Raw genomic sequence first — 57671 nt, 5'->3', positions numbered from 1 at the left:
ATATTTGCTAGCAGGCAAGGAAGGTAAAGCGAACTACTGCTTTTTGCAGGCTGGCGGGGTGTATGATGCGTATGAGCATGAAAGTCATCCGTTATCGGAAAATCAGCTGCAATTGCTAAGAGCATGGGATAGACAGCAAAAGAAAAAAAAGCTTGCCCGAAGAACGGCATTAATAGCCGGTTTGCTATTGACCGTTGCCGTATTAGTGCCTGCTAATGGCGCCATAAAAAAGGAGATGGCAGTTCAGCCTATACCGGTAGTGCAGGCGGAGGAGCTTCCGGTAGGAGTCGTCTTTCTACCGCAGAAGGAGCGCTTTCCGATTGGAAGTGCCTGGAATAGTCTTATAGATGCCGCGAACGATGCGCCGTTGCTAACTATTGCGGCGCGCCTTGAGGAGGATGCCGGTTGGCGCAAATGGACAGGGGATACAAGGCTGCTTATGGCAGCCCAGAAAGAAAGCGGCAACAGCAAGCTGCAGGTTTCGATGCTTGAGCGGGAGGCCTGCTCCTGCGAGCCTTCTGACGCATCCGGTTTTGAGGAGCAGTACGAGGCATGGAGTGAGCAGCAGGAGACGCATTGGACGCTGGCGAGCGCGATTTACCAATATGAACGAAAATACAAAAAATGGCCCGAGAAGCTGGATGATCTCATCCGTCCTTACCCGAATAATATTCTTGCAGGCGAGCGGGAAGGAATGCGGTCTATGTTCGCAAAGATGCTGATGAAGCTGGAAACAGCAAAAGAGGCGAAGAAGGGTAATTCTGCAGCAACTACGCTGGAAGCAGGCGTTCAGCCGGCTTTGGACAAAGAAACGGAAAAAAAACCAATTACAAATTCGATTGTCGGTACAAACGGGATTTTGGATAAACAATGGAGTCAGCCGCTGGAGATCGTAGTGGATAAAGCGTCTTACCGGCTTGCAGTCGTTCAAGGGAATATCATTGTGCGCAGTTTTATGGTGGGTCTTGGAGGTGAGAAAACGCCTGAGGGAAGTTTCTATATTAGCGAGAAGGTGAAAAATCCGAACGGGCGTGACGATGGTAATTTCGGGAGCCGCGGAATGACGCTGTCAAATACCCTATACGCCATACACGGCACGGATGAGCAAGGCAGCATAGGGAAGGACGAATCCCTTGGCTGTATCCGTATGGGAAAAGAGGACGTGGAGGAATTGTTCGATTTGGTGCCGCTTGGTACGATTGTCAAAATAAAAAACGGGACGCTTCCGTCCAAGGTGCAGCGGCCAGCCGAACGCTTTAAGCTGGAGCCGCGCCAGAACGAAACCAATCCCGCAAAGGTGTATAAATGGTTGACGTAAGCTGGCTTACGAAGTGAAGATTAAAAGCAGCGCGATCGCAACAATGATAACGCCGACGATAGAGCAGAGCCAGATCAGCGCTTTTTTATTCACTTCTTCCTTCGGCTTGGCTTTTATCGTTGCCGGTTTTCTTTTTGGTGAGCTCATCGACAATCAACCTCTCTATTTCATAGTTAAAATTAGTATGATCCCATTGTAATCGTTTTCTAGACAAGCCGCAATATAATGGATGCTTGCACCTTGCGCGCAGGCTCTTTTCTTTTTGTTGCAAAAAAGATAAACTGTCAGGTAGAACATACATCTGAGATCGGAGTGAGTAAGTTGCTTTATTCTTCTATTTTGAAGCCTATTTTTTTTCGTATGGACCCTGAGAAGGCCCATCATCTTGTAATTGACGGCTTGGCTGCAGGAGCAGTTGTGCCTGGACTTAACGGGCTGATGCATGCCATGTATGGCGTAGCAAAGTCGCCGGAGCTTGCGACTGAGCTATTCGGATTACAATTTCCGCATCCGGTGGGACTTGCTGCCGGGCTTGATAAAAACGGGAAGGCAGCGGACGGCTTCTCGAGCGTAGGCTTCGGCTTTGCTGAGGTAGGAACAGTGACGCCTAAGGGACAAGCCGGCAATGAGCAGCCGAGATTGTTCCGTCTCCCGCCGGACGAAGCGCTCATCAACCGGATGGGCTTTAACAATGACGGTACGGCCGCAATGGCAGAGAAGCTGTCACGCCGTAAAATAAACCGGATCCCGATTGCCGTAAACATTGGCAAAAACAAAACGACGCCGAATGAATTGGCTCACGAGGATTACCGGACCTGTATTCGCGATTTGTATACATACGGCGATTTCTTTGTCGTCAACATCAGCTCTCCGAACACGCCCGATTTACGTGATTTGCAGCACGGAGAAGAGCTGAGAAATCTGCTTAGCGCCGTAAAAAAGGAAATGAACGTACAAGCGGCGAAAGAAGGAAAGAAAACAAAGCCCGTTCTCGTCAAAATTGCTCCGGACATGACAGACGAGCAGCTGGAGTTAACCGTTGCAACAATAGTGGAAAGCGGCGTATCCGGCATCATCGCGACGAATACGACTTTGTCACGGAAAGGACTTCACCATTCGAATGCAGGGCAAGCGGGGGGGCTTAGCGGCAAGCCGCTGCGCGACCGTTCAACCGAGGTCATTAAAGCCGTTTACAAGCAGACAGGCGGACAGCTGCCGATTATTGGCTCAGGCGGCATTTTTACCGCACAGGATGCATACGATAAAATCCGCGCAGGAGCTTCCTTGGTTGAAATTTATACAGCGCTTATCTACAAAGGGCCTGGTTTGCTCCGTGAATTGACGAACGGTTTGAAGGAATGTTTACGTAAAGATGGCTACCGAAATATTGCCGAAGCAGTAGGTGCAGATCACGTTTAAGAACAGGAGGCGGCCGGATGGACGGTAGAGACTGGAATCTTTTTTTACAGCCTTATGAACAAGCGGTTGAAGAAATGAAAGTGAAGTTTAAGACGATGCGGGTTGAACTGAAGATAAGAGAAGCTTACGCACCGATTGAATTCGTCACCGGCCGGGTGAAGCGCATATCAAGCATATTGGAAAAAGCGAGGCGCCTGAACGTTCCCTCGGATAAGCTGGATACAGGAATTGAGGACATTGCGGGCATTCGTATTATGTGCCAGTTTGTGGATGATATTCACCGGGTGGCGAGCTTAATTCGAACGCGCAAAGATCTTACGCTCGTATACGAGAAGGATTATATTACAAACTTTAAGGACAGCGGCTACCGCAGTTACCATATGATCGTACAATATCCGGTTCAAACCGCGCTTGGTTACAAAATCGTACTTGCCGAAATTCAAATTCGTACCTTGGCGATGAACTTCTGGGCGACGATAGAGCATTCATTAAATTATAAGTTTAAAGAGAGCCTGCCCGAGGACGTGCGTGACCGATTGAAAAAAGCGGCGGAAGCCGCATCGCAGCTCGATTCGGAAATGACCAGCATACGAAAAGAGATTTTGGATGCGCAAACGGAATTTGAGGAGCAGTCCAATGTGGTTTCTAAGGTGCTGAGCGGCATTCAAGACTTATATTTCTATCACCGGGTGCGCGAAGCTGCGCAGTTCCAAATGAAGTTTAACGAGAAGTTTGAGAAAGAGGATTACCATGAGCTTAATCAGCTGTCGCTCGATATTCAAGCGGCAATCGGGAAAGCCAAAAAAGCGAACCAAACTTAAAAATTGACAGCATTCATGCTGGTTGAAAGATACAAAAAAAGTGGTTGAGCGAGGCGCTCATCCACTTTTTTTTGTCGCATATACATTCGGCAAGACTAATCGCTGGATCTGTTAGGCTTAAATGAGGCATCGATCGCTTCGCGTATTTCATCAGCAGTCTTGCCTTGCTTGCTTAAGGCGATGACTTCCTCCATCTCTTTCTTGCAAATGCCGCAGCTTGTGCTGTGATTCGTCCAGGTTACGCCACCTTCGTCTGCGGGATGCTCGGCCACGTAGCAGCGCAGAAGCGAGTCATGAGGAGTTTCAACCGCCAGCCCGTCCGCACAGCCGCAATAGCAATTTACGCCGCTCATAATGTCAGCGTGGTCGTGTACCGCTTTGTAGAGTTCGCTCGTATGCGGTGTATAATCAGAGAGAAAGGCAGGAAGCTCGTCATACGAAGCTGTCGTCTGCCAGGTTTCGGAGCCGTGCTGATGCTCAGCGCCGGCCTTGTCATCATCCGCCAAGCCGCATGCGGTGAGCAATGTAATGAATGCGAATGCCAGCAGCAGAGCATACAGGATACCTCGAATACGCGAGCTTCGCTGCTCTTCGGCGATCTGTTCATCGGTCAGGCGCTGACGCTTCATCATTTCGATTCAGCTCCCGAATATTTGTTGAAGAACGCTCTGAAGTCATCTAGGCTGTACCCTTCTGTACCCCCTTCAGAAAGGCCGCCCTCGAGCTTATCAATTTGAACGCCATCTTTGAAATAAGCTAGAGTTGGCGTATACTCGACATTATATTTGTTAAAGTAGGAAGGGAATTCCCTTAGGTTGAATTGCGGAAGATCGATGCCAAGCTCATCTGCGAGCGGCATTAATTGCGGTGTCGTTTTTTGGCAGTGCGGGCAGTCGGAAGCAAACAGGTAGACGAAGAAATCTTCCTTGTCGGCAACCTTCTTGTCCAATTCAGCCGGTAATATGATATTCTGATAGTTAGGATCATCAAGCTGCTTGCGTGTTTCCGGGTTTAGTTGAGACACGGGCTTGCCGTACAGGGCATTTACCTTGCCGCTGTTGTTCAGTACAAATATGAAGCCGAATAGAATAACGACGATTCCAATGTACACATAAATCATTTTCACTTTCTTTTTCTTTTTCATTTGCGCGACTACCTCCGAAACGAGTTTATGGGTGGACAAGTCATTTCTAAACGGTTTGTCCTTACTTTAATATATTATATATCAAATCAGTATGAGGATGTAAGAGCAAGGACATCGATGACAATTGGCAGGAGGAAATGTGCATGATCGGCAATTTGCCGCGTAAATTCACAGAAAAAATGGAAAAGCTGCTGGGAGACGAATTTGACAAATTTATGTCTTCCTATGCGGCTCCAAGAGTATACGGTTTACGGATCAATCGTTTGAAGCTTAGCGCCTTGAATTGGAAGAAGCTGTCTTCCATGGGTGAAACGGTGCGTCCGGTCCCATGGGCCGAGGATGGCTTATATTACAAGGAAGGCGAGCGTCCGGGCAAGCATCCTCATTATCATGCGGGCCTTTATTATATCCAAGAGCCGAGCGCTATGGCTCCGGTTGAATTGCTGGACGTACAGCCCGGACACCGCGTGCTCGACTTATGCGCGGCTCCCGGCGGAAAATCGACGCAAATCGCGGGAAAGCTGCAGGGCAGCGGCGTACTGGTTACCAATGATAACGCAAGGGAGCGAACGAAGGCGCTCGCCAAAAATATTGAGCTTGCCGGCGTACGCAACGCCGTCGTGCTGAACGAGGAGCCTGCGGCTATCGCGGCTGTTTTCCCTGCTTGGTTCGATCGCATCCTCGTTGATGCGCCCTGCTCCGGCGAGGGCATGTTCCGCAAGGATGATTCCATGATTGCAGATTGGGAGAAGCATTCGACCCTGCGGTGCTCGGTCATGCAGCGTGATATTTTGCGCGATGCTGCAGCGATGCTCGCACCGGGAGGAATAATCGTCTATTCGACCTGCACTTTCTCGCCTGAGGAGAACGAGCAGCAAATTGCAGCATTTCTCGCAGAGCATGATGATTTTTTTGTTGAAGCAGTACCTCATCAATTCGGATGGACGGCGGGCAGAACGGATTTAGCGGCGGAGACAGCGCAGCTTGACGGTGAACGCCTACAAAGCATTCAAGGGACGGTAAGGCTGTGGCCGCATCTTATCGAGGGAGAAGGCCATTATGCGGCTGTACTGAGACGCTGCGGCGTCCGGGAAGCCGGGCCGGTGCTGGCGGCAGCGCCTATTCATCGTCCTGCAGCTAAGGCCGCCGGCGGAAGCTTGAAGCGCGAGACGCCGCAGCAGGGCGGGAAGCGGCTGGAGAAGAAGCAGGACCATAGGGATGAAAGGCGCGCAAACAAACGTCAGACCAAAAATGAATGGTCAAACGCTGGATTGGAGCGGCCAGCCAAAAAGCGGTCGGCAAACGGTCGTGAAGGCACTGCGGCGAATACAGCCGAGGAAGCGAGTCCAGTTGAGTTGTGGCATCAGTATGCGGAGCAGTTTTCAATTGGTGCTCTAAGCTGGCCGGGACGAGTGGTGGCCTTTGGCTCGCGCGTATATATACAGCCTGACGAGCTGCCTTCACTTGATGGCTTGCGCGTGGTGAGAGCGGGTTGGTATGTGGGAGAGGCCGTTCGGGGCCGGTTTGAGCCGTCGCATCCGCTGGCGATGGGATTAACTCGCGAAGATGCAGTGCGCTCGGTTAATTGGAGCTCGGATGACGAGCAGACGCTCCGTTTTCTCAAAGGAGAAACGTTGTTTGTAGAGGAATCGGAAATACAGGTGCAGGAAGGCTCGCCGGTAAAGGGATATCTATTAGTGTGCACGGACGGTTATCCGATCGGGTGGGGGAAATATGCTGGAGGCATGATCAAAAACGAACTTCCGGCAGGATGGAGATGGATGTAGGATGAGTAAACGGATGCGTATCGATAAGCTGCTGGCCCATATGGGACTAGGGACGCGCAGCGAAATAAAAAAAGCAGTAAAGTTCGGTAAAGTGAACGTAGACGGCCAAGTCGTAAAGGATAGCGGCCTCATCGTTAATCCGGACGTGGCTGAAGTTGTATTTGATGGTGAGCCAGTCGTTTACCGCGATGTTGTTTACTTTATGCTGAATAAGCCGCAGGGCGTTATTTCGGCGACGGAGGACGGACGCGAGCGCACCGTTATCGATTTGCTGGAGCCGCAGGACCGGCTTCGAGAGCCTTTTCCGGTGGGACGGCTGGATAAGGATACAGTGGGCTTACTGCTGTTAACAAACGACGGACAGCTTGCGCATGAGTTATTGTCTCCCCGGAAGCACGTTGCCAAGACGTATGAAGCGCTCGTCTTGGGGAATGTCGGAGAAGAGGATAAACATCTGTTCACGGCCGGTGTCACGTTGGATGACGGATACGTTACGATGCCTGCAGACCTACAAATTAACGGAATCGAGCAGCGGGACAATGAGACGTTCTCTACTATCTCGCTTACGATTATGGAAGGGAAGTTTCATCAGGTAAAAAGAATGTTTGAAGCTGTAGGCAAGAAGGTCGTCTATTTAAAAAGAGTGTCGATGGGTCCGCTTAAACTTGATGAATCGCTTCCCGAGGGCTCCTATCGCGAGCTTTCCGATGAGGAAGTTGAGCTGCTTCGCTCACATCGGCGAGTGGCTGAATAAAGAGATAAAAACATTTTGCGGGATAGGAAAAGGAGTGTCATTATGAGCTTGCAATATGATTTAATCGCCTTAGATATAGACGGTACACTGCTAACGGATGACCATGTGCTGACAGCGCCCATTCGCGAAACGGTGAATGAGGCTGCCGAACGCGGCGCCCAAATCGTGTTGTGCACCGGACGGGGCCCGTCCGCAGCATTTCCCGTGCTGGAGGAGCTTGGACTTGGAGGAACGATCATTACGCATAACGGAGCTGCAACGATAAACTCGGATGACCGTTCTATTGTACATCAATTCGATTTGGTTCCAGACCATCTGCTGAGCTTCGTTTCTTATTGCCGCGAGTACGCTATTCATTTTGATTTGAATACGGCTTTCGATATGATGGTCGAGAGTATGACGCCAGAGGCGGAGACCATGTACAGTCATTTTCAGACGAAGCCGTACATTCAAGATTTTCGGCAGGGGCTGCCGGGCGGGCTCGTCAAATTTACGGTGTTCGGAAGCAAAGAGCAGATGGATGTGGTGCAGGCGGATTGGGCGGAGTGGCCGCAGCTGCTTCATACAATCCGCAGCGGAGATTATTTCATCGACGTGCATCATCCGGAGGCAAATAAGGGAAGAGCGCTGCAGCAGCTGGCGGAAATCCGGGGCATTGACCGAAATCGTATTCTGGCAATTGGCAATTATTATAACGATATTACGATGCTGAAATACGCAGGCATGGGCATTGCGATGGGGAACTCCCCGGAGGAAGTCAAGCTTGCGGCTAATGCGGTCGCTCTCTCGAATGGCGAGGATGGCGTTGCGAGAGCGCTGCGCGAATATGCTTGGAGCTAGCTGAAGTATGTAATGAATGAAGTGTAAAAATAACGGGCTGTTTCCACAAGGTATTTAAATACCATGCGGAAACAGCCCTGTTTATTGTCTATAAATTAGCGATTGCGCCCGCCACGGGGCTTGCTTGAAGAGATTCCGCCGCGCGAGGCGCTGCGTCCGCCTGCCGGTGCGCTGCTGCGGCCGCCTGCGGAAGAATGATTGCGACCGCCGGTAGACGAGTTACCGCGCTGACCGCCACGGCCACCCGCTTGAGCGTTGCCGCGAACGGCGCCGCGGTTACTTGCTTTGGCGTCGTTGCGCGCTGCTTCCCAAGGACTCTCTACCGAGGAAGCGGAACGGCCTGCAGCATGCTCTGCCACTCGCGGAGTGCTAACGCCCCCTCTACGGCGTTCGCCGCCGCGAGCTGTTTTGCCGCGATTGCCTGGGCGTTCACCGCCGCGAGCTGCGCTGCCGCTTTCGAACCGGTCGCCGCGGCCAACTGCCCAGCCGTTGCTTTCGCCAGCAACTTCGGCAGTTGGACCGCGACCCGCTGCTGTTCTGCCGTTACGTTGGCCGGAAGCGGGACGAACGGTTTCGCGCTGGCCTCTGCGGCCGCCAGGCTTGGCGCTCCGATCCGATTGGCCAGAACGGTCACGACCGCCGCGACGTCCGTCCGCGGATGGTTTGCCATTGGCGCTGCGCGCACCGCCTTTGCCAGCTGCTCCGCGACCCTTCTCAGGGCGATCGCCAAGCTGCGGGCGTACTGCAGTTTCTGTCCCTTCGCTGTCGATCGCGCGACGAGCTAGCTTTGCGTTAATGCTTTGTTCAATGAGCAGCAGGTGATTTTTGTCATAAGGCGTCGCCAGCGTAATGGCAGCTCCTTCTTGACCTGCGCGGCCGGTTCTGCCGATACGGTGAATATAAAGCTCGCCGTCCTGAGGCACGTCGTAGTTATAAACATGAGTTACACCTTCAACATCGAGGCCGCGCGCAGCGACGTCAGTCGCAACCAGTACCTGAAGGCGCGCATCTCTAAATCGCTTCATGACCTGCTCACGCTTCGCTTGTGTCAGATCGCCGTGCAGCTCATCGGATTCGATACCGAGTTCTTGAAGCTCCTTGTTCAATTTCTTTGCGCGAACCTTCGTCCGGCAAAAAATAACGGCCAAATACGGCTGATGGCGCTCAAGCAAATGAACCAGCGTCTGCTGCTTGTTTCTGTCCGTCGTTTCATAGACGATTTGCGTAATGCTGTCCAGCGTTACATTCGTGCTGCGCACGCGAATATCGACAGGCGCTTTCATGTAATCCGCCGCCAATTTGCGAATGGCATCAGGCATCGTTGCGGAGAACAGCATCGTTTGACGCGCCTTCGGCGTTTGCGAAATAATGCTTTCTACTTCAGGCAGGAAGCCCATGTGAAGCATTTGGTCGGCTTCATCGAGGACAAGCATTTGCAGCTTGCCTAAGCTGACGGTTTCACGCTTCATATGATCGATTAAACGGCCTGGCGTCGCAACGACGATATGGGGCGAGCGCTGCAGCTTGCGGATTTGAGCATCAACATCCTGTCCGCCGTAGGCGGCAAGAACGCTTACGCCAACAGCAGGTACAAGCTTCTTAAGCTCGCTCGTTATTTGAATGGCAAGCTCCCTTGTCGGTGTCAATATAAGAGCCTGTACTTGCTCTTTCTCTATATTAATTCGTTGCAGAATAGGCAAAGCAAACGCAATCGTTTTGCCTGTGCCCGTTTGTGCTTGCGCAATGACATCCTGCCCGTTAAGAAGCAGCGGAATAGCTTGTTTTTGAACCGGTGTCGGTTCGGTAATTCCATCTTGTTGAAGCAATTCGCTAAGCTTAGGTACGATACCCAAAGCGTTAAATGCGTTAGACATTAATATAGTTCCTCTTTTCGTTTACATCGTTTGATATTTAGTATAACAGCTGTCCTTATAATGTGCATCTTTACTTTGCTTATGCTATGCTAGAAGCCAACATTAAGAGCAGCAGAGGAATGGTTAACGATGAATGGAACAGAGCGCTCCGCCATTAGAGCGGGGCTTGAGGTTGATATTGTTTTAAAGCAGGATCAACGGACAGGAAAGCTGACGCGCGGCGTGGTGAAGGATATTTTGACGAATTCGCCCAAGCATCCTCATGGCATTAAAGTAAGGCTTGCCGATGGTCAGGTTGGCAGAGTCAAGAACATTTATGTTTAATGACGATGCGTCTGAACTTAGGCAAAAGATTTGCTTCGCATAACATTAAGGAGAGCGGTGCTATGGCATTCGGCATCAAGAGACAAGAGATGGAGCAATGGAAGGCGTCAGTTGCGCGCGGGGAGATTGCTTTTCTTACCCATTACTGGCAGGATCCGCGGTTCCCAAACATGCGAACGGTGACGAAGGTCGGCTGCTCCGACATGGAGAAGCTGTCGCGCTGGTGTCTGGATAACGGTCTAAATCCCCGTTATATTCACGTCCGGTCAGAGTACCCGCATTTCGATTTGCTCGGTCCGAAGCAGCGGGAGGTATTACGGCAAGCGAATCAAATGGAGCAGCTTGAGCGGTTCGGCATGCTGTGAAGATAGAAAGCGCATTTGGCTGCTCAAGGAGCAGCTGTTTTTTTGTGGATAACATAAATATCATCTCGCTCGTAAACGAAGCTTCTAGTATGATAAGAGAAACGCTTGGAAGTGTTTACATATTTTATGGGATGAGGGAAATTCGAATGGCTACCGAAAAAGAGCAGCTGCTGCGCAGTTTTGGCGAATGGATATCGTTTGTGACGGAGCTGGCGAACGATGATGAACGCGTATGGAATCAGAGCACAGCAACCGGAAAATGGACGGTTCGTGAGGTCGTAGCGCATATATTGCGATGGGATGATTATTTTTATAATGAAGCGATTGCCAAGGCGGCAGCGGGCCTGCCGCTTACGGTCAAGCATCTCGATTACGATACGTTCAATGAGGCTGCTAAGGCATACGGGAAGAACACGCCAATTGCAGAGCTGGCCGGGCAGGCGGCGAAGAGCCGCAAACGAATTATAGATGCTGTAGCTAAACTAACAAATGAGCAATATGAAGCGGCTTATGCGGATGCGGACGGGCATCCTTTCCAGATAGCGCAATATATCAAGGATTTTATTTGGCATGACCAGCATCATATTGGGCCTATAATGAAGCTGAAACATTTTCGGCTAGAGGAAATGAGCTTGAACGGCTGGCCTGCGCTGCAGACGCTTGTTTATGATGGATGGCTGCTGCGGTTTGCGGAGGGCTATACGAAGCGCTCTAATTCGATTAATCCGATATACGGCCACACGCTGGAGCTGGACGCCAAAATACGCGCCTGCGAGAAGCAGTATGAGCAGCAAGGGATACGTACCATTTTCAAAATTACGCCCTTCAGCCAGCCGGCCTCGCTTGACGAAGAGCTTGCATCCCGCGGTTATGAGCTTATCGACCGAACGATCGTGAAGACGGTACGTCTAGCCGATGTGCTCCCGCCATCCCATGCTGATATACGGCTCGAAAACATGCCTGCAGAAGGCTGGCTGGATGCCCTCACCCTGTTTAGCGGTCTAACGGAAGAGCAAAGATCGATTACCCGCAAAATGCTGGAGCAATTAGCGCTTGAGAAATGCTTTGCTATTTTGCTTGAGAATGGATTGCCGGTGGCTTGCGGATTTGCGGTAAATGAGGACGGCTGGATTGGACTGTACGATATCGTCACTTGTCCGGGCAATCGGAATAAAGGCTATGGCGAGCAGCTCATTTTGCATCTGCTCCAATGGGGCAAGGGACGTGGCGCGACAGACAGCTATTTGCTCGTCGTAAAAAATAATGCGCCGGCCAATCGTCTTTACGAAAAAATCGGTTACTTGCCGCAATATGAATATTGGTATAGGGCAAAGCAGAACCAGCAATAAGCGCATCGTGCATGGAGGAATAAATGGTTTTATTTTATTCGTTTATACAGGGCTTTTTATTTTCTCTTTCGTTATGTTTTGATTTAGGGCTCGTTAATGCGGCAATCGTCAAGGCGGGAGTGGAGCGGGGCTTCAAGTCCTCCTTCATGATCGGATTCGGCTCTTGCTTTGGCGATATAACTTACCTGGCGTTGGCGCTATTCGGTTTCAGTTTTATTTTAAGCTTCGAGGCAGTGAAATGGACCTTATGGATAGCGGGCACGCTTGTACTGCTGTTCCTCTCCTATAAAATGATTAAGGAATCGATTCATCCGAAATGGATCGACTGGAACGGAAGCGGTGCTGAAACGAGGAAAAGCAGGACGGATTTTTGGTTTGGGCTGGGAGCCGCGTTATCCTCGCCAACGGTAATGCTTTGGTTCGTGGCCTCTGCGGGGCCGATCGTAGCTGAGCTTGACGGGGAAGGACGGGCAGTGATCGCAATGTTTGTAGCCGGCTTTTTTGCCGCCGGCTTGTTATGGTCGCTCATGATGGCGCTAATCAGCGCCAAGACCGGAGAGGCGTTAGGGCCTGTATTCGTACGTGTCCTGTCATTAATGTCCGCGGTTTTGTTTCTGTATTTTGCAGTTAAAGTATTTGTTAGCGGATTGTCCAATGCTGCGGGCGGTTAACGCAGAGAGTGAATCAATTCATTTATCCGTTGTGGCAGGCATTTATTTGGTTTATGGACAGCGGAACTCTCTTGACACCGTACCGCTCGATCTTTATAATCGAAACTAACCATTTTTATGCATATGGAGCGTTGAAGAGGAACAGTAATTTCGTTTGTAAGGTCTAGAGAGCCGGCGATTTATGGTGCAAGCCGGTCCTGCTGCGAAATGAAGCTCGCCTTGGAGCTGTGCGATTAAGGGGCCGATGTAAGTAATCGGCTGCGGAAAGCACCGTCTGGCCTGCGATAAAGGCGACAAGTGAGCGACGGGCAAAGCATGCCTGCCGTTAACTAGGGTGGTACCACGGGAGAACAACCTCTCGTCCCTAGCGATTATCGCTAGGGGCGGGAGGTTTTATTTTTTTGCTGCAGCAAGCTTATAGCACATATTTTTAGGAGGATATTCACAAATGAGTCAAGAACAGCAATTTCACGGTTACAATCCGCTTGTTGTCGAGCCGAAGTGGCAGCAATACTGGGATAAGAACAAAACTTTTCAGACGACGGAGGACGCGGAGAAACCGAAATTTTACGCGTTGGACATGTTTCCGTATCCATCCGGAGCGGGCTTGCATGTAGGCCATCCAGAGGGCTATACAGCTACGGACATCGTTTCCCGTTACAAAAGAATGAAAGGCTACAACGTGCTTCATCCTATGGGCTGGGACGCGTTCGGCTTGCCTGCGGAGCAGCATGCACTCGATACGGGACAGCATCCGCGCGATATTACGTTCAAAAATATCGATAATTTCCGCCGTCAAATTAAATCGCTTGGTTTCTCGTACGATTGGGACCGCGAGATAAGCACAACGGATCCTGAATATTATAAATGGACACAATGGATTTTTATCCAATTGTACAATAGAGGACTTGCATACGTAGCTGAAGTATCGGTTAACTGGTGCGAAGCGCTGGGAACGGTGCTGGCTAACGAGGAAGTCATCAATGGCCTGAGCGAGCGGGGGAACCATCCGGTCGTCCGTAAGCCAATGCGCCAATGGATACTGAAAATTACTGAATATGCGGATCGTTTACTGGATGATCTGGAAGAGCTTGACTGGTCGGAGAGCATTAAGGATATGCAGCGCAACTGGATCGGCAAGTCGAAGGGCGCAGAGGTTACGTTTGAGATCGACGGTCACGATTCGGCATTGGTCGTATTTACGACTCGTCCGGATACTTTGTTCGGAGCGACATACTGCGTATTGGCGCCCGAGCATGAGCTTGTTGCACAAATCGTGACCGCAGAGCAAAAGGCGGCCGTTGAAGCATACCAAGAAGCTGCAGCGCGCAAGAGCGACCTGGAGCGCACCGATTTGGCAAAGGATAAATCGGGCGTTTTCACCGGTGCTTATGCAATTAATCCTGTTAGTGGCGTAAAAACGCCAATTTGGATAGCTGATTATGTATTAGCCGGTTATGGTACGGGCGCTATTATGGCGGTTCCGGGCCATGATGCCCGCGACTGGGAATTCGCGAAGCAATTCGACCTTCCGATCGTTGAAGTCGTGCAAGGCGGAGATGTAACGAAAGAAGCTTATGCGGGCGATGGACCGCATGTCAACTCCGATTTCCTGAACGGCTTGACGAATGAGGATGCGATTGCGAAGATGATCGAGCATTTGGACGCATCGGGCAAAGGGAAAGGTAAAATTACGTACCGCCTGCGCGATTGGCTGTTCAGCCGCCAACGCTATTGGGGCGAGCCGATTCCGATTCTCCACCTGGAGGACGGTTCGATGAAGACGGTGCCCGAGGATCAGCTGCCGCTGCTGCTGCCTGATGTTGATGCGATTAAGCCTTCAGGAACGGGCGAGTCTCCGCTTGCGAACGTTACGGAATGGGTAAATACGATCGACCCTGAGACTGGCATGAATGCCCGCCGCGAGACGAATACGATGCCGCAATGGGCAGGAAGCTGCTGGTATTACCTGCGTTTCATCGATCCGAAAAACGATAAGCAGATTTGTTCCCCGGAGAAGCAAAAGCAATGGCTGCCGGTTGACTTGTATATCGGCGGTGCCGAGCATGCGGTGCTTCACCTGCTTTACGCCCGTTTCTGGCATAAGGTGCTTTACGATATCGGCGTAGTCGATACGAAGGAGCCGTTCCATAAACTTGTTAACCAAGGGATGATTCTCGGAAATAACAATGAGAAAATGTCTAAGTCGCGCGGCAATGTCATTAACCCGGACGATATCGTAAATGAGTTCGGCGCGGATACGCTTCGTATGTACGAAATGTTTATGGGACCGCTTGAGGCGACTAAGCCATGGAACACGAACGGCGTTGAAGGAACGTACCGATTCCTTAGCCGCGTATGGCGCTTGTTCATTAACGAGGACGGCAGCCTGAGCGCCAAAATCGGCGACGGCGAAACGAGCGATGCGTTCAAGCGTACTTGGCATCGTTCAATCAAGAAAATTACGGAGGATTACGAGGCATTACGCTTCAACACCGTAATTAGCCAGCTGATGATTTTCGTCAACGAGGCTTACAAAACCGAAGTGCTGCCGCTTGCGGCGATGGAGCAATTCGTTCAGTTAATTTCTCCGATTGCCCCGCATATCGCGGAAGAGCTGTGGGAGAAGCTGGGACGCAAGGACTCGCTGACATACGCTTCATTCCCGACGTACGAGGAGGCTTGGACAGTCGATCAGGAAGTGGAGATCGTAGTTCAGGTCAACGGCAAAATCGCAGACCGCGTTTCCATTGCAGCCGATATGGATGTCGCTGAAATGGAGAGCCTGGCGAAGGAACTTGAGAAAGTACAAGAGCTAATAGCCGGTAAAACGATCCGCAAAGTCATTGCGGTAAAAGGCAAGCTGGTCAACATAGTCGCAAATTAATGCAAATCGAAGAGGTGAGCGGGCTTTAGCTGAAGAACAGCTATTGACCGTTCACCTCTTCGCCTATAAATGAGGTCGATACCTTGGCTAAATCTTCATTGAATTTGGCATGCGTCGTCTTTATGAGCTGGTTAAATACACCATCCGTCTCGCGGCGAAGCAGGTTTAGCGCCTTGGCCGTAATTCCGCCGGGCACGGCAACTCTTTCCTGAACATCCGCCGGCGTCAGACCGCCTTCATTCAGCAGCATGCCCGTGCCAAGCAGCATAGCGCTTGCCACCCGCAAAGCTTCCTCGCGGCCGATACCCGTTTCCTCGACGGCTGCATCAACGAACTGCTCCAGCAGGAAGGAGATGAAGGCAGGTCCGCAGCTTGACAGATCCGATACGATGCGCGTATAGCTCTCATCGATGCGAAGCGGCTCGCTAATATGGGCGAGTAATTGTTCCAGCTGCGCTTTGTCATCCTCTTGCATCGTTTGACCGTATATGCAAAGCGATGCCCCGCTCCCTACATAATTCGTAATGCTAGGAATAACCTTGGCAACTCTGCATTCCAATTCGCCCTCAAGATGAGATATGAGCACGGGGCTCGTTATGGATACGACGATCTGATTCGGCTTGATGACTGCTTTTAAATCGTCGACTACCTTTTTGAATTCCAGAGGCTTGATACACAAAAAAATGATATCGCAGCCGCAGGCAGCTCCAGCATTTGTATATTCGGCTCTCATTCCGGAAAAACGGTTGGCCAAAGCCTGCGCTTTTGCAAAGGTGCGGTTGCTGATGGCAATTTGCGTTGGCGATAAGGCTCCGGATGCAATAAAAGCTTCAATAAGCAGGCTTCCCATCGTGCCCGTCCCGATAAATCCGACATTCATGCTGAACCCTCCTATGGGACTTTCGTATGCATAACCAGATTCAAATGAAAGATTTAAGGCCATGCGCGAGCAAATCCCGAGTCAAAATATCCGTATTCATTTCGTTTGCTCTCTTACCTTATTCCGCAGAACTTGTTTTATATGTCACTAACTACCAACTATTTTGTCGTTTGCAGGAGGACGTGCCGAGTGAAAAGTTCATCTTATCGAGTGTCTAATAAACAGCTTTTAATAGCCGCAATCCTTATTATGGCAGCCGTCATTCTTCTGGCAGCTGCTTTAATGGAGCCTAAACAGACTGCTGCAGGAGAATGGGTGCCGCTAAATGACGCTGTAAAAACAGCGCTTGATTCGTTAACCAGACCAAATGAAGAGGGAGGTGCGGATGAGCCTGGCAATAAACAATCAACGGCGAAGGCAATAAACCAAACCGTACAGCAGGCTACTCCCATTCCGGAAGCAGATGAAAGCACAAAGCCTGCTTTAGAAAAGCAGGAGGCTGAGGCAATAGCGAAAGGAAAAGCGCAGGCGGAGGCAGAAACCGAAACTAAAGCTGAAACGGAAGCGGATGCGGAAGCAAATGAGGAGGGCAGGCTCGATATTAATCGCGCAACGGCAGCGGAGCTAGATACACTTAAGGGTATCGGACCATCCAAAGCTCAGGCAATAGTCCAGGACAGAGATAAAAATGGGAAATATGCGTCGGTTGAAGATTTGCTCCGAGTCAAGGGAATTGGCGAAAAACTGCTGTTTGGTATGCGGGACAGCATTGTAGCCCGTCCATAATTGTGAGAGAATGGAAGGAAGCGGCCTGTTTCACTTTCGCTTGCCATTTTGCACCCTTTATAAACTTTATAAGAAGGAGTCGAGAAAATGTCAGAACAACGCAAGCTTTCTCTTGATACGCTATCCGTCCACGGAGGTCAGCAAATTGATCCGACTACGATGTCGCGCGCGGTGCCTATTTACCAAACGACATCCTACGGTTTCAAAGATACCGATCACGCGGCAAATTTATTTGCCCTGCAGGAATTCGGCAATATTTATTCCAGAATTATGAACCCGACCTCGGATGTTTTTGAGAAACGCGTAGCTGAGCTTGAGGGTGCTCCGGCAGCCTTGGCAGTTGCTTCTGGTCAATCGGCGATTACATATGCAATACTTAACATTGCAGGGGCAGGCGACGAAATCGTATCCGCTACAAGCCTATATGGCGGCACTTATAATTTATTTTCGGTCACCTTGCCGAAACTTGGCATTACCGTTAAATTTGTAGATCCATCGAACCCTGAAAACTTCCGCGCGGCTATCAATGAGCGCACAAAAGCGGTATATGCCGAAACGATTGGAAATCCGAAGGGCGATGTCATTGATCTGGAAGCTGTCGCTGCAATCGCGCACGAGAATGGCATTCCGTTTATCGTAGACAACACCTTCCCAAGCCCGTATTTGAGCAGACCAATTGAGCATGGCGCCGATATCGTTGTCCACTCCGCCACGAAATTTATTGGCGGTCATGGCACTTCGATCGGCGGCATCATTGTAGACGGGGGGAAGTTCGACTGGAGTGCAAGCGGCAAATTCCCGGGCTTGACCGAGCCGGATCCCAGCTACAACGGCGTCGTGTATACGGAAGCGGTTGGTCCAATCGCTTATATTATTAAAGCGCGCGTGCAATTGCTGCGGGATATGGGAGCCGCCATTTCGCCGTTTAACTCCTTCCTCTTGCTGCAGGGTCTTGAGACGCTTCATCTCCGGATGGAACGTCACAGCTCTAACGCACAGAAAGTTGCCGAATTTTTGGAGGGGCATGAAGCGGTTGAGTGGGTCAGTTACCCGGGCCTTCCGAGTCATCCGACTTACGAGCTTGCGCAAAAATATTTGCCGAAGGGCAAGGGCGCGATTTTGACATTCGGTATTAAAGGCGGCGTGGAAGCGGGCAAGAAAGTGATCAACTCCGTAAAGCTGTTTTCGCATTTGGCGAATGTCGGCGATTCGAAGTCGCTTATTATCCATCCGGCCAGCACGACGCATGTTCAGCTGTCCGCAGAGCAGCAAACGAATGCGGGCGTTTCGCCGGGCATGATTCGCCTGTCGGTCGGTACAGAAGGAATCGATGATATTTTGGCGGATCTCACGCAGGCGATAACAGCCAGCCAACAAATTTAAGATTAATATATTAGCAGCTAGAACATCAGATGCAGCAAGAGAAAGGAAGATGGAGTCATGAACACCCAAACGCAGGATGCCGTCCGCAAGGATTGGGACACGTATTTTATGGATATCGCTTATATGGTTTCGACGCGCTCGCGTTGTCCGCGCAGACATGTCGGAGCCGTTCTCGTGCAAGGAAAAAAACTGTTAGGTACGGCGTATAACGGGGCGCCGATGGGCGTGCAGGACTGTCTCGAGGCAGGCTGCATGATATCGGAGGAAGTAGAGATGAAGCAGATCGACGGCAAGGAGCAGCTGTTCAAGAAGCAGCGCTGCATACGAACGATACATGCGGAGCAAAATTTGCTGCTGTTCACGGATCGTGCCGATCGCGAAGGGTCAACCGTTTACGTAACCGACCAGCCTTGCTGGACCTGCGCCAATATGCTCGCTAATAGCGGTGTCATTGAGATCGTCTATCACCGCAGCTATCCGAAGGATAGTGACAAGGTGATTAGTCTGATGGAGCAGAAGGGCATTATATTCCGATGTTTGGATCATTTCGAACCGCCTGCTCAAGCGCATATGGATGTTACTTCATAGCAGCGATAATACGAGTTTATAAGCTGGAGGAGGAACCTCTGACTGCATCATTTGGATGCGTCGGGGGTTTCTTTTTTGTTTTTCAAAGATTTGGAGGGCGGAGAGATGAGAATGAATCGGCGGCCGTTGATCTGGTTCGCGATTTGCTGGGTTTTGGGGAGCGCTGCGGCTGCAGGTCTAAGCAGCCGCGGCGCTTTGCTTGCGGCGGGCGCCGCTGCGCTGCTGGCGCTGGCCGCCGCGCTGTGCAGGCAGGCGTCGTGGCAGCTCGCGGCAGCCTGCGCTTTGGCTGTGGGCCTTGCCGCGGGGGAGAGGCTGTGGGCGGATGCCCGCAACGTGACCGAGCTGCCGGCCCTGCTGGCCGCCGCAGAGGCGGATGGACCGCGAGCTGCGTATGCGGCGGAGGCGGTCGGCACGATCGTGTCCGCGGTCGAGATCGACGGTGACCGCGTTGTGTTTCGCGTGGAGGCGCACAGTGTCCGCGCGGAGGGATCGGCCGCCGCGCGGGAGGTGCGCGAGCGTCTGCTTGTGCATGTCCGGCTGGCTGAGCGGCCGGAGCAGGCTATCGCCGCGGCGTGGCATCGCGGCGACAGAGTGCGCCTGGCCGGCAAGCTGACGCGGCCGGCCGGCGCATCCAACAGCGGCGGATTTGACTACCGCCGCTACCTGAGCAGCCAGAGAATCCACTGGCTGCTCAATGTGCAGGGCACCGCCGCCGTCGACCCGGCGCCGGGCCCCCAGTGGACCGCGGCCGCTCTGCTCGGCCGCGTTGATGCCGCGCGCGCCTGGCTTGGCGCGCGGATGGACTTGCTGTATCCGTCCTCGCAGTCCGGATACATGAAAGGTCTCGTCCTCGGCATACGCGAGGACCTCGACCCCGAGCAGTTCCAGCAATTTTCGCGGCTGGGCTTAACGCATATATTGGCGATTTCAGGCCTCCACGTCGCTGTATTTCTATACTCTCTTGGCGGCTTGCTCCGAGTCGCCCGCATGAGCCGCGAAAGGATACTGCTTATTCTGATGCTGTCCGTACCCTTTTACGTACTGTTCTCCGGCGCTTCGCCTTCGGTTATCCGTGCCGGTCTTATGTCCATATTAGGGCTGCTGGCAGCGCGTATGGGAAAGCTGAAGGACGGCCTGCATCTATTGGCGGCAGCCGGGGTAATCATGCTTCTATTCGATCCCTTCTTTATCGAGAATGTAGGCTTTCAGCTTTCGTTTATTGTGACGCTTGGTTTAATTGTTGGCGTCCAGCCCGTGCGCTGCGCGATGCCGCAATGGCGCAGGGGCAAGCCGCTGCTTGATTTGGCAGCCGTTACGTTCGTGGCCCAGCTCGTTTCTTTTCCGGTAACGATCTATTATTTCAATCAATTTCATCTATTATCGATGCTGGCCAATTTTGTTCTCGTCCCATTCATCAGCTTCGTCGTTATGCCGCTTGGAGCAGTCGCGCTCCTCGTCGCGATCCTTTGGGAGCCCGGCGGCAAGCTGCTCGCTTATGCATCGCATTATGCGAACGATTGGACATTTATGCTTGTCGATCGGCTTTCGCAGACGGACACGCTTAGAACGATTTGGGCGTCTCCGCCTATTTGGTGGGTGGCTGCATGGCTGATAATACTCGGCGCAATATTCCAAGTCATCCGCGTATGGACGGGGCGGCTGGCAGCCGCGCGTGCCGAAGCCGCTGCCGCCTCGGAGGAAACCGCACCGCTGGGCGCTGCTGCGGCATTTATCATGGTTAATAATCGGAACAGAATAGTAAAAATAAGCTTTTATTTACTTCTGTTCCTTGCGCTTATTTTGCTTTGTTATGCATATAAGCCGGATATTTTAAATACAAATGGCACGGTTAGCTTTATCGATGTCGGTCAAGGCGATGCCATCCATATCCGAACGCCAAGCGGGAAGCATGTTTTAATCGATGGCGGGGGCACGCTGTCCTTTCGAAAGCCGGGCGAAGAATGGAAGGAGCGCAGCGACCCTTTTGAGATTGGCCGGAAGGTGCTCGTCCCTCTCCTGCTTAAAAGAGGCGTGCGCGAAATCGATCTTCTCGTGATTTCACATTTGGACAGCGATCATATCCGCGGCCTAAAGGCGGTTTTGGAGACGATCCCGGTTCGCAGCATATGGTTGAACGGCACTGTTAAGGAATCGGAAGATGCGCAGCATCTTCTGAGGCAAGCGCTTGCGCTCAAGATTCCGATGTATGGCGTGACAGCGGGCATGAAGCGCTGGCTCGATCAAGAAACTGAATTAAGTGTTTTATGGCCGGCGGCTAAAGATTCAACAGAGGTGGTTATGCTGGAAGAGCAGAATGAGAGCAGTGTAGTGCTGGCTATGCGATTATATAAATCGACCTTTCTGTTTTCCGGCGATATTAATTCCGAAACGGAACGGGCGATTATTCGGAATGAGCAGCGGCACTCTACACAGGGTTCAGTGCCGGACACCTTATCGGTAATGAAAGTGGCGCATCATGGAAGCCGGTTTTCGACGGGCGAGGAATGGCTGGAATACTGGAGTCCGCTTGGCGCGGTGGCGTCAGTCGGCGCTTCGAACAGTTACGGGCATCCTCATCCGGACGTTTTGTCCAGACTTGCCGAAGCAGGCGCGGCCGTTTGGCGGACTGACAGCAGTGGCGAGGTTCGTTTTAAAGTGACAGACGAAGGATTGTATATTTACGATAAGCAATAATTCAGCAGGATGATGACTAGATTGTTGTACTTGCCTGTATCATGTAATTGATTTCAACATTCATTCGAGTGATAACGGCGGTCAAACTCCTGCCGACAGTTTCGGCCAATTTCTATATACGGGTTACTAGAAATTTGGTATCCTTTGATGTGGAGTTTATTTCGTTTCTCTTACCAGTAAGAGAGTTTGCTTCATTTATTAATAAAGCTTTCTAGTAATACGAGTTATATTAACCACTGGCAAATGTTACTAAAAAAAATAAAGTTATTTTTTTATTAATCTGCAACTTTTACCGCAACCCGTTCGTCAGAATGGTTGCAAGAGAGGGGGATCCTTCGTGGTGGAGCCGGAGCTTATAAGAGCCGCTCAGTCGGGAGATCGCGACGCTTTAATTACTCTATTGCGAGAGATTGAAACACATGTTTATCGGACAGCCTACTATATATTAAATAACGAACAGGATGCCCTGGATGCAGCACAGGAAGCTCTTATTCGCATCTACACAAAAATTGGCTCGTACGAAGAAAAAGCACAGTTTAAAACATGGATTCAGCGTATTGTAACAAACATTTGCATTGACAAGTTTCGGAGAAATAAACCGACCGTTTCGATAGATGAGCACGACATGGTATTCCATGAGAAACAGAATGTGGAGGACGAGGTAATGTCTGCTTATGCTGCTCATGACATTCGAGCCGCGATCGATAAGCTTCCTGAGCACCATCGCGCGGTTGTCGTTCTTCGGTATTTACAGGATTTCTCTTACAATGAAATTGCAGATTCGCTTGATTTACCGCTCAACACGGTGAAATCATATTTATTCAGAGCTAGGCAGCAGCTGCAAACGTTACTCCATGATTATCAGAAAGGTGGTGTCCGGGGATGAATTGTCAAGAGGTGATGGAACTAATGCAAAGACAGCTAGACGACGATCTCGACGAAAGCGAGAAAGCGGTCTTGATGAATCATACTGGACAGTGTCCGGACTGTGCAGCTATGTTCGAGCGGTTACAGCTGTTGTCCGCTGAGCTTACCAGTTTGCCAAAAGTAATGCCGAGCTACAGTTTAGTGGACGCTATTATGCCGCAGCTGGAGCGGATTGAGCTGTTTGGTCAGCCTGGATCTGAAACGGAACCGTCTTCTGCCGTCAATACGGCAGAGATGGCATCGCGCCGCGCGAAGCGTGAACGCCGCTGGCCGTCTGTACGGATCATAACCGGCGTAATCGCGGCAGGAATCGTAGCAGGTTTGTTTCTTGTTACGTATAAGCCGGGTACGTCGCCGGACTTTAGCGGTGCATCTCAATTTGCAGCTAATGAAGCTGCGAATAGCGAGGCAGCCGATACGGCTAATGAGGCGCCGCAGGAATTATCGTTTACATTAAAAACGAAGGAAAGTATCGATAGTATCGATACTCCAAAAGTTGGAACGGAAGCGGTTAAGAGGCAGGATAGCGCCGAAGAGCCTTCATCGACTATGAATAAGTCAGAATCAGATGAGAAAGCGATGCCAATGACTGGGGATGCGGATTCAAGCACGGGCAATGATGCGTCTGCTGCCGAACAATCCGAGGCTGAAGCCAAAAGCATGGCTGACGGCGGCGGCTCGAATTCAACCGGGGGATTTATCGGTAAGCAAGACAAGAACGGATATGGCGTTGCAGCTGATAATTCTGCCTTAATGGCCCCTAATGGACAATATAGCGCTCAGGCAGAAGATTTTACGCTCAAAATATTCAACGTATCAGACCAATCGCTTGTGTTTACATCTCCGCGCAAAAACGGTATGCTGATGAATCTGAGCTGGTCAGAGGATAGTTCGCAGCTGACCTACGAGGTTCATGTGGAGCAGGGCGCAATCGAGAAATATGTCATTGATATGGCTTCCCTTACGGAGCAGAAGGCAGTGCATGAATAAGAGAGATACGCAAACAAGCGTATTGCTCGGTTCTTATTTCAATTTGAATAAGAGCTTTGCCGCCCGGACGGCGCCAGCCGTTTCTGCTTGGAGTTATTCGCACACTCTTATCCGCTGCTGCATATAGTGTAAGCAACGAGAGTGTCAGCGACGAAGCCTTAACGTCGTATGACCATCCGCAGGGCGGCACCATGGGCCTGCCTGCGAATGTTTATATAGATGTTCGGCAAAGGGATGAAGCCTATAAATGGCTCATCCCTTTGTTGCCGTGTATTTGTACAAATATAAGAATTTATAAGTTTCACATTTATAAATAAGCTTATATTTCACCGCGAAACGAGCTGTTGCCGCCAAAGGAAGGCGACAGCCGTTTACGCTTGTTACTCGTGATGGGGTGTAGGAATGGATGCCAAGGAAGCATTAAAGGAAATAAAGGGCGGCCGCTTTCGTCCAATCTATGTGCTGTATGGCAAGGACCGATACCGGCTGCAGCAATTTATTAACGCGTTGACAGAAGCATTGTTTACGGCAGAGGAACGAGAGCTTGGCATTGTGAAATTTGATACCGCGGAGACCTCGATCGATGAAGCCGTACTCGAAGCGGAGACATCGCCGTTCTTCGTTCAGCGCAAGCTTATCCTCATAAGGGACGCGACCGTCCTATGTGCCGGCGGCAAAGAAGGCGGAAAGATCGAGCACCGTCCCGAGAAGCTTATTCAGTATATGGAATATCCTTCAGAGTCGTCGATCATTGTCATTTCCGTAAATGCCGAGAAGCTGGACGAACGGCGAAAGCTCGTAAAGACGTTAAAGGACCGCAAGGCGCTGGTACCGTTTCCAGAGCTGGATGCGGCTCAGCTTAAGCAGTGGATGATCAAGCGGGCATCGGAGCAAAACCGGATTTTGCTGTCAGATGCGGCAGAGCTGCTGCTCTCAAGGGCAGGAGCCAATATGCAGCAGCTGTCGCAAGAAGTGGACAAGCTCTGTCTGCATGCAGGTCCAGGCGGCACCATTGATCTGGAGTCTGCCGCACTTCTTACCGCTTCAACCGTCGAGGAGGATGTGTTTGCGCTTGTGGATGCCATTGCCGAGCTTCGTATAGACAGAGCGGTTCGCTTGTATAGGGAGCTGCTTGTGCGCCGTGAGGAGCCGATCAAAATCGCAGCGCTTATTGCAAGGCAATTAAGGATCATGCTGCAAATCAAAGAGCTGGAGCAGCATCAATATTCACCGCAGCAAATGGCCGGCCAGCTTGGCTTGCATCCTTATGCCGTCAAGCTGGCCGCGGAGAAAAGCCGGAAGTTTCAAGTGGCGAGGCTTGGCAGGCTGCTCGCTTCCCTTGCTGATCTCGATTATCAAATGAAAACCGGAGCTATCGACAAAACGCTTGGTTTAGAGCTGTATTTGCTTTCACTCGGCATGGAGAAGGGCGCTTAACGCTGACTCCAGCGCCTTTTTTTTATTCAATCGTTCAACGCCTGTAAAGATGCAGACCAAATAATTAGAACTAGTCGGAGCTAGCCGATAGCTGAAAGGACTGATGATTTGATGACATTACCGATTTGTATGCCTGACCTTTCATCAAGACCGTTTCATTTGAAAGTGGAACGCTTGATGGTTGCACCGCCGGATATCCTTTTCCAAGCGTGGACAAAACAGATCGACCGATGGTTTGCAGCGCCTGGATCAGTCATCATGGAGGGTGAAGTGAACACGGTCTTTTACTTTGAAACTGTATACCAAGAAGAGACGCATAGTGAGGCGCAGCGACATCCCCACTACGGACGTTTTCTTAAGCTGGAGCAAGACCGGCTGATCGAACTGACATGGGTTACTGGAGATGGAGGGACAAAAGGGGCGGAGACGGTTGTTACGGTCGAATTGGAGCCTCAAAGCGAAGGCACTCTGCTGCGTCTATCGCATAAAGGGTTTTCGGATGAGGAATCGCGGAATAAACACGAATATGCATGGCCGTTCGTACTTGAGCAACTGGACAAACAAATGACGGCAAGTATTTAATTAAAAAAAAGCTTCACTGCCCTGTAAAGAGCGGTGAAGCTTTTTTGTGCCAAACGGGCTTCAATCGCCCTGGGGACGACCTTAGCCGTTTATGCTGGGATCTTGTTTAGGCTTGAGCCGAAAGGGCATTAAGTCTTTTAGCAAGACGGGATTTTTTGCGGGAAGCCGCATTTTTATGAATCAGGCCTTTAGTTACTGCTTTGTCCAACTTTTTCGTTGCAGCGATAAGTGCTGCTTTAGCAGCATCTACATCAGTGCCGGCGATAGCTTGGTCAGCAGATTTAACGGCCGAACGAAGTGCGGATTTTTGGGATGCATTCAAAGCACGACGCTTTTCACTTGTTTTAACGCGTTTAATCGCGGATTTAATGTTTGGCATGGAATTCACCTCCTAAACTGTTTACAGCGGTTTATTTACATAATAAACCTAAACAACACAACTTAAAATATATTATCATGCACATGTCCAAAAAGCAATAGCAGAAGCATCATGTTGAAATAGTCTGCCCCGGCGGTAAGCTTATTTACGAGTATGAAAAAAAACCATCTGCAAACAATAACCTCAGAACTTGCGTTTGAAGGGAGAATGAGCAGTGGAGAATGATCTCGATTTGCAAAAATACAATGTCAGAACAGATTTGGCGCTTGAAGCGAAAGAGATGGCCGAGGCTCCGCGGGGCGGACCTATACCAGGCATCCAATCGGAGACAACCGAAGATGACGGCATTACGATTACGCAGCTTCATGTTCAGGACGAGCAGGGCTCACAGGCGATTGGAAAAATGCAGGGGCATTATGTGACAATCGAGGTGCCGGGGCTGAGAAATGGCGATACGGGGCTGCAGGATCGCGTCGCGACGCAGTTCGCAAAGCATTTTGAAGCTTTCCTTGAAAGACTGTCCATCAACAAAACGGCGCGAGTGCTCATTGTCGGCTTGGGCAACTGGAATGTTACGCCTGACGCGCTCGGTCCAATCGTTGTAGAGAACGTGATGGTAACCCGTCATTATTTTGAGCTTATGCCTGACCAGGTGGCGCCGGGCTATCGGCCTGTAAGCGCGGTGGCGCCGGGGGTGCTTGGCATAACGGGCATTGAGTCCAGTGAAATCGTGCACGGTATCGTCGACAAAACGAAGCCGGATCTGGTCATAGCGGTCGATGCGCTTGCTTCCAAGGCAGTTGAACGCGTCAACACGACGATACAAATTGCGGATACAGGCATTCATCCGGGGTCGGGCATCGGCAATAAACGAAAAGGATTGACGAAAGAGATTTTAGGCGTGCCCGTCATTGCGATTGGCGTGCCGACCGTCGTGTATGCTTCGACGATTGTGAATAACACGCTTGAAATGATGAGCAGCCACTTTAAGAAGCACAGTGCCAATTCGGATCAAATTTTGGGCCTGGTAAATCAAATGGAGGAAGCAGAGCGGCTTCAGCTTGTGAAGGAAGTGCTTAGCCCGCTCGGTCACGATCTGCTCGTAACGCCTAAGGAAATTGATGAATTTATTGAGGATATTGCGAATATTATTGCGAGCGGTCTTAACGCCGCGCTGCACGAGGCTGTCGATTCAAGCAATGTGGCCGCCTATACGCATTAACATACGGAAAAAGATTGTACAGGGGCTGTCTCTCAGGTTTTTTAAACCTGTTGAGACAGCCTTTTTTTGTGTGTAAGCGGCTGTATGCGTCTGATTTGATGATATGAAAAGTGATTTAGTTTCATATCACAAAACTAAATCGCGTTCGGGGTGCGCTTACGGCGGATTAGCTCTATTTTGCAAACGTAATCAGTCATTTTTCGCAGCTGCTCTTCTAATACACCTGTTTAATTTGACAAAATCAAAGTAAATGGCCGCTATCGGATAACTAACTTTAATTAGTTTCAGAAAATCGAATTAAACTGCCGGGCGGTGACAGACTGCTTTCAACTGGTAGTGAAAAGAGCCTCTGCAGCCATCTGGTTTCTGAGACTTCAGACGAATATTCCGTTCCGGCGCCGAACTAGCTCGATTCGACTCTATTACACGCGAATCTTTCACATGATTTAGGTTCTATGAACTCTATCACTCTCATAGTTTAGTAGTAACTCAGCCACTGGCACAAAGAAGCGGAGGTAATAAAGCCAATGAAACGAAGGATCATGCTGCTGGATATCGGAAGAGAAAGTAAACGAATGAGACAATTGCTAGTAACGGGACGTACGTTCGCGTTGCTCTCTTTTAGTTCTATGCTGTTTTTTGTCATGCTGGGTATTGCGGGTATCGCGCATCAGCAAACGACAAAATCGCCGGTCAATTCGATGAAAGGATTTGCTGCTGCTGTATCCAGCGGCTTTTTTGGGGATATGCTAGAAATGGAGATGCCAGCTTTTCATAGCAGCCTGGAAACGGAGTCGTTTACGACCAAGCAAATAAGCGCATTTCTAATGCGGGCGTTAACGGATATCAATCCAGATGATCCGAAGAGCCTGCTTGCAGGCGAGCTGCCCGGCATGAGCGCAAATGACGCTATACTCATACGCAAAGGCTTGGGCACGGATACGGCTGTAGGGCCGGAGGACAATGCACCTTACGATCCGCTTGGCGGCATTCACGAGGATCCAGGAGTCGATGTAACGAATGAAGTTACAGGGGATGAAACGGAGCCGCAGCCTAGTCCATCGGACGAGCCTGCCGAAGGAGATAAAGATGAAGAAGGAAAGCCGACGACCGGCGGCTCTAAGGTCGTATTTATTTATCACTCTCATAATCGCGAATCATGGTATCCCGTGCTGGCCGATAAATCGAAGGACCCGAACTCCAGCACGAAAAATATAACGCTCGTGGGCAAGCGGCTTGCCCAAAAGCTTGAGGAAGAAGGCATCGGCACGCAGCATTCCGACACGGACTATCCGAGCGCCATTAAAAATTACAGATGGGAATTATCATATAAATATTCGATGAAAACGGTAAAGGAAGCGATCGCCAGCAGTAAGGATTTGAAGTTTTTCTTCGATCTTCACCGCGATTCGCAGAGACGGAAATATACGACGGTCGAAATAGACGGGAAGAGCTATGCGCAGGTTTATTTCATCATTGGCCATAAAAATCCGAATTGGGAAAAGAACGAGGCATTCGCGACCAAAATACATGAGGAATTGGATAAAAAATATCCAGGCATCTCGCGCGGCATTTGGGGGAAAACCGCTGCATCCGGAAATGCGGAATACAATCAGTCGCTGGCGACGGATAGTGTTCTTATCGAAGTCGGCGGTGTAGATAACACGCTTGAGGAGTCCTACCGTACAGCGGATGCGCTTGCGGAAGTGATATCCGGCATTTATTGGGCGGATGAGAAGGTGACGGCAAAGCAAGGGAAGGCGAGCTAGAAGAGCAATCATTTTTGAAAAAGAAAGGAACGATGAGCAAATGAAGCGGAATACGCTAAAATGGACGGTACTCGGCGGAGCAATGGCGATTATCATCATGTACGGCATTGATATGACTTCAGCGGGCATTGAGCGTATATATGGTCCCGTGGAAGGAGCGGACGAATACACCGAGGCCGCTTCGCCTGAGGAGACCGTAAACCCGCGAAATGAGCTCGCGGCTGCCCAGCAGAAAAAAATCGCCCAGCTTGAGAAGGAGCTTGCGGAGTTGAAGCGGCTTGCTGAAGCTGAATATTCGCCTTCGCCTGCCGAAAGCATAGCTGCCGAGAACGAGCGGCTGCCTGGCGTTCCAACCCCAAATGACCAGCCGGCCGTAAACCGGATAGCCGATTCAACCTCCGGCATGCTGCAAAATATGTCAAGCGAGGGCATCCGCATGGTCGTTTCCATATTCGATGGCTTGATCAAATGATAATGAACATTGCTGGTATTCCCTTGAACTGATATAATAGGAGGAATGATTAGCATTATTGGAAATTGTGGGGGTTAGGCATGACTGACGTACGTGACCGGCAAAAGAGAATTAGGAATTTTTCCATTATCGCACATATAGACCACGGAAAGTCCACGCTTGCTGACCGGATTTTGGAGTTTACCGGCGCCTTGTCATCCCGCGAGATGCAGGAGCAGGTGCTCGACCAGATGGATTTGGAGCGGGAACGCGGAATTACCATTAAGCTGCAGGCGGTTCGTTTAGCGTATAAGGCAGATGATGGCGTGGAGTATATTCTGAACCTGATCGATACACCAGGACACGTCGATTTTACTTACGAGGTTTCACGAAGTCTGGCGGCTTGTGAAGGCGCTTTGCTCGTAGTCGATGCTGCTCAAGGTATTGAAGCGCAGACCCTTGCCAACGTATATTTGGCGCTGGATAACAATCTGGAGATCGTGCCCGTCATTAACAAAATCGATTTGCCTAGCGCGGAGCCTGAACGGGTGAAGCAGGAAATCGAAGATGTAATCGGACTTGATGCGAGCGATGCGGTGCTTGCTTCGGCGAAAGCCGGTATCGGCATCAAAGAAATATTAGAGCAGCTTGTCGTGAAGATGCCTTCACCGACCGGCGATCCGGACGCTCCGCTTAAAGCGCTTATTTTCGATTCCCACTACGATCCCTACAAAGGCGTAATCGTCTATGTTCGGGTTATGGACGGAAGCATCTCAGCGGGCAAAAAAATTCGCTTTATGGCGACGGGCGCAGAATTCGAAGTCATCGAGGTAGGAGCCTTCATGCCGCGTATGTCGATCGTGAAGGAGCTTGCTGTCGGGGATGTCGGCTTTGTCGTAGCGGGTATTAAGAACGTAAAGGATACGCGCGTCGGCGATACGATTACTGAAGCAAAGAGACCTGCGTCGGAGAGGCTGCCCGGATACCGTCAGATCAACCCGATGGTATTCTGCGGTCTGTATCCAATCGAAACGCAGGATTATAACGATCTGCGCGAAGCGCTCGAGAAGCTGGAGCTTAACGATGCATCGCTCAGGTATGAGCCGGAATCGTCAACTGCGCTGGGCTTTGGCTTCCGCTGCGGCTTCCTCGGCTTGCTGCACATGGAAATTATTCAAGAGCGGATTGAACGGGAGTTCAACATACCGCTTATTACGACCGCGCCAAGCGTAATTTACAAAGTAACGTTAACGAACGGCGATACGCTGGATATCGATAATCCATCGAACTACCCGGAAGCCGGGAAGCTTGACTTTGTCGAGGAGCCGTTTGTTAAAGCGGCGATTATCGTACCGAACGATTACGTTGGGGCGATTATGGAGCTTTGCCAAAACAAACGCGGCGAATTCGTTAATATGGAATATTTGGATACCAACCGCGTTACGATTACGTATCAAATTCCGCTGTCGGAAATCGTTTATGATTTCTTCGATCAGCTGAAATCGAGCACGAAGGGCTATGCTTCCTTCGACTATGAATTAAGCGGGTACCGCAGATCTAACCTGGTCAAAATGGACATTATGCTCAATAATGAGCAGGTCGATGCTTTGTCCGTAATCGTTCACCGCGATCGTGCATACCAACGCGGCAAGGTCATTTGCGAGAAGCTGAAAGAGCTTATTCCGCGCCAAATGTTCGAGGTGCCGATACAGGCATCCATCGGCAACAAGGTTATTGCCCGTGAGACGGTCAAAGCCATGCGTAAAAACGTTCTAGCCAAATGCTACGGCGGTGACATTAGCCGAAAGCGGAAGCTGCTCGAGAAGCAGAAGGAAGGCAAGAAGCGGATGAAGCAAGTGGGTAGCGTAGAGGTGCCGCAGGAAGCGTTCATGGCGGTACTCAAAATCGGCGAGGATTAAGACGTACGAGGATGAGGGAGGGCGCAGCTCTCCCTCTTTTCTATTGAAAGCAACATTTCAAAACAAAATTGAGCCGCGGCGCTAGTTTACGGCGTTAGTCGTTTGCGCTTGAAATATAAGAATGTATAAGTTTCACCCTGATATCTGCTTATATTTCATCGCGAAACGAGCTTTTGCCGCCAGAGGACGGCGACAGCCGTTTACGCTTGAAGGAGAATGTTAACGATGACCATAACGCAATCACCGCGCGCTTTATATATACACATCCCGTTTTGTACGAATAAATGCCACTATTGCGATTTTACCTCCTATGTATTGAAAGGACAGCCGGTCGATGAGTATTTGGATGCGCTTGAAATGGAAATGCGGAGGACGGTTGCGCAGTGGCCGCCCGCGGAAATCGATACTGTATTTGTCGGAGGCGGCACGCCAACCGTACTGACTCCGCCGCAAATGGAAAGATTTCTGAAGGCTGTCCGCACTTATTTTCCGCTTGCTCCGAATGCGGAGTTTACGATGGAAGCGAATCCGGGAACGACGGATAGCGATAAGCTGGCTGCAATGAAGGCTGGAGGCGTGAATAGGATCAGTTTCGGCGTACAGTCCTTTGATAACGGATTGTTGGAGCGCATCGGACGTATTCATAGTGTGGACGATGTCTACCGCAGCATTGAAAATGCGCGTGCAGCAGGTTTTACCAATTTATCAATCGATTTAATGTTCGGCTTGCCGGGACAGACGGTCGAGCTGCTGAGAGACAGTGTTAACCGCGCGATGGAGCTGGGGCTGCCCCACTATTCCATTTACAGCCTAAAGGTAGAAGAAAATACGCTGTTCCATAAGCTGTATGAGCGCAACGAGCTGCCACTGCCTCCGGAAGAAGAGGAATTTAATATGTTTATCCTGCTGATGGATATGCTGAAGGAGAACGGCTATGCGCATTATGAAATAAGCAATTTTGCTAAGCCCGGCTATGAAAGCCGTCATAATTCCACATACTGGCGCAACGAGCCTTATTACGGCTTGGGAGCGGGTGCGCATGGTTATATGAACCGCATGCGTCACGTCAATTTGAAGGGCATTACGCCTTATATCGAGGCTGCAGCGCAGAAGCTTCCGCGCCTTGAGACGGCCATGGTGCCCGAGGCCGAGGCGATGGAGGATTTGATGATGGTAGGGCTCAGACTGCTTGCTGGTGTGCCTGCGTCTCGTTTTTCTAATCAATTTGCAGGTCAAACGCTGGAAGAAAAGTTTGGCGGTGTCATTCATAAATTGATGAACGACGGCCTGTTGGAAGTTGAGAAAACCGAGAATGATACGATTTATCGGCTGACGGATAAAGGCGTGCTGCTCGGGAACGAAGTGTTTGGATCTTTTATCGGATATTCCGGCTAAAATTCTCTTGAGAATTAATTCGTTGTGTTGTATATTTATTCATATTGATTTTGATTGCACCGGGTGGAGGCGAAGGCACAAATGCAGGCATTGCAGGTCGTATGCAGAAAAGCGACATCAGACGATATCGAGACATTGTTTCATTTAATTAAAGGTTATGCCGAGAAAGGCATTATGCTGCCTCGCACTCGGGAAGCGCTCGAATATATGATAGATACATTCGTCGTCGCGGAAATAGGGGACGAGGTTGTCGGCTGCGGTTCCCTAACTAGATTGGGCAAGGAATTAGTAGAGATACGGTCGCTAGGCATGTCCGAGGGCTATAAGGGCGTCGGAATCGGAAGCAAGCTGGTCGACGCGTTGATCGAACAGGCGAGAGAGCAGCAAATTCCGAAAATTATGGCATTAACGTACGCCGTATCCTTTTTCGAGAAAAATGGCTTCAAGGTCGTCGATAAAGAAATTTTTCCGGAAAAAGTATGGAAGGATTGCGTAAACTGTCCAAAGCAGCTCGCCTGCGACGAAATAGCCGTTCTGAAAATGCTGGACTAATAGCAATTATTTACGTTTTGCTTTATAGTTAGTGAAAGTGTTTATTGTAATAAAGAGGAGCAATATAGAGATGAGCCAAAGAAAAGACCAAATTGCTGAAGTAGAAGATAAACTTAAACATGTAACGACAGTGCTGCTGAAAAAATGGGCCGGATTAAGCGGATTTTACGGTTTTAAGGCCATGGACTACGATGAGGTGTTCGCTTTGCTAAACACGAACGGCTGGAAAGTGGTTATCGATGACTCTGCTGCACCGAATCGCATCGTAGAATTATATCAAGGCGAGAAGCGGGTCAGAAGAGAGAAATATGCAGTCGATGAAGCGGGAAGAGTGTATAAAGTATAAAAAGATTTTAAATCACATCGAAATTGGGCGCACGAAAAATGCCGAACTGACTTGACAATCGACAAGTTGGTTTGGTATTTTTGTAGTAATGATTAGCACTCGATTCGATTGAGTGCTAACGATGGTAAACCGCAATAACGGATTAAACATTTTTGTAGGGGGAATTCGAATGCTGACGGAACGACAACGGATGATTTTGCACGCGATTGTGGATGATTATATTCGCTCAGCTGAACCAGTCGGCTCACGCAGCATTTCGAAGCGCGGCGACGTTGGCTTCAGTCCGGCTACGATTCGCAATGAAATGGCGGATCTGGAGGAGCTTGGCTTTCTGGAGCAGCCGCATACGTCAGCAGGGCGTGTCCCATCGACTAAAGGCTACCGTTATTATGTTGACCACTTAATAAAGCTTAGTGAAGTGGATGAGAACGACATTGGCATGGTTCGATCGTTCGTTACGGACAAAATGAACCAAATGGAGCAGGTCATTCAGCAAACCGCGATGATTTTATCCAATTTAACCAATTACACATCTATTTTGCTTGGACCGGAAATGTTCAGCACGTCACTTAAGCATTTTGGCCTTGTCCCGCTTGATCAAACATCGGCGGTCGCCATTATCGTGACGAACACCGGACATGTTGAAAATCGGACGATAACGATTCCAGCCGGCCTCAAAATGGAGGATATGGAAAAGGTCGTTAACATTTTAAACACGAGATTGGTTGGCGTTCCGCTAGTCCGTCTGCGGTCGAAGCTTTACACGGAAGTTGGGCAAGAGCTTGAAAGGCATGTTGATCATTATGAACAGCTGATGCAGGTGCTGGATCATGCGCTCCAAAATGGAGATGAGCATCGGATCTTCCTCGGCGGAACGACAAACATGCTGACGCAGCCTGAATTCAAGGATGTTGACAAAGTAAAAACGATTTTGGATCTGCTTGATGAGACACCAGCCATAATGAAAATGTTTTCCGGCCTTCCGTCAGGTATACAAGTACGTATCGGAACAGAAAATGACCATAAGGCAATTAGCGATTGCAGTCTTATAACAGCAACCTATGCCATTGATGGACAATCGCTGGGAACGATCGGTATTTTAGGACCAACACGAATGGAATACGGCAAAGTCATTAGTCTCTTGGATATGATATCCAAGGATATGGCGGTTCTGCTCAGCCGCTGGTATAAATAGTTTTATGCTGAAGCTTACGGTGTCAACTCTATTTCGTATATTTTTAAGGAGGTGATTGCATGAGTACAAAGGAGCAACAAAATGAAGCGGCCCAGGCTGCGGAAGAGGTAGTAACTGCTGAGCAATCGGAGCAAGCTTACGAGGAAACGGTAAGCGAGGTAGCGGAGGAAGATGCGCGTTATGCGGAACTTCTGAAGCTGGCTGACGAGAACCAGCAGCGCTTTTTGCGCGCCCAAGCGGATTTCGACAATTTCCGCCGCCGTACATTGAAGGAAAAAGAAGAGCTCGGACAGTATGCATCGATGAAGTTGATCGGTCAGCTGCTGCCGGTTGTAGATAATTTTGAACGTGCTGTTGCTGCTGCTTCGTCTAACGGCGATTTCGAATCGCTTGCAAAGGGCGTGGACATGATCTTCCGCCAACTGGAGCAAACGCTGGAGCAGGAAGGCCTGAAAGCTATGAACGTAGTAGGCGAGCCGTTTAACCCTGAATTCCACCAGGCTATTATGCAGGTCGAATCCGACGAGCATGAGGAAGGCATCGTTGTGGAGGAAGTGCAGAAGGGCTATATCCTGAAAGACAAGGTATTGCGTCCTGCAATGGTTAAAGTAAGCAGCTAGCCATAAATGACTATTTCTATAAATGAGACGCAGCAAACTGGTGTCGCGTTAAAATACAATTCCATGTAGGAGGAACTTTAGCTATGAGTAAAGTAATCGGTATTGACCTTGGTACAACAAACTCTTGCGTAGCAGTAATGGAGGGCGGCGAAGCCGTCGTTATTCCTAACCCGGAAGGCAACCGTACAACCCCTTCGGTTGTAGGCTTTAAGAAGGACGGCGAGCGTGTTGTCGGTGAAACGGCAAAACGTCAAGCGATCACGAACCCTGATCGTACAATCAGCTCGATCAAACGCCATATCGGTACGAACCACAAAGAAAAAATCGACGATAAAGATTATACGCCGCAAGAAATTTCTGCAATCATTTTGCAAAAATTGAAAGCTGATGCGGAAGCATACTTAGGTCAAACTGTAACCCAAGCGGTTATTACGGTTCCTGCTTATTTCAATGACAGCCAGCGCCAAGCTACAAAGGATGCTGGTAAAATTGCCGGTCTGGAAGTACTTCGTATCGTCAATGAGCCGACAGCTGCAGCACTTGCATACGGCCTTGAGAAAACGGAAGACCAAACGATTCTCGTTTATGACCTTGGCGGCGGTACGTTTGACGTATCCATTCTTGAGCTTGGCGACGGCTTCTTCGAAGTTAAAGCGACAAGCGGCGATAACAAGCTGGGCGGCGACGACTTTGACCAAGTGATCATCGATTATCTTGTTGCTGAATTCAAGAAGGATCAAGGCATCGACCTGTCTAAAGATAAAGCGGCTGTTCAACGTTTGAAAGATGCTGCTGAGAAAGCGAAGAAGGAACTATCCGGCGTATTGACATCGGCTATTTCGCTTCCATTCATTACTATGGTTGACGGCGTTCCACAGCATTTGGAGATCAGCCTTACCCGCGCCAAATTTGAAGAGCTTGCTGCTGGACTCGTAGAGCGTACGCTTGGACCGACTCGTCAAGCGCTTAGCGATGCAGGCATGTCTTCTAACGATATCGATAAAGTTGTACTTGTAGGCGGATCGACTCGTATTCCTGCTGTACAAGAAGCCGTTAAAAAATTGATCGGCAAAGAACCGCATAAAGGCGTTAACCCGGATGAGGTAGTTGCACTAGGCGCAGCCGTACAAGCGGGCGTATTGACTGGCGACGTGAAAGACGTTGTATTGCTGGACGTAACGCCATTGTCCCTCGGTATCGAGACAGCAGGCGGCGTGTTCACAAAAATGATCGACCGCAACACGACGATTCCTACGAGCAAGTCACAAGTGTACTCCACTTATGCCGACAATCAGCCGGGCGTTGAAATTCACGTCCTGCAAGGCGAGCGCTCGATGGCTGCAGGCAACAAAACGCTTGGCCGCTTCACATTGAACGATATTCCTCTTGCGCCGCGCGGCGTACCGCAAATCGAAGTTACTTTCGATATCGATGCGAACGGTATCGTTAACGTATCCGCCTTGGACAAAGGCACAGGCAAAAGCCAAAAAATTACGATTACTTCTTCCAGCGGCTTGAGCGAAGATGAAATTAATCAAATGATGAAGGACGCTGAGCTGAACGCTGAGGAAGACCGCAAACGCCGCGATCTTGTTGAAGCCAAAAACAGCGCTGACCAATTGGTCTACTCCGTTGATAAAACGATCAAAGATCTTGGCGATAAAGTAGATGCTGCCGAAATCGAAAAAGCAAACGCAGCGAAAGAGAAAGTGACTGCAGCGCTTGCAACTGACGATCTTGAGCAAATTAATGCAGCAGCAGCTGAGCTGACAGAAATCGTTCAACAGCTTTCGGTTAAGCTGTATGAGCAAGCGGCGCAAGCAGCTGAAGGCGCAGCGCCGGAAGCAGGCGCGGCAAAAGGAAAAGACAACGTTGTAGATGCTGATTACGAAGTTGTTGACGATAATAAATAAAGTGTAGCGGGCAAGAGGTCAAAGACAGGCGCTACCTGGCTTTGACCTCCTTTCGTGCGCAATAGCACATGGAATCATATGATAGATAGCGGAGGTGAGAACAGGTGGCAAGCAAACGAGATTATTATGAGGTGCTTGGTGTTGGCAAGGATGCATCGGAAGATGAAATTAAAAAATCATACCGTAAGCTAGCCCGTCAATATCATCCCGATGTGAACAAGGCTGCGGATGCGGAGTCGAAATTCAAGGAAGTAAAGGAAGCATATGACGTACTGAGCGATGACAGCAAACGCTCAACGTATGACCGGTTCGGCCATGTTGATCCGAATCAGGGAATGGGCGGCGGCGGCGCAGATTTCGGCGGCGGCTTCGGCGATATTTTCGATATGTTTTTCGGTGGCGGCGGCGGTCGCCGCGATCCAAATGCGCCGCAGCGCGGCAATGATCTGCAGTATACGATGACTGTCGAATTTAAGGAAGCGGTATTCGGCAAAGAAACTGAAATAACGATTCCGCGCACAGAGACATGCGATACCTGTCATGGTGACGGAGCAAAACCGGGAACGAAGCCGGAAGCTTGTTCGGTATGTAAGGGCAGCGGACAGCAAGAGGTTGTGCAAAATACGCCGTTCGGGCGCATGGTCAACCGTCGTGCTTGTACGAATTGCAGCGGCACAGGCCGCGTAATTAAACACAAATGTACAACTTGTCACGGCGCAGGCAAAGTGAAGCGTCAACGCAAAATCAATATCCGAATACCTGCCGGTGTTGATGACGGCGCGCAAATCAGAATGTCAGGCGAAGGCGAAGGCGGGCTTCGCGGCGGTCCTGCAGGCGATTTGTACATCGTCATTCGTGTGAAATCGCATGAGTTTTTCGAACGCGAAGGCGACGATATTTATTGCGAGGTTCCGCTTACTTTTGTTCAGGCAGCGCTTGGGGATGAGATTGAGATTCCTACGCTAACCGAAAAGGTGAAGCTGAAGGTGCCGTCAGGCACTCAAACCGGCACTTACTTTAGGCTTAAAGGCAAGGGCGTGCCTAAATTGCGCGGTTACGGTCAAGGCGATCAGCATGTGAAGGTTACCATCGTAACGCCAACAAGCTTGACTGATGATCAGAAGGAACTGCTGCGCCAGTTTGGCGGGCTGAGCGGCGATGCCGCAGCCAATGATCCTGAGCACCATGAATCTATTTTTGACAAAATGAAAAAGGCGTTCCGCGGTGAATAACCCGGCACGTCTTTTTTTCTTTTCATGACTGTATAGATTTTGGCGGAAAATCATATTCTATTCGGGTAGGAAAACCATACATCTACAAACAACCGGAGGGAATTTAACAATGGAAGACAAAAACAGTTTGGAAAAACAAAACTTTGGTAACTTACCCATAGGAAAAAATGAGGATGTAGAATTTTCCGAAGAGCTTGCAGACGAAGCTGACCGCATAGCCGCGCAGCGTGCAGCAGCAGCTGACCAGCGCAACGAGCAGGAATAATGAGTCAAATCGAAATTCAAGCAAAGTTCGAGGGCGAGGGCGCTGCCCAGGAGGCTTGGCATAAGCTCCAAGCGCTGCGCGCGGTTGAAGTGAACGGAATGCTCGATAGCGGATTGCTGACCGCTACCGTAGATGAATCCGTCGCTGAACGAGCGCTCCATCTGATCCAGCAAATAGGCGGAAATGTGAATACGACGGTTACTTAATAAGGAGGGTCTGCAGGCTATGTGCCTGCAGACTCTCTTTTTGTAATGATAAATAGAAAATAAAGCTTTATCGGTTCATTTTTTTGTGCAAAGGCACTACTCTGGTGTACAATAGATGTTAGGTTTTTATAGCGAAACGTTTGTCTGGCCGTGTGGCCGACGATAGCCGTTTACGATTGGCATTGGAGGATAATACATATGAAATGGCAAGAACTCACGATCTCAACGACCGAAGAGGCGCAGGAGATGATATCTAATTTTTTGCATGAATGGGGAGCAGGAGGCGTATCCATTGAAGAATCGGGTACACTTAACAAGCAGCGCGATACGTCGCTTGGACAATGGTATGAGCTTCCGCTTAACGATATTCCGGAAGGCCAAGCTATCATTAAGGGCTATTTTGGGGAAGACACGGACATGGATGCGCTAATTGCTGCTATTCGTCCGCGTGTCGAGGAGCTTCGCGAATTTGATATCGATCCCGGAAACGTACAATATTCGGTGCTTGAAGTAGATGACGAGGATTGGGCTACGGCGTGGAAGCAATATTTCAAGCCGCTCCGTATCTCGGATACGTTAACGATCAAGCCGACATGGGAACAATATGAGGCTGGTCCGAATGAGCGTATCATTGAGCTGGATCCCGGGATGGCATTCGGAACGGGCACGCATCCTACAACAGCGCTTTGCCTGCAGACGCTTGAGTCTGTCATTCGCGGCGGCGAAGAAATAATCGACGTGGGCACCGGCTCGGGCATACTCGCTATCGGCGCTTGCCGTCTAGGCGCGAAGAGCGTGCTTGCGCTTGACCTAGATCCGATTGCCGTATCCAGTGCGGCCGAGAACGTAAAGCTTAATGATCTTTCGCAGCAAATCGAAGTACGCCTAAGCGACTTGCTCGGTGTAATCAAAGAAAACCCGGCAGGAGAAGCAAATGCTTCAGGCGCTTTAGCGACTGCGGTTACGGTACCGGTGGATCTCGTTGTAGCTAATATTTTGGCCGAAATCATCCTGCTGTTCGTGGACGATGTGTACGCTGCATTGAAGCCGAACGGAATTTACATTGCTTCCGGGATTTACAAAAACAAAGAGAACGATGTGGAACAAGGATTGATTCGTTCCGGCTTTGAAATAGTCGAGAAGCGCCGCGATGAGGAATGGATCGCATTCATTGCGAGAAAGCCGCAGGTGGTTTAATGGACTTGCAGAGCTTTATCAGGTTTCCGCTTGAGGATTTGCCATTTATTGTTTTAGCCTTAATTATTGCATTCACAGTGCATGAGTTCGCTCATGCCTACAGCGCCTATAAGTTCGGAGACGATACGGCTTATAATGCCGGGCGTGTGACTCTAAATCCGCGTGTTCACTTAGATATTCTGGGAACGCTGCTGATTCTGATCGCAGGCTTTGGATGGGCGAAGCCCGTGCCGGTCACACCGAGCAAATTCAGCAGCCCGAGAATCATGAGCATTATCGTAACGTTTGCCGGGCCGCTCAGCAATTTGCTGCTTGGGATAATAGGAATTATTGTATATGTCGCGCTTATGGCCTCAGGAGTAAGGGACGGCGCATCTATAGGCGTTGGCGCGGCAATTGACCGTTTTTTTGATTATTTCATTTGGTATAATTTTTTTCTGTTTATCTTTAATCTCATTCCGCTTCCGCCGCTTGACGGATACCGGATCATTGCGGATCTTTTGCCGCTTAAGATTCGTTACAAATTGGATCAGAATGTGCAGTGGGGGATGTTCATATTTATGCTCATTGTATTTATTCCGCAGCTTCGAAAAGTAACGTTGGATCCGATAACGGGTCTAGCCGCAGATTTAATGAATAACACTTTTGCATGGGTTTACCAGATTTTCTTCTAATGGTTGATAGGATCCTGCAGAGAAACAATCAGCACTCGACTGGCAACGGTTTCTGATAGATTTCTAAAAGGCAAACATGCTATTATGAAGGATGGAATTTGTTTAAGGGTGGTTGGCAACAACGATGCAACGATATTTTGTAGCGGCGGAGCAGTTTGGCATCTCCGAAATCCGCATTACAGGCGAGGATGCGCATCATGCGGTCCGGGTCATGCGAACGAAGCCGGGCGATAAGTTTATCGTTAGCGACGGACAGTCGCGCACGGCGCTAGTTACGGTAATAGAAGCTTCTCCGATGTTTATTAAGGCTCAAATCGTCGAGATGCTAAGCTCGGATAGCGAGCCAAGCTGGGACATTACGATCGCGCAAAGCTTGCCGAAGAGCGATAAGATGGAGCTGGTTATACAGAAAGGGACGGAGATCGGAGCTTATGCTTTCGTACCTTTTCAATCCGAACGCATGGTTGTGCAGTACGATGCGAAGAAGGAAGCGAAGCGGATCGACCGCTGGAACAAAATAGCGAAGGAAGCAGCCGAGCAGGCGCATCGCAACCGCATTCCGAGCATTGAGCCGGTGCAAAGCTGGCGAGAGCTTATCCAGTCTTTCGGCTCATATGATTTAGTGTTGTTTTGCTATGAGCGCGAAGGGCATGCGGCCCATGGCAGAGGCGTCCGCTTGGCGATACGCGATTGGCTTGAAAATTCGGCTGCGGTCAGCACGCCGAACGTGCTGCTCATTGTCGGCTCGGAGGGCGGCTTCACAGACCGCGAAGCGGCTGAAGCAGAAGCGGCAGGTGCCGTGCTAGTCGGTTTAGGCAGACGGATATTGCGAACAGAAACAGCGGGTATCGTAGGTTTAACCTGCTTATTATATGAATCCGGAGAAATGGGAGGAGCGTAACAACGATGCCAACAGTCGCATTTTACACGCTGGGCTGCAAAGTTAACTTCTATGATACAGAAGCGATATGGCAGCTATTCAAAAACGAAGGCTACGAGCAGGTCGATTTCGAGTCGACAGCAGACGTTTACTTAATTAACACCTGTACCGTAACGAATACAGGAGATAAGAAGAGCCGTCAAATTATTAGGCGGGCCGTGCGCCGCAATCCGGACGCGGTGATTGCTGTGACAGGATGTTACGCTCAGACGTCTCCGGCAGAAATTATGGCCATTGAAGGCGTTGATCTCGTCATCGGCACACAAGACCGTGAGAAGATCATGACCTTTGTCAATCAAATTCAAGGCGACCGCAAGCCGGTAAACGCCGTGCGCAATATTATGAAAACACGCGACTTCGAAGAGCTCGATGTACCTGACTTCAACGAGCGGACGCGCGCTTTTTTGAAAATTCAAGAGGGCTGCAACAATTTCTGTACGTTTTGCATCATTCCTTGGTCGCGCGGGCTTTCCCGCAGCCGCGCTCCGCAGAGCGTCTTGGAGCAGGCAAAGCAGCTGGTAGCCTCAGGCTATAAAGAAATTGTGTTGACGGGCATTCATACCGGCGGCTACGGCGATGATATGGAAAATTACAATCTTACGAGCTTGCTGTGGGATTTGGATAAGGTGGAAGGCTTAGAGCGAATTCGGATTAGCTCCATCGAAGCGAGTCAAATCGACGATGCAATGATCGATGTGCTGAACCGTTCCAGCAAAATGTGCCGCCACCTGCATATTCCGCTTCAAGCAGGCGAGGACGCTGTGCTGAAACGGATGCGGCGCAAATATACGACTGCAGAATTTGCTGCAAAAATTAAAAGGCTGCATGAGGCTATGCCTGGCGTCGCGATCACGACAGACGTAATCGTTGGTTTCCCGGGTGAAACGGAAGAAATGTTCGAGAATGGCTTCCGCTTCATGGAAGAATTGAAATTTGCCGAAATGCACGTCTTCCCTTATTCGAAACGTACAGGCACGCCTGCCGCCCGGATGGATGAGCAGGTAGACGAAGAGGTGAAGAATGAGCGCGTCCACAAGCTGATCGACTTGTCCGAGAAGATGCAGCTGGCGTATGCGGAGCAGTACGTAGGCCAAGTGCTTGATGTCATACCAGAGCGCGACTATAAAGGCGCGCCGGGAACGGGACTCGTTATGGGTTACACGGACAACTACATTCAAGTGGTGTTCAACGGCCCGGAATCCTTGATCGGCAAGCTATGCCGCGTCAAAATTACAGAAGCGGGCGTCAATGAATGCCATGGCAAGCTCGTTCGCGTACTCGATGAGCTGTCTGCTGAAGGAAGCGGAACGGAGCTTAACAGCTTCACGCACCAGCGTCCAGAAGCGATTAGAGCATAGTTAAAAGCTTAACCATTGCGGGGATTCCTTTGCTGATCGATTCCTTTTACGGAAAAGATGGAGGAATCCTTTGCTGCATATACTAACAATTAACGCTGCAAGGGGGAAACGGACATGAAGGAAATTTCAGCAGGCGGTGTCGTTTATCGCCGGACGGAGGAAGGAAAGCTGCAAATTCAGCTCATTCAGGATCGTTATGGAAAAGTATCGCTGCCAAAAGGGAAAATGGAGGCCGGCGAAACGATCGAACAAACCGCTTTGCGGGAAATTGTCGAAGAGACAGGTCTTGAAGGGGTCATCATTGCTCCGATTGACCAAATTAAATATAAATATGAGCATGAATCATTAGGAACGGTAGATAAAGAGGTTCACTATTATTTGGTAGAAGCAGTGGGCGGCTCCTTGCAGGCACAGGTGGAAGAAATCCGCGGCGTCGATTGGTTTGATCCGCAGGAGGCATGGAAGCGCCAGAAGCAGTCTGGATACGATAACAACCACCGCATCGTTGCAGGAGCATTTCAGTTGTTAGGGCTGCCAACGGAATAGGTCTGCTAAGTGACAGGATCCAGCTTCCGGAACGTCCGGAGGTAGCAGAAGGGCAGAGCAAGCAGCGAGCTTAAAATGTTGAAAATCGTTTGCGTATGGGCAATTTGGCCGGAAGCAGACGCGGAGATCCACTCCGATAACGTCGTCAGCTCACCGATGAACGGCATAAACAGCAATGCCCCTCCTGCGTTCAAAACGACATGGGACCATGCGACATATTGACCGGCTTTCGTTCCGCCAATTGAGGCCAGCAAAGCGGTGGCGCAGGTGCCGATATTCGCTCCGAGCACGACGGCAATTCCAAGCTCGATCGGCATGGCGCCGATGGATACGAATCCCATAATGATGCCGATAACGGCAGCGCTGCTGTGAACTGCGGCAGTAAGAACAGCGCCTGCCGCAAGTCCCCACCACAGGCTGTCGTCTGCTTTGTCTAGAAACCAGCTGAACATCGGGCTCTCCTGCACAGCAGAACCTACTCCCTGCATCATGGTCATACCGGTCAGGAGCAAAGCGAAGCCGCACAGCACAACCGAGGAAGAACGAAGCGTATCAAGCCAGCGTGCGCCGCGCACGGCCGGGAAAAGACGCATTTCGCCAAGTAATGCAGTAGGCAGCCATAATCCTACCGATACGATGAGCAGAGGAACGGCAAGCTTATTTAAATTTAAACCGATGAGCTCTGTCGTTATACAGGTGCCGATATTTGTGCCGAGTATGATTCCTAACGTGCGCGGAAATGTCAGTAAACCGGCATTGACCATTCCGATGGCAATAACCGTTACGGCTGTGCTGCTTTGCAGAAATGCTGTCGTAACCGTACCGATTGCCAGCCCGTGGATAGGCGCTCTGGTTGAACGCTCCAAAATACGGGTCAGATAGGGACCCGCCAATCGATGCAGCGCAAGCTCCATCAGCTTCATGCCGCACATGAAAACAGCGAAGCCGAGCAGCATTGGAATGAGAATCGTATGAACCATTGGACGGTCTCCTTATTCGTTAATGAGCGGTTCGTTTCGTAAGTATACATATGCCGCAAATAAGACAAGCATGACAAGCAAGTTAAAGGAAGGGAAGAGAGAAAAACGTGAGCAATCCAAAAATATATCTTCAAAAGGCTAGAAAGAAAAGGCTGGAGCAAGGACATCCTTGGGTCTATGCAACCGAAATCGACCGGCTGGAGGGTGAAGCGCAGCCAGGTGATTTGGTAGATATCGTAACTCATCAAGGACGTTATTTGGCAACGGGCTATTGGAATCCGAAATCGCAAATTACGGTAAGAGTGGTTTCGTACGAGCCCATTGCCGCAATGGATGCAGACTTTTTCCGTGATCGGCTTCGTCAATGCCAGGAGCATCGCCGGCGCTTTGTTAAAGACGCCGATTGCCGCCTTGTTTACGGAGAGGCGGATTTCCTGCCCGGACTCGTCGTCGACCGTTTCAATAACGTGCTGGTGCTGCAGCTTTTAACGCTTGGGATGGACGTGAGAAGGGAGGCGCTGCTCGAAGCGCTAATTGACGTATTTCAGCCGCAGGGCATTTATGAGCGCAGCGACGTTGGCGTTCGTGTGCTGGAAGGCTTAGAGGAGCGAACCGGCGCGCTTTATGGCGACTGCCCGTCTATTCTCGTAATCGAGGAAAACGGATTAAAGCTGGAGGTTGATATCGTAGAAGGCCAGAAAACCGGCTATTTTTTCGATCAACGCGAAAATCGCGCGGCAATTGCGCCGCTTATGACCGGCTGGGGCGGCCGCAGCGGCATTCACCTGGCAGATCGCGAAGCAGCGGAGTCAGGCTCTGCTATGACAGGAAATACCGCGTACAAGGCAGCGGATTCCGCGAACCTCGTACCGGTTAATGCGAACGGAAAAATCGTAACCTTCCCGTACTGGGATGGCGCAACCGTGCTCGAATGCTTTGCTCATACAGGCAGCTTTACACTGCATGCATGCAAATACGGCGCCAAGAAGGTTACCTGCCTCGATGTCTCGGAGCACGCCATTGCAACTGCGAAGCGCAACACCCTGCGCAACGGTTTTTCAGACCGGGTCGAATTTGTTGTTGCTGACGCCTTCGATTATTTGCGCACGCAGGTAAAGGGCATAGATGAGCGAAAGCAGCGCGGCCTTGGCGGCGTCGACACCTCCAAAAAACTGGAGAGCACGACGGGACGCACATGGGATGTCGTCATTCTTGATCCGCCGGCCTTTGCCAAGACGAAGAGCGCAGTACCGGGCGCATGCCGCGGCTATAAAGATATTAATTTGCAGGGATTAAAGCTAGTCAATGAGGGAGGTTACCTTGTAACGGCAAGCTGCTCGTATCATATGCGGCCTGAATTGTTTCTGGAGACGATTCAAGACGCGGCTGCGGATGCCGGCAAGCTGCTCCGTTTAGTCGAATGGCGCGCTGCGGGCAAGGATCATCCTCAGCTGCTTGGCGTAAACGAAGGCCATTACTTGAAATTCGCGATTTTTGAAGTAAGAAGCAAATAGTCGCGATTTAACGAAAAGACGGGAGAGTTGCACATGTCGCTTCGCTTTGTCATTGGGCGTTCGGGAACCGGAAAAACATCCTATTGCTTGAATGAAATAAGGGAGCAGCTGCGTGTTCAACCGGATGGGCCGCCGCTGGTCATGCTCGTACCGGAGCAGGCTACCTTTCAGACCGAGTATGCTTTGCTTCAGAACGGCGGATTAAACGGTACGATCAGGGCACAGGCGCTTAGTTTCAGGCGTCTGGCCTTCCGGGTTATGCAGGAGACAGGCGGTACGGCGCTCGTTCCGATCGGGGATACGGGGAAACATATGCTTCTCTATAAGATCGTTCATCGGCTGGGCCCGCAGCTGGAGCTGTTTCAGAGCGGGGCAGAGCAGCCAGGTTTCATTGATAGACTTGCGGAGCTGTTAACGGAGTGGAAGCGGTACGGAATGGATTCGGAGCAGCTGCAGGACAAGCAGGAAGCTGCGGAGACAGGAGCGGGCCACTCTACATTGCTGAGGCGCAAGCTGCATGATTTACAGCTTATTTATAGTCAGATGGAGCAGGAACTCGCGGGCATGTACATCGACGCCGAGGATTATTTGCGTTATTTGCAAAAAGGGTTCCCGGATGCTCCGGCGATGCAAGGCGCGCAAATATGGGTCGATGGCTTCTATGGCTTTACGCCGACTGAATATGAGGCATTAGGGGCGTTAATGGCCTCTTCGGCGCAGGTGACAGTCACACTGACGCTTAACCGGCCCTACGAATTAGGAGAACTGCCGCATGAGCTCGAGCTGTTTCATCCGACTGCAGAAACGTACAACAAGCTGATGGAGCTTGCCGTCAAATACGATGTAAACGTTGCTGCGCCTGCGATACTCGGAACTGCACCGCCGGTCCGCTTTCGAAACAACCCGATGCTTTCCCATCTTGAGAGCCACTATAGCGAGCGGGTTCCGATGCTGATCGCGGACAGAGCAATGCTTGAGCCTGAGGATTCGCGCTGCGGGGTGTCGCTGCATGCCGCCGCGAACCGCCGCGCAGAGGTTGAAGCTGTCGCGCGCGATATCGTCCGCAGGGCGCAGCAGGAGGAGCTCCGCTGGCGGGATATCGCCGTTATGGTTCGCAATAGCGAGGATTATACCGACTATATTGGGCTTGTGTTTGCCGATTACGGCATCCCTTATTTTGTCGATCAGAAAGAGAAGGCTGTCCATCACCCGCTAGTTGAATTTATCCGGTCCGCACTTGAAACGGTTCTGTTCGGTTGGCGGTATGATGCGGTGTTCCGCTGTGTCAAAACGGAAATGCTGTTCCCGATGGATGGCAGCCTGCTGCGGGAATGGTTCGATATGCTGGAAAATTTCGCGCTGGCGGCAGGCATTGACGGATGGAAATGGCTCGATAAGAAGCGCTGGCTTCCGTTAGTTCCCGTCTCGCTCGAAGACGATGCGGAGATGGAGACGAAAATAAGCGACAAGGCGCAGCGGGAGCTTGATATCGTGCTTGCCGCAAGAGAAGCTGTCGTACCGCCGCTCCGCCGCTTCGGCGAAGCGCTTAAGAAAGCGAACAACGTCCAAGAGATGTGCGAAGCGTTATATCGCCTGCTGGATCAATCGGACGCAGCTGATCGTTTGGAGCGCTGGGGCATTCAGGACACGCAGGCAGGCAGGACGCAGCGCGCCAGAAGTCACCGGCAGCTGTGGGACAGCGTAATGCAGCTGCTGGACCAATTGGTTGAGCTGGCAGGGCAGCAAACGGTATCGCCAGAGCTGTTCGGGGGCATGGTCGAAGCCGGGCTCGACAGCTTGAAGCTTGCCGCTGTTCCGCCGGCGCTGGATCAAGTGCTGATCGGGAGCATGGACAGGACCAGGTCCGGGCATATACAGGTATGTTACGTGCTTGGAGCCAATGACGGCATCATGCCGATGCGCGTGAAGGAGGACGGCATTCTTACCGAGCCGGAACGTGAACGGCTCGCAGAGGATGGAATTGCTATGGCACCAGGGGTACGGCGCCGCCTGCTCGATGAGCGCTTCATGATCTATAACGCTTTGACCACGCCAAGCAGGCATCTGTGGCTAAGCTGGGCCCAGGCGGATGAAGAAGGGAAAAGCTTGCTTCCGTCTGAGATTGTAAGGCATGTCCGCCAGCTCTTTCCCGGCATTCCGGTTCAAAGCGTTGCGGCTGAGCCATCGCCAAGCTTGCCGGTCTTGGAGCAGAGGATGTTCGTTTATGAGCCGCAGCGAACGCTCTCTTATTTGATTGCGGCTATTCGAAAATGGCAGCAGGGAGAGGCAATCGCCCCTTTTTGGTGGGATATGTACAATTGGTTTGCTGTAAGGCCGGAATGGCAGCATAAGCTGCAGCGTTTAACGGGCTCTTTGACTTATGTGAACCTGGAGCAATTTCTGTCTAAAGATACGGCAAGGCAGCTGTATGGCGCGCGTTTACAAGTCAGCGTATCGCGTATGGAGCGGTTCGTATCCTGTCCGTTCCAGCATTTTGCGATCCACGGGCTAAGGCTGAGGGAGAGAAAGCTTTACCGATTGGACGCTCCCGATGTGGGACAGCTGTTCCATGCGGCTTTGAGCCGAATAGCAACTGGGCTAGGCGGGCGCTGGGGTCAGGTGCCGGAAGGGGAGCTGAAGGCCATCGCCTCGCAAACGGTGGACGAGCTGGCTCCTAAGCTGCAATCTCAAATTTTATTGAGCAGCAGCCGCTTTCAATATATCGCCCGAAAGCTGAAGGAGATTGTCGGACAAGCAGCGCTTATGCTGGGTGAGCACGCGCGAAGAGCACAGTTTCACCCTGTCGGGACAGAAGTCGGTTTTGGTCCGGACGGCACGCTGCCATCCCTGCGCATTCCGCTTGAGGACGGCGGGGAAATGGAGATTATCGGAAGAATTGACCGCGTCGATGCAGCGGAGACGGAGGAGGGGCTGCTGCTGCGAGTGCTCGATTACAAATCGAGCTCAACTCAGCTGCGGCTTGAGGAGGTTGCATACGGGCTCTCGCTGCAAATGCTGACCTATCTCGACGTACTCGTTACGCATGCTCCCGCATGGCTGGGACAGCCGGCATCTCCTTCCGGCGTTCTTTATTTTCATGTTCATAATCCGCTGCTCGCGCTGACCAACAGCATAAGTCCTTCCGAGGTGAACGGACGGCTGCTGAAGCGTTACAAAATGCGCGGACTCGTAACCGCCGATCCGGTAACGGTAAGGCTTATGGACGATGAATTGGAAACCGGTTATTCGGAGCTGCTTCCTGTTGCCCTTAAACGTGACGGAAGCTTTTACAGCAGTTCTTCGGTCGTCACGAATGAACAGTGGGATGTACTGAGACACAGCGTCAGAACTACGATTAGCCGGATCGGAAGCTCGATTCTGGCGGGCGAGGTATCCATAGAGCCTTATCGCCTGGGAACGAAGACGCCGTGTCAATATTGCGATTACAAAGCGGTCTGTCAGTTCGATACGCTGTTCGAAGGAAATGAGTATAGGAAGCTGAGCAAGCCTTCTAAGGAAGACATATGGCAGCAGCTGGAGAGGGAGTAATGGATGATGCACACTGCAAAGGATTCCCCGAAGCCGGAAAATAGCACATGGACCGATGATCAGTGGGACGCCATCGTAACAAGCGGCTCGAACATCCTCGTAGCTGCTGCGGCTGGCTCCGGTAAAACGGCAGTCCTCGTAGAACGAATTATTCGTAAAATATCGGCTCACACCGACGTCGATCGCCTGCTCGTGGCGACCTTTACAAAAGCCGCCGCAGCTGAGATGAAGGATCGGATCCGGCTCGCACTGGAGCTTGAGCTGGAGCGTCAGCCGGATTCCGAGCATTTGCGCCGTCAGTTGGCATTGATGAACCGGGCATCCATTACGACGCTGCACTCTTTTTGCCTGGATGTCATTAGGCGTTATTATCCGCTTATCGGGCTCGATCCGGGCTTTCGGATCGCGAATGAGACAGAGAGCGAGCTTATGAGACTCGATGTGCTCGATCAGCTGTTCGAGCAGAAGTATGAAGGAGCTGGCGACGACGGCGCCTTCCTCCGGTTAGCCGACCGTTATGGCGGCGAACGCGGCGATGAGCCGCTATACCGGCTTGTTCAGCAATTGTACGATTTTGCGCAAAGCCATCCTTGGCCCGAGCACTGGCTGCGGCAGACGGCGGAAGCCTTTGATGTTGCCGATGTGACAGCACTGCAAAACAGCGAATGGGTTGTCAGTCTGACGAGAGACATTCAGCTAGCTTTGGATGGTGCTGGCTCGCTCCTTCATCAAGCGCTGAAGCTGACGCGGCAGCCGGCCGGACCTGCGCCATATGCAGCAACCTTCGATGAGGACTTGCAGCTCATAAGCAGTCTTGCGGAGATGATTCGCACGATGCCCTGGGAAACGTGGATTGAGTCCTTTCAAGCGATTCAATTCGGAAAGCTAAAGGCGATGCGCGGCGATGAATATGATAAGTCGCTGCAGGAGCAGGCGAAAGAACTGCGCGATCAAGCGAAGAAGCTGATAACGTCGCTTGCGGAGGAGCTGTTTGGGCGGACCGCCGCGCAGTTTTTGGAGGAGCTTCAGGAGTTAGCGCCGCTAATGCAGGCTCTTGCTGAGCTTGTCATTGAGTTTGGACAAGGCTACGAGGCGGCGAAACGCGCGAAAGGCTTGCTTGATTTCGGTGATCTGGAGCATTATTGCTTACGAATATTGCGTGATCCGGCATCTACGCCGGATCGTATGTCTCCTTCGATAGCAGCCATTGAATTCCAGCAGCAATTCGATGAGATCCTATTGGATGAGTATCAGGATACGAATATGGTGCAGGAGGCCATCGTATCTTTAATCGAGCGTACAGGCACAGGGAACCGCTTTATGGTTGGCGATGTCAAACAGAGTATATACGGCTTCCGGCTCGCCGAGCCGAAGCTGTTTTTGCAAAAATATAAAGCTTACCTTTCCCGTCATGATGCGGACAAAAGGTTAGACGCGGATGCGCCGAAAGCTTTACGCATTGATTTGGCGCGAAACTTCCGCAGCCGTTCAGAAGTAGTCGATGGGGTTAATGCTGTGTTTCGCGCCATTATGCGCGAGAATGTTGCTGATATGGACTATGACGAGCGCGCAGAGCTCGTATGCGGAGCATCCTATCCTGAAGCGGTTCCGGCTGATCGCTGCCTTGTCGAGTTTGGCATTTTAAACAGAGGCGATATGGAAGAGGAAGAACCGGCAGCCAGCGAGAATACGGAGTCATCCGAATTAACCGAGGATGGAGAGCAAGGGGAAAACGCCGTACCGGGAGAGTCGGCATCCGAGCTCAAGGCGGCGCAGCTTGAGGCGCGATGGATCGCGCAGCAGCTGAAGTCGCTAATCGACAGCGGCTTTCAGGTCTATGACGGGAAGCGGCGCGAGGCCCGCGGGATGCAGTGGAGAGATGTAGTCATTTTGCTGCGCGCCACGCAGCAGTGGGCGCCGATTATTATCGAGGAGCTGCAGGGGAGCGGCATTCCGGCTTACGCAGAGCTCAGCAGCGGGTACTTTGACGCGACGGAAGTAGAGACGATGCTATCAATGCTTCGCATCATCGATAACCCGTATCAGGATATTCCGCTGGCTGCTGCTCTGCGGTCGCCATTATTTGGGCTTCATGCGGAGGAGCTTGCCCGCATCCGCATCCAATCGGCCAAATCAACGTATTACGACGCAGTGCTGCATGCGGCTGGAGATTTATTTGTCGATGATGAAACCCGCAGGAAGCTATCGGTGTTTTTGGACAGCTTGGACCATTGGCGCGAGGAGGCAAGGCAGGGTTCGCTCGCGAATTTGCTTTGGGAAATCTACCGCGAGACCGGCTATTATGATTTTGTAGGCGGCTTGCCAGGCGGAACGCAGCGGCAAGCCAATTTGCGGGCGCTGCATGACCGTGCAAGGCAATACGAGGCGACATCGTTCCGCGGCTTGTTCCGTTTCTTGCGATTTATCGAGCGCATGCGCGAAAGCGGCGGCGACTTAGGAACGGCAAGAGCGCTCGGTGAACAAGAGGATGTCGTGCGTATTATGTCTATTCATAAAAGTAAGGGCCTTGAGTTTCCGGTCGTATTCGTTGCCGGCTTAGGCAAGTTGTTCAATCAGCAGGATGTGCGAAGTGCGTTCCTGAAGCATAAGGAGCTTGGCTTCGGTCCCCGCTTTGTCGACCCGACGCTCCGCATCAGTTACCCTACGCTTCCTTATTTGGCGATTCGCCGAACGATGCGCAAGGAGATGCTAGCCGAGGAAATGCGTATTTTATACGTTGCCTTGACTAGGCCGAAAGAGAAAATGTTTCTGGTGGCAACGGTATCGGATGCAGAAGCGAAGCTGAGGCGCTGGCTTGCTTCCGCCCCTGAGCACGGCAGGATGCCGGATTTCCGGGTCGCTGCCGCACGCTCCTTTATCGATTGGCTTGGGCCGCTCGCGGCGAGGCAAATCGCAGACAGACAACAGATTGAAGACAACGCTCCGCCGTGGCAAGCAGACATCGTGTCTGCCTCTTTGTTCGGTACGGAGGCTGCTGCGGCCGCAGATGCTGCGGATCAGCATGATGCGGCCAAGGAGGAAAGGCTGCAGGCGGTAGCCGCGCTTTCGCTTCTGGAGCACATCGAGGAGGACGAACAGCTGCGCGCCCGCCTGGAGTGGCAGTATCCGCATCAGGCGGCAGCGGCGCTTGCGGCCAAAACATCGGTAACGGAAATGAAAAGACTGCATTCGGAAGCGCTGGAGGACGCGGTACCTTTGGCGGAGCAGATGGATAACGCAGCCGGTTCTGAGCATTATGCGGATGCCTTCGCTGTACCTGCTGCTTCGTATACTTTCCGTTTGCGGCGTCCCGCCTTTATGGAGGAGAAGTCGCTTACCGCCGCAGAGAAGGGATCGGTCAATCACTTGCTAATGCAGCATGTTTCGCTGTCAGGGCCTGTAGATGAAGCGGCGCTCAAGCAAACGCTGGATGGCATGATCGAGCGACGCCTATTAACGGTTAGGCAGTCACAAGCAATTGATTTGCCGGCAGTCGCCGCATTTTTCACTAGCGAGCTTGGGCAGCGGCTGCTGCTCGCAGGCTGGGTGAGGAGAGAGGTGCCGTTTAGCTGTATGTTTCCGGCCAGCCGCGTGTATCCGGGCTCGAGCGGATCGCTTTCGCAGGAGCCGATATTCATACAGGGCGTTATCGATTGCCTGTTCGAGGATTCAGCTGGCGTCGTATTGCTCGATTACAAGACGGATCGGATCTATAAGCAGCAATGGACGGAAGCGGCAGAGCGGCATCGCTTTCAGCTTGAGCTGTACGCAGAAGCGATTGAATCTGTGCTCGGGCGCAAAGTGAATGAATGTCACGTCTTTTTCTTTGACGGCGGACAAGCGGTGCAGCTTACGAAAACGAACAATGTATAAAAAGGAGGCTGCGAAGTTGGAACAGCGGCAAACAGGCAAACGCACAATCGCGCTGCCGATAACACTCGTTATTCTCGTGTTCAGCTTAATCGGCAACGTGTTTTTGTACTCGCAATTTTTACAGCATAAACAGGAACAAAATTTTGTAAAAGGTCAAGGGATCTACGCGGCAGCCTCAGAGTCGCGTCAATTTTTGGAAGAGATGATCCCGCAGCTTGATTCCTTGCTGCAAAGCAAAAGCATGGAGGAACGGCTTGCATTGAAATTTGATGCAGGCAAGCTGACGGCAAACGGCCGCGCTTTGGCTGAGCTTACAGCTGAAGCAGCAGGCATATCCGCCGAGCCTGAAAAATTGGATTCGAATTTACCGAAATCTTACTTAAACGATGTTGAGAATGGCTTGCAAACCATCGGCCGCTACGAAGGACCGTTGAACGAAGCAGAGCGTGCATATATTCTCGGGCTAAAAAGCTCGTTTGAAGCGATGTCCGGTATTATGAAAGGTTTTAATACGAATATAGCCGATAACCGCAGCGCCGTTATAAGGTTGTCCAGCGGGCTCGATTGGATTGATCTTGTAATGAAGCTTCAGCAATTGATGCTGGAACAACCGGCAAAGCTTGCTGCCTAGAAAGTCCGGTGTTCCTTTGCTGCGTGCTTTTTCGATTGGACGAGCACCGAAATATTCGTTATGATAGGAGAAGGTTATTGAACAGGGGGTGAATCATATGGACTGTATATTTTGCAAAATAATTGAAGGCGCGATTCCGTCGAAGAAGGTTTTCGAGAACGACAGAATTGTCGCATTTCACGACATACAGCCAGCTGCTCCGGTACATATTCTCATCATTCCGAAGAAACACATACCTACGATGAACGACGTTACGGATGAAGATGCGCAGGTTGTAGCCGAGCTGTTCGCGGCAGCTCGTCACATTGCCAAAGAACTAGGTATTGCGGAGTCCGGGTATCGTCTGGTCAACAATGTAAATGCCGACGGAGGTCAGGTTGTTTACCACCTGCATATCCATTTGCTAGGGGGAACAAAACTTTCTTCGCTATAGGCAGAAACCCAAAGTTGACACTGCCTTTTGGTTTGACTTATAATGAAATTTGATAAACCGTGTTATAGCTCTGGACGGTCTGTTTCGGAGGGAGGGAAAACTGGTGTCTGAAACTAAAGTTCGCAAAAACGAAACTATTGATGCTGCGCTTCGCCGCTTTAAACGTTCCATCGCTAAAGATGGAGTTCTAGCTGAGGTGAAAAAACGCAAGCATTATGAAAAGCCAAGTGTAAAGCGCAAGAAGAAGTCTGAGGCTGCGCGCAAGAGAAAGTTTTAGGAGGATCCTTCCATAATGAACCTGAGCGAAAGATTGACCGACGAAATGAAGCAAGCCATGAAGAATCAGGACAAGTTTAAGCTTTCCGTAATTCGTATGATGCGCGCGTCAGTGAAAAACTTGGAAATCGATCTCAAGCGTCCGCTGGACGATAAAGAAGTGCTTGATATATTGAGTCGCGAAATCAAACAACGTAAAGATTCCCTCCAAGAATTTAAAAAAGCCGGCCGTGATGATTTAGTAGCGGGTCTTGAGGTCGAAATTGAAATTATTAGTCAATACCTTCCCGAACAGCTGACTGAAGAAGAGATTCAAGAGATCGTAACGCAGACCATCCATGAACTCGGTGCTTCTTCCAAAGCCGATATGGGAAAAGTTATGAGTGCCCTTTTGCCCAAAACAAAAGGTCGCGCTGACGGTAAACTAGTAAATCAGCTCGTACAGCAGCATCTTAACTAACTAAACATTCGGACTCACAAAACACCCTTTAACCGGGGTGTTTTTTTGTTCGTCAAAGGTGCAAATGGTATAATATTGAAAACCATCATTGAAACATTTTGGCTTCTTCTACGTAAAAGGGTACAAAACTAAAAAAGGAGGAACCTTCTTGCACATGAACCGAAGACGAAGAAGATTGTCCGCCGCTCCTATTGTATTGCTCGCAGCAATATTTCTGGTGACGCTTGCAGGCTTGTTCGGCGTGCCAATGGAGCAAGCGAAGGCTGTGAACGATATCGGCCCGGCCGTATACGTCATTCCCGTGAAACAAACGGTTGAGTCGGGACTTCAATCCTTTTTAGAGAGAGCCTTTGAAGAGGCTGGAGAAGCGAGAGCTGAGCATGTGATTGTTGTAATAAATACGCTTGGCGGAAAAGTGGTGAACGCGGAGCATATCGGTCATTTTTTACGTGAGAATAACATTCCGACAACGGCGTTTATCGAGGGGAAAGCGGTATCGGCAGGCACGTACATCGCATTAAATGCAGATGACATCGTGATGCAGCCAGGCAGCACGATCGGTGCCGCAGCAGTCGTCGACGGCTCGGGCACATTAGTGAATAATCCGAAGGTAGTCTCGTTCTGGACTTCCGAGATGAGCGAATCAGCCGCATTGCAAGGCCGTGATAAAAACATCGCGGCAGCAATGGTTGATCCCAATGTGACCTTGGAATTGAAGGATAAGATCGGCAGAGACAAACAGAAAGGCGAAATTCTTACCTTGACAGCGAGTGAAGCCGAGAAAGTTGGCTATTCCGAGCATACGGCAGCATCCGTTGACGAAGTGATTAAGTGGCTGGGCTTAGAAGGCCGCACAAAGATTGAGGTGGCTCCATCCTTTGCTGAGAACGCAGCCAGATGGCTCGTGAACCCGGTCGTAATGACCGTGCTGCTTATCCTAGGTATTGCCGGCATCGTGATCGAAATGCTTGTTCCAGGCTTTGGAGTGCCAGGTATCGTAGGCATACTATCGTTCGGCTTATATTTCTTCGGTCATTACGTGGCCGGATTTGCCGGAATGGAATCGGTCGTCTTTTTTATAATTGGTATTGCCTTGCTTATTATCGAGGTATTCGTTCCGAGCTTCGGCATTCTGGGCATTCTCGGCAGCGCGTCGTTAATAAGCGGAGTCGTAATGGCGGCATCCGATCCGATGACGGCATTCATCTCGATTGTCATTGCGCTGGTTGCGGCAATCATTCTGATTGCCATATTCGTGAGAATGAACAAAACAAGAGGGATATGGAACAAATTCATTTTGCGCGATAAGCTGACAACGGAGCAAGGCTACTTGTCAGCTGATGTTAAGGACTCGATGCTTGGACTGGAAGGGATTACGATTACACCGCTTCGTCCGGCAGGAACCGTTCTGATCGGCGATAACCGCATTGATGTGGTCACATCCGGCGAATTCGTTGATACGAATCGTACTGTCAAGGTCATCAAGGCGGAAGGCACTTGGGTTGTAGTCAAAGAGATTGTGAAATAGACTACAAAAATATAACTTTTGGAGGTTGGGTCAAATGGATCCTTTGGTTTCCTTTTTAATTTTAGCAGTCGTCGTTATTATCGTGCTGTCTGTGTTTTTAAGCTTCTTTCCGATTATGCTGTGGATTTCCGCATTGGCATCTGGCGTTAGAGTAGGTATTATTACGCTTGTCGCGATGCGCTTGCGCCGGGTCGTGCCGAGCAGAATCGTCAATCCGCTAATTAAGGCGACCAAAGCGGGTCTTGGACTTAACATTAATCAGCTGGAAAGTCACTTCTTAGCTGGCGGTAACGTTGACCGCGTCGTAAATGCGTTGATTGCTGCACAGCGTGCAAACATTCCGCTTATTTTTGAACGCGCGGCTGCCATCGATTTGGCTGGCCGTGACGTGCTGCAAGCGGTACAAATGAGCGTTAATCCGCGTGTCA

54 protein-coding genes and 1 other annotated feature (2 of these 55 cut by a window edge) are annotated in these 57671 nt (G+C 50.7%); of the genes, 47 read left to right on the top strand and 7 right to left on the bottom strand.

Features of this window, described 5'->3' with window-relative positions:
• Window positions 1–1318, top strand: the 3' portion of a protein-coding gene (locus tag AC0YNZ_RS07780; RefSeq protein WP_475826047.1) for a L,D-transpeptidase. Its footprint begins 89 nt before the window's first position; 1318 of the gene's 1407 nt are visible here — the last part of the coding sequence; the start codon falls outside the window, past its left edge; its stop codon occupies window positions 1316–1318.
• 6 nt (window positions 1319–1324) lie between these two features.
• Here the strand turns inward: AC0YNZ_RS07780 and AC0YNZ_RS07775 are convergent, their stop codons facing one another.
• Window positions 1325–1465 carry a hypothetical protein gene (locus AC0YNZ_RS07775; RefSeq protein ID WP_181426067.1) on the bottom strand — a complete coding sequence of 47 codons (141 nt, stop codon included), beginning with the start codon at window positions 1463–1465 and terminating at the stop codon, window positions 1325–1327.
• Between the two features lie 174 nt (window positions 1466–1639).
• Here AC0YNZ_RS07775 and AC0YNZ_RS07770 point away from each other — a divergent pair, with 174 nt between their 5' ends.
• Together AC0YNZ_RS07770 and yjbM are read left to right on the top strand one after the other, a co-directional pair.
• On the top strand, window positions 1640–2737 hold the full coding sequence (locus AC0YNZ_RS07770) for a quinone-dependent dihydroorotate dehydrogenase (protein ID WP_475826046.1): 1098 nt from the start codon (window positions 1640–1642) through the stop codon (window positions 2735–2737).
• 17 nt (window positions 2738–2754) lie between these two features.
• Entirely contained in the window at window positions 2755–3558 is an 804-nt protein-coding gene (yjbM, locus tag AC0YNZ_RS07765) for a GTP diphosphokinase (protein WP_110770640.1), read from the top strand.
• A 95-nt stretch (window positions 3559–3653) separates the two neighbouring features.
• On the opposite strand, the gene AC0YNZ_RS07760 is transcribed toward yjbM, so the two are convergent.
• A complete protein-coding gene (locus tag AC0YNZ_RS07760) occupies window positions 3654–4190 on the bottom strand; it encodes a PCYCGC motif-containing (lipo)protein (protein WP_475826045.1) in 537 nt (178 codons plus the stop codon).
• Window positions 4187–4702, bottom strand: a complete 516-nt coding sequence (locus tag AC0YNZ_RS07755; RefSeq protein ID WP_475826044.1) for a thioredoxin family protein — start codon at window positions 4700–4702, stop codon at window positions 4187–4189. The genes AC0YNZ_RS07760 and AC0YNZ_RS07755 overlap by 4 nt, the downstream gene beginning before the upstream one ends.
• A 143-nt stretch (window positions 4703–4845) precedes the next feature.
• On the opposite strand from AC0YNZ_RS07755, the gene AC0YNZ_RS07750 reads away from it, so the two are divergent.
• From AC0YNZ_RS07750 to AC0YNZ_RS07740, 3 genes are read left to right on the top strand one after another with little or no spacing between them, the layout of a single operon-like run.
• Window positions 4846–6489 (top strand): RsmF rRNA methyltransferase first C-terminal domain-containing protein, encoded by a 1644-nt coding sequence (locus AC0YNZ_RS07750; RefSeq protein WP_475826043.1) that lies wholly within the window; start codon window positions 4846–4848, stop codon window positions 6487–6489.
• A gap of 1 nt (window position 6490) precedes the next feature.
• On the top strand, window positions 6491–7243 hold the full coding sequence (locus AC0YNZ_RS07745; RefSeq protein WP_475826042.1) for a pseudouridine synthase: 753 nt from the start codon (window positions 6491–6493) through the stop codon (window positions 7241–7243).
• Between the two features lie 42 nt (window positions 7244–7285).
• Complete coding sequence (locus AC0YNZ_RS07740) at window positions 7286–8083, top strand: Cof-type HAD-IIB family hydrolase (protein ID WP_475826041.1); 798 nt, start codon at window positions 7286–7288, stop codon at window positions 8081–8083.
• A 95-nt stretch (window positions 8084–8178) separates the two neighbouring features.
• Here AC0YNZ_RS07740 and AC0YNZ_RS07735 read toward each other — a convergent pair whose 3' ends face one another.
• Window positions 8179–9957 carry a DEAD/DEAH box helicase gene (locus tag AC0YNZ_RS07735; RefSeq protein WP_475826040.1) on the bottom strand — a complete coding sequence of 593 codons (1779 nt, stop codon included), beginning with the start codon at window positions 9955–9957 and terminating at the stop codon, window positions 8179–8181.
• Window positions 9958–10086: 129 nt separating this feature from the next.
• Here AC0YNZ_RS07735 and AC0YNZ_RS07730 point away from each other — a divergent pair, with 129 nt between their 5' ends.
• The 5 genes from AC0YNZ_RS07730 (at window position 10087) to leuS (ending at window position 15553) form a co-directional block, all read left to right on the top strand.
• Window positions 10087–10281, top strand: a complete 195-nt coding sequence (locus AC0YNZ_RS07730; RefSeq protein ID WP_475826039.1) for a YwbE family protein — start codon at window positions 10087–10089, stop codon at window positions 10279–10281.
• A 62-nt stretch (window positions 10282–10343) separates the two neighbouring features.
• Window positions 10344–10646, top strand: coding sequence for a hypothetical protein (locus AC0YNZ_RS07725; RefSeq protein WP_475826038.1), 303 nt, complete (start codon window positions 10344–10346; stop codon window positions 10644–10646).
• Between the two features lie 146 nt (window positions 10647–10792).
• Window positions 10793–11995: a GNAT family N-acetyltransferase gene (locus AC0YNZ_RS07720; protein WP_475826037.1), complete on the top strand. Its 1203-nt coding sequence runs from the start codon at window positions 10793–10795 to the stop codon at window positions 11993–11995.
• 23 nt (window positions 11996–12018) lie between these two features.
• The gene (locus tag AC0YNZ_RS07715; RefSeq protein ID WP_475826036.1) at window positions 12019–12666 is read left to right on the top strand and encodes a LysE family translocator; all 648 of its coding nucleotides are present in this window, start codon (window positions 12019–12021) and stop codon (window positions 12664–12666) included.
• A 122-nt stretch (window positions 12667–12788) separates the two neighbouring features.
• Window positions 12789–13035 (top strand) — a binding site (T-box leader).
• 79 nt (window positions 13036–13114) lie between these two features.
• Complete coding sequence (gene leuS, locus AC0YNZ_RS07710) at window positions 13115–15553, top strand: leucine--tRNA ligase (RefSeq protein ID WP_475826035.1); 2439 nt, start codon at window positions 13115–13117, stop codon at window positions 15551–15553.
• 40 nt (window positions 15554–15593) lie between these two features.
• Here leuS and comER read toward each other — a convergent pair whose 3' ends face one another.
• The gene (gene comER / locus AC0YNZ_RS07705; protein ID WP_110770630.1) at window positions 15594–16433 is read right to left on the bottom strand and encodes a late competence protein ComER; all 840 of its coding nucleotides are present in this window, start codon (window positions 16431–16433) and stop codon (window positions 15594–15596) included.
• Between the two features lie 189 nt (window positions 16434–16622).
• On the opposite strand from comER, the gene AC0YNZ_RS07700 reads away from it, so the two are divergent.
• From AC0YNZ_RS07700 to AC0YNZ_RS07660, 9 genes are all read left to right on the top strand, one after another.
• Window positions 16623–17219: a ComEA family DNA-binding protein gene (locus AC0YNZ_RS07700; protein WP_475826034.1), complete on the top strand. Its 597-nt coding sequence runs from the start codon at window positions 16623–16625 to the stop codon at window positions 17217–17219.
• 87 nt (window positions 17220–17306) lie between these two features.
• The gene (locus AC0YNZ_RS07695) at window positions 17307–18602 is read left to right on the top strand and encodes a homocysteine synthase (RefSeq protein ID WP_475826033.1); all 1296 of its coding nucleotides are present in this window, start codon (window positions 17307–17309) and stop codon (window positions 18600–18602) included.
• Window positions 18603–18659: 57 nt separating this feature from the next.
• The gene (locus AC0YNZ_RS07690) at window positions 18660–19190 is read left to right on the top strand and encodes a deoxycytidylate deaminase (RefSeq protein WP_056627405.1); all 531 of its coding nucleotides are present in this window, start codon (window positions 18660–18662) and stop codon (window positions 19188–19190) included.
• 105 nt (window positions 19191–19295) lie between these two features.
• On the top strand, window positions 19296–21884 hold the full coding sequence (locus AC0YNZ_RS07685) for a DNA internalization-related competence protein ComEC/Rec2 (protein ID WP_475826032.1): 2589 nt from the start codon (window positions 19296–19298) through the stop codon (window positions 21882–21884).
• Between the two features lie 337 nt (window positions 21885–22221).
• Window positions 22222–22770 (top strand): RNA polymerase sigma factor, encoded by a 549-nt coding sequence (locus AC0YNZ_RS07680; RefSeq protein WP_056627408.1) that lies wholly within the window; start codon window positions 22222–22224, stop codon window positions 22768–22770.
• Window positions 22767–23801: an anti-sigma factor family protein gene (locus AC0YNZ_RS07675; protein ID WP_475826031.1), complete on the top strand. Its 1035-nt coding sequence runs from the start codon at window positions 22767–22769 to the stop codon at window positions 23799–23801. Before AC0YNZ_RS07680 ends, AC0YNZ_RS07675 begins: the two co-directional genes overlap by 4 nt.
• Complete coding sequence (locus AC0YNZ_RS07670; protein WP_475826030.1) at window positions 23794–23928, top strand: hypothetical protein; 135 nt, start codon at window positions 23794–23796, stop codon at window positions 23926–23928. The genes AC0YNZ_RS07675 and AC0YNZ_RS07670 overlap by 8 nt, the downstream gene beginning before the upstream one ends.
• Window positions 23929–24203: 275 nt before the next feature.
• A complete protein-coding gene (gene holA, locus AC0YNZ_RS07665; protein ID WP_475826029.1) occupies window positions 24204–25238 on the top strand; it encodes a DNA polymerase III subunit delta in 1035 nt (344 codons plus the stop codon).
• A 111-nt stretch (window positions 25239–25349) separates the two neighbouring features.
• Complete coding sequence (locus AC0YNZ_RS07660) at window positions 25350–25820, top strand: SRPBCC family protein (protein ID WP_475826028.1); 471 nt, start codon at window positions 25350–25352, stop codon at window positions 25818–25820.
• 106 nt (window positions 25821–25926) lie between these two features.
• On the opposite strand, the gene rpsT is transcribed toward AC0YNZ_RS07660, so the two are convergent.
• Window positions 25927–26199, bottom strand: coding sequence for a 30S ribosomal protein S20 (rpsT, locus tag AC0YNZ_RS07655; protein ID WP_110770624.1), 273 nt, complete (start codon window positions 26197–26199; stop codon window positions 25927–25929).
• Window positions 26200–26413: 214 nt separating this feature from the next.
• On the opposite strand from rpsT, the gene gpr reads away from it, so the two are divergent.
• From gpr to AC0YNZ_RS07565, 18 genes are all read left to right on the top strand, one after another.
• Window positions 26414–27421 carry a GPR endopeptidase gene (gpr, locus tag AC0YNZ_RS07650; RefSeq protein WP_475826027.1) on the top strand — a complete coding sequence of 336 codons (1008 nt, stop codon included), beginning with the start codon at window positions 26414–26416 and terminating at the stop codon, window positions 27419–27421.
• A gap of 527 nt (window positions 27422–27948) precedes the next feature.
• On the top strand, window positions 27949–29190 hold the full coding sequence (spoIIP, locus tag AC0YNZ_RS07645; protein ID WP_475826026.1) for a stage II sporulation protein P: 1242 nt from the start codon (window positions 27949–27951) through the stop codon (window positions 29188–29190).
• Window positions 29191–29230: 40 nt separating this feature from the next.
• A complete protein-coding gene (locus AC0YNZ_RS07640; RefSeq protein ID WP_475826025.1) occupies window positions 29231–29662 on the top strand; it encodes a hypothetical protein in 432 nt (143 codons plus the stop codon).
• An 80-nt stretch (window positions 29663–29742) separates the two neighbouring features.
• Window positions 29743–31560, top strand: coding sequence for a translation elongation factor 4 (gene lepA, locus AC0YNZ_RS07635; RefSeq protein WP_475826024.1), 1818 nt, complete (start codon window positions 29743–29745; stop codon window positions 31558–31560).
• Between the two features lie 216 nt (window positions 31561–31776).
• Window positions 31777–32955, top strand: coding sequence for a radical SAM family heme chaperone HemW (gene hemW, locus AC0YNZ_RS07630; RefSeq protein WP_475826023.1), 1179 nt, complete (start codon window positions 31777–31779; stop codon window positions 32953–32955).
• A gap of 81 nt (window positions 32956–33036) precedes the next feature.
• Window positions 33037–33507 (top strand): N-acetyltransferase, encoded by a 471-nt coding sequence (locus AC0YNZ_RS07625; protein WP_110770618.1) that lies wholly within the window; start codon window positions 33037–33039, stop codon window positions 33505–33507.
• A gap of 70 nt (window positions 33508–33577) precedes the next feature.
• The gene (locus tag AC0YNZ_RS07620) at window positions 33578–33853 is read left to right on the top strand and encodes a hypothetical protein (protein WP_475826022.1); all 276 of its coding nucleotides are present in this window, start codon (window positions 33578–33580) and stop codon (window positions 33851–33853) included.
• Between the two features lie 169 nt (window positions 33854–34022).
• A complete protein-coding gene (gene hrcA / locus AC0YNZ_RS07615) occupies window positions 34023–35048 on the top strand; it encodes a heat-inducible transcriptional repressor HrcA (RefSeq protein WP_475826021.1) in 1026 nt (341 codons plus the stop codon).
• Window positions 35049–35107: 59 nt separating this feature from the next.
• Entirely contained in the window at window positions 35108–35668 is a 561-nt protein-coding gene (grpE, locus tag AC0YNZ_RS07610) for a nucleotide exchange factor GrpE (RefSeq protein ID WP_475826020.1), read from the top strand.
• A gap of 83 nt (window positions 35669–35751) precedes the next feature.
• Window positions 35752–37581: a molecular chaperone DnaK gene (gene dnaK, locus AC0YNZ_RS07605; protein ID WP_475826019.1), complete on the top strand. Its 1830-nt coding sequence runs from the start codon at window positions 35752–35754 to the stop codon at window positions 37579–37581.
• A 104-nt stretch (window positions 37582–37685) separates the two neighbouring features.
• On the top strand, window positions 37686–38813 hold the full coding sequence (gene dnaJ / locus AC0YNZ_RS07600) for a molecular chaperone DnaJ (protein ID WP_475826018.1): 1128 nt from the start codon (window positions 37686–37688) through the stop codon (window positions 38811–38813).
• Between the two features lie 109 nt (window positions 38814–38922).
• Window positions 38923–39078: a YfhD family protein gene (locus AC0YNZ_RS07595; protein WP_110770612.1), complete on the top strand. Its 156-nt coding sequence runs from the start codon at window positions 38923–38925 to the stop codon at window positions 39076–39078.
• On the top strand, window positions 39078–39284 hold the full coding sequence (locus AC0YNZ_RS07590) for a hypothetical protein (RefSeq protein WP_475826017.1): 207 nt from the start codon (window positions 39078–39080) through the stop codon (window positions 39282–39284). Before AC0YNZ_RS07595 ends, AC0YNZ_RS07590 begins: the two co-directional genes overlap by 1 nt.
• A 198-nt stretch (window positions 39285–39482) precedes the next feature.
• Window positions 39483–40481 carry a 50S ribosomal protein L11 methyltransferase gene (prmA, locus tag AC0YNZ_RS07585; RefSeq protein ID WP_475826016.1) on the top strand — a complete coding sequence of 333 codons (999 nt, stop codon included), beginning with the start codon at window positions 39483–39485 and terminating at the stop codon, window positions 40479–40481.
• Complete coding sequence (locus AC0YNZ_RS07580) at window positions 40481–41155, top strand: site-2 protease family protein (protein WP_475826015.1); 675 nt, start codon at window positions 40481–40483, stop codon at window positions 41153–41155. The genes prmA and AC0YNZ_RS07580 overlap by 1 nt, the downstream gene beginning before the upstream one ends.
• A 124-nt stretch (window positions 41156–41279) precedes the next feature.
• Window positions 41280–42056, top strand: a complete 777-nt coding sequence (locus AC0YNZ_RS07575; RefSeq protein ID WP_475826014.1) for an RsmE family RNA methyltransferase — start codon at window positions 41280–41282, stop codon at window positions 42054–42056.
• Window positions 42057–42061: 5 nt separating this feature from the next.
• Entirely contained in the window at window positions 42062–43453 is a 1392-nt protein-coding gene (gene mtaB, locus AC0YNZ_RS07570) for a tRNA (N(6)-L-threonylcarbamoyladenosine(37)-C(2))-methylthiotransferase MtaB (RefSeq protein WP_475826013.1), read from the top strand.
• A 114-nt stretch (window positions 43454–43567) separates the two neighbouring features.
• Window positions 43568–43999 carry an NUDIX domain-containing protein gene (locus AC0YNZ_RS07565; RefSeq protein ID WP_110770606.1) on the top strand — a complete coding sequence of 144 codons (432 nt, stop codon included), beginning with the start codon at window positions 43568–43570 and terminating at the stop codon, window positions 43997–43999.
• A gap of 5 nt (window positions 44000–44004) precedes the next feature.
• Here AC0YNZ_RS07565 and AC0YNZ_RS07560 read toward each other — a convergent pair whose 3' ends face one another.
• Window positions 44005–44979 carry a Na/Pi cotransporter family protein gene (locus AC0YNZ_RS07560; protein ID WP_475826012.1) on the bottom strand — a complete coding sequence of 325 codons (975 nt, stop codon included), beginning with the start codon at window positions 44977–44979 and terminating at the stop codon, window positions 44005–44007.
• Between the two features lie 107 nt (window positions 44980–45086).
• On the opposite strand from AC0YNZ_RS07560, the gene AC0YNZ_RS07555 reads away from it, so the two are divergent.
• The 9 genes from AC0YNZ_RS07555 to floA form a co-directional block, all read left to right on the top strand.
• Window positions 45087–46493: a class I SAM-dependent rRNA methyltransferase gene (locus AC0YNZ_RS07555; RefSeq protein WP_475826011.1), complete on the top strand. Its 1407-nt coding sequence runs from the start codon at window positions 45087–45089 to the stop codon at window positions 46491–46493.
• Window positions 46494–46526: 33 nt separating this feature from the next.
• The gene (addB, locus tag AC0YNZ_RS07550) at window positions 46527–50042 is read left to right on the top strand and encodes a helicase-exonuclease AddAB subunit AddB (protein WP_475826010.1); all 3516 of its coding nucleotides are present in this window, start codon (window positions 46527–46529) and stop codon (window positions 50040–50042) included.
• A gap of 3 nt (window positions 50043–50045) precedes the next feature.
• Window positions 50046–53915, top strand: a complete 3870-nt coding sequence (gene addA, locus AC0YNZ_RS07545; protein WP_475826009.1) for a helicase-exonuclease AddAB subunit AddA — start codon at window positions 50046–50048, stop codon at window positions 53913–53915.
• A 16-nt stretch (window positions 53916–53931) separates the two neighbouring features.
• Window positions 53932–54546 (top strand): hypothetical protein, encoded by a 615-nt coding sequence (locus AC0YNZ_RS07540; RefSeq protein WP_475826008.1) that lies wholly within the window; start codon window positions 53932–53934, stop codon window positions 54544–54546.
• A gap of 97 nt (window positions 54547–54643) precedes the next feature.
• The gene (locus AC0YNZ_RS07535; protein ID WP_475826007.1) at window positions 54644–54979 is read left to right on the top strand and encodes a histidine triad nucleotide-binding protein; all 336 of its coding nucleotides are present in this window, start codon (window positions 54644–54646) and stop codon (window positions 54977–54979) included.
• 103 nt (window positions 54980–55082) lie between these two features.
• Window positions 55083–55256 (top strand): 30S ribosomal protein S21, encoded by a 174-nt coding sequence (gene rpsU / locus AC0YNZ_RS07530; RefSeq protein ID WP_005547957.1) that lies wholly within the window; start codon window positions 55083–55085, stop codon window positions 55254–55256.
• Between the two features lie 15 nt (window positions 55257–55271).
• Complete coding sequence (locus tag AC0YNZ_RS07525; RefSeq protein ID WP_110770600.1) at window positions 55272–55715, top strand: GatB/YqeY domain-containing protein; 444 nt, start codon at window positions 55272–55274, stop codon at window positions 55713–55715.
• 154 nt (window positions 55716–55869) lie between these two features.
• A complete protein-coding gene (locus tag AC0YNZ_RS07520) occupies window positions 55870–57243 on the top strand; it encodes an NfeD family protein (RefSeq protein WP_475826006.1) in 1374 nt (457 codons plus the stop codon).
• Window positions 57244–57277: 34 nt separating this feature from the next.
• Window positions 57278–57671 carry the start of a flotillin-like protein FloA gene (floA, locus tag AC0YNZ_RS07515; RefSeq protein ID WP_475826005.1) on the top strand. It continues 596 nt past the right edge of the window, so only the first 394 of its 990 coding nucleotides appear in the window; the start codon lies at window positions 57278–57280; its stop codon lies beyond the right edge, outside the window.

This window comes from Paenibacillus sp. J2L1-98 (genome assembly GCF_056269405.1).
The sequence above is the reverse complement of the archived record's forward strand: the minus strand, read 5'-3'. Positions and strand labels throughout refer to the sequence as shown.

Bases quoted from the DNA above. Each gene is read 5' to 3' on its own strand.
- AC0YNZ_RS07575 (WP_475826014.1), top strand. From the start codon at position 41,280: ATGCAACGATATTTTGTAGCGGCGGAGCAGTTTGGCATCTCCGAAATC.
- lepA (WP_475826024.1), top strand. From the start codon at position 29,743: ATGACTGACGTACGTGACCGGCAAAAGAGAATTAGGAATTTTTCCATT.
- AC0YNZ_RS07695 (WP_475826033.1), top strand. From the start codon at position 17,307: ATGTCAGAACAACGCAAGCTTTCTCTTGATACGCTATCCGTCCACGGA.
- AC0YNZ_RS07750 (WP_475826043.1), top strand. From the start codon at position 4,846: ATGATCGGCAATTTGCCGCGTAAATTCACAGAAAAAATGGAAAAGCTG.
- AC0YNZ_RS07730 (WP_475826039.1), top strand. From the start codon at position 10,087: ATGAATGGAACAGAGCGCTCCGCCATTAGAGCGGGGCTTGAGGTTGAT.
- AC0YNZ_RS07660 (WP_475826028.1), top strand. From the start codon at position 25,350: ATGACATTACCGATTTGTATGCCTGACCTTTCATCAAGACCGTTTCAT.
- AC0YNZ_RS07580 (WP_475826015.1), top strand. From the start codon at position 40,481: ATGGACTTGCAGAGCTTTATCAGGTTTCCGCTTGAGGATTTGCCATTT.
- AC0YNZ_RS07565 (WP_110770606.1), top strand. From the start codon at position 43,568: ATGAAGGAAATTTCAGCAGGCGGTGTCGTTTATCGCCGGACGGAGGAA.
- AC0YNZ_RS07760 (WP_475826045.1), bottom strand. From the start codon at position 4,190: ATGATGAAGCGTCAGCGCCTGACCGATGAACAGATCGCCGAAGAGCAG.
- AC0YNZ_RS07670 (WP_475826030.1), top strand. From the start codon at position 23,794: ATGAATAAGAGAGATACGCAAACAAGCGTATTGCTCGGTTCTTATTTC.
- AC0YNZ_RS07590 (WP_475826017.1), top strand. From the start codon at position 39,078: ATGAGTCAAATCGAAATTCAAGCAAAGTTCGAGGGCGAGGGCGCTGCC.
- hrcA (WP_475826021.1), top strand. From the start codon at position 34,023: ATGCTGACGGAACGACAACGGATGATTTTGCACGCGATTGTGGATGAT.
- holA (WP_475826029.1), top strand. From the start codon at position 24,204: ATGGATGCCAAGGAAGCATTAAAGGAAATAAAGGGCGGCCGCTTTCGT.
- AC0YNZ_RS07690 (WP_056627405.1), top strand. From the start codon at position 18,660: ATGAACACCCAAACGCAGGATGCCGTCCGCAAGGATTGGGACACGTAT.
- AC0YNZ_RS07525 (WP_110770600.1), top strand. From the start codon at position 55,272: ATGAACCTGAGCGAAAGATTGACCGACGAAATGAAGCAAGCCATGAAG.
- AC0YNZ_RS07595 (WP_110770612.1), top strand. From the start codon at position 38,923: ATGGAAGACAAAAACAGTTTGGAAAAACAAAACTTTGGTAACTTACCC.
- prmA (WP_475826016.1), top strand. From the start codon at position 39,483: ATGAAATGGCAAGAACTCACGATCTCAACGACCGAAGAGGCGCAGGAG.
- AC0YNZ_RS07640 (WP_475826025.1), top strand. From the start codon at position 29,231: ATGAAGCGGAATACGCTAAAATGGACGGTACTCGGCGGAGCAATGGCG.
- AC0YNZ_RS07715 (WP_475826036.1), top strand. From the start codon at position 12,019: ATGGTTTTATTTTATTCGTTTATACAGGGCTTTTTATTTTCTCTTTCG.
- AC0YNZ_RS07725 (WP_475826038.1), top strand. From the start codon at position 10,344: ATGGCATTCGGCATCAAGAGACAAGAGATGGAGCAATGGAAGGCGTCA.
- addB (WP_475826010.1), top strand. From the start codon at position 46,527: ATGTCGCTTCGCTTTGTCATTGGGCGTTCGGGAACCGGAAAAACATCC.
- leuS (WP_475826035.1), top strand. From the start codon at position 13,115: ATGAGTCAAGAACAGCAATTTCACGGTTACAATCCGCTTGTTGTCGAG.
- AC0YNZ_RS07675 (WP_475826031.1), top strand. From the start codon at position 22,767: ATGAATTGTCAAGAGGTGATGGAACTAATGCAAAGACAGCTAGACGAC.
- AC0YNZ_RS07685 (WP_475826032.1), top strand. From the start codon at position 19,296: ATGAGAATGAATCGGCGGCCGTTGATCTGGTTCGCGATTTGCTGGGTT.
- spoIIP (WP_475826026.1), top strand. From the start codon at position 27,949: ATGAAACGAAGGATCATGCTGCTGGATATCGGAAGAGAAAGTAAACGA.
- AC0YNZ_RS07560 (WP_475826012.1), bottom strand. From the start codon at position 44,979: ATGGTTCATACGATTCTCATTCCAATGCTGCTCGGCTTCGCTGTTTTC.
- mtaB (WP_475826013.1), top strand. From the start codon at position 42,062: ATGCCAACAGTCGCATTTTACACGCTGGGCTGCAAAGTTAACTTCTAT.
- AC0YNZ_RS07775 (WP_181426067.1), bottom strand. From the start codon at position 1,465: ATGAGCTCACCAAAAAGAAAACCGGCAACGATAAAAGCCAAGCCGAAG.
- AC0YNZ_RS07740 (WP_475826041.1), top strand. From the start codon at position 7,286: ATGAGCTTGCAATATGATTTAATCGCCTTAGATATAGACGGTACACTG.
- AC0YNZ_RS07535 (WP_475826007.1), top strand. From the start codon at position 54,644: ATGGACTGTATATTTTGCAAAATAATTGAAGGCGCGATTCCGTCGAAG.
- rpsT (WP_110770624.1), bottom strand. From the start codon at position 26,199: ATGCCAAACATTAAATCCGCGATTAAACGCGTTAAAACAAGTGAAAAG.
- grpE (WP_475826020.1), top strand. From the start codon at position 35,108: ATGAGTACAAAGGAGCAACAAAATGAAGCGGCCCAGGCTGCGGAAGAG.
- AC0YNZ_RS07720 (WP_475826037.1), top strand. From the start codon at position 10,793: ATGGCTACCGAAAAAGAGCAGCTGCTGCGCAGTTTTGGCGAATGGATA.
- AC0YNZ_RS07625 (WP_110770618.1), top strand. From the start codon at position 33,037: ATGCAGGCATTGCAGGTCGTATGCAGAAAAGCGACATCAGACGATATC.
- addA (WP_475826009.1), top strand. From the start codon at position 50,046: ATGATGCACACTGCAAAGGATTCCCCGAAGCCGGAAAATAGCACATGG.
- AC0YNZ_RS07520 (WP_475826006.1), top strand. From the start codon at position 55,870: ATGAACCGAAGACGAAGAAGATTGTCCGCCGCTCCTATTGTATTGCTC.
- dnaK (WP_475826019.1), top strand. From the start codon at position 35,752: ATGAGTAAAGTAATCGGTATTGACCTTGGTACAACAAACTCTTGCGTA.
- hemW (WP_475826023.1), top strand. From the start codon at position 31,777: ATGTTAACGATGACCATAACGCAATCACCGCGCGCTTTATATATACAC.
- AC0YNZ_RS07755 (WP_475826044.1), bottom strand. From the start codon at position 4,702: ATGAAAAAGAAAAAGAAAGTGAAAATGATTTATGTGTACATTGGAATC.
- comER (WP_110770630.1), bottom strand. From the start codon at position 16,433: ATGAATGTCGGATTTATCGGGACGGGCACGATGGGAAGCCTGCTTATT.
- AC0YNZ_RS07620 (WP_475826022.1), top strand. From the start codon at position 33,578: ATGAGCCAAAGAAAAGACCAAATTGCTGAAGTAGAAGATAAACTTAAA.
- AC0YNZ_RS07735 (WP_475826040.1), bottom strand. From the start codon at position 9,957: ATGTCTAACGCATTTAACGCTTTGGGTATCGTACCTAAGCTTAGCGAA.
- yjbM (WP_110770640.1), top strand. From the start codon at position 2,755: ATGGACGGTAGAGACTGGAATCTTTTTTTACAGCCTTATGAACAAGCG.
- AC0YNZ_RS07745 (WP_475826042.1), top strand. From the start codon at position 6,491: ATGAGTAAACGGATGCGTATCGATAAGCTGCTGGCCCATATGGGACTA.